Source organism: Streptomyces violaceus (assembly GCF_036014075.1).
Lineage (GTDB): Bacteria > Actinomycetota > Actinomycetes > Streptomycetales > Streptomycetaceae > Streptomyces > Streptomyces violaceus.
Genome location: NZ_CP107911.1, coordinates 7,013,136 through 7,068,489 on the forward strand (window position 1 = coordinate 7,013,136; position 55,354 = coordinate 7,068,489).

55 protein-coding genes, 1 pseudogene and 1 riboswitch (2 of these 57 only partly in view) are annotated in these 55,354 nt (G+C 71.3%); of the genes and pseudogenes, 28 read left to right on the forward strand and 28 right to left on the reverse strand.

Going from position 1 to position 55,354, the window contains the following annotated elements:
- Positions 1–8: riboswitch (cobalamin riboswitch) on the reverse strand (it extends 131 nt beyond the left edge of the window).
- A gap of 312 nt (positions 9–320) precedes the next feature.
- From OG542_RS31530 to OG542_RS31540, 3 genes are all read right to left on the reverse strand, one after another.
- Complete coding sequence (locus OG542_RS31530; protein WP_184599685.1) at positions 321–542, reverse strand: hypothetical protein; 222 nt, start codon at positions 540–542, stop codon at positions 321–323.
- A 35-nt stretch (positions 543–577) separates the two neighbouring features.
- Positions 578–1,819 carry an inorganic phosphate transporter gene (locus tag OG542_RS31535; protein WP_328415265.1) on the reverse strand — a complete coding sequence of 414 codons (1,242 nt, stop codon included), beginning with the start codon at positions 1,817–1,819 and terminating at the stop codon, positions 578–580.
- 145 nt (positions 1,820–1,964) lie between these two features.
- A complete protein-coding gene (locus OG542_RS31540; RefSeq protein WP_328415267.1) occupies positions 1,965–2,717 on the reverse strand; it encodes a lysozyme in 753 nt (250 codons plus the stop codon).
- Between the two features lie 198 nt (positions 2,718–2,915).
- Here OG542_RS31540 and OG542_RS31545 point away from each other — a divergent pair, with 198 nt between their 5' ends.
- Complete coding sequence (locus tag OG542_RS31545) at positions 2,916–3,647, forward strand: class II aldolase/adducin family protein (RefSeq protein ID WP_328415269.1); 732 nt, start codon at positions 2,916–2,918, stop codon at positions 3,645–3,647.
- Positions 3,648–3,665: 18 nt separating this feature from the next.
- Here OG542_RS31545 and OG542_RS31550 read toward each other — a convergent pair whose 3' ends face one another.
- Positions 3,666–3,971 (reverse strand): hypothetical protein, encoded by a 306-nt coding sequence (locus OG542_RS31550; RefSeq protein WP_328415271.1) that lies wholly within the window; start codon positions 3,969–3,971, stop codon positions 3,666–3,668.
- A 213-nt stretch (positions 3,972–4,184) separates the two neighbouring features.
- Between OG542_RS31550 and OG542_RS31555 the strand changes: the two genes are divergently transcribed.
- Both OG542_RS31555 and OG542_RS31560 read left to right on the forward strand, forming a co-directional pair.
- Entirely contained in the window at positions 4,185–5,312 is a 1,128-nt protein-coding gene (locus tag OG542_RS31555; RefSeq protein WP_328415273.1) for an alpha/beta hydrolase family protein, read from the forward strand.
- Positions 5,313–5,502: 190 nt separating this feature from the next.
- Positions 5,503–6,903, forward strand: coding sequence for a hypothetical protein (locus OG542_RS31560; protein WP_328415275.1), 1,401 nt, complete (start codon positions 5,503–5,505; stop codon positions 6,901–6,903).
- Positions 6,904–6,926: 23 nt separating this feature from the next.
- Here the strand turns inward: OG542_RS31560 and OG542_RS31565 are convergent, their stop codons facing one another.
- A complete protein-coding gene (locus OG542_RS31565) occupies positions 6,927–7,340 on the reverse strand; it encodes a VOC family protein (RefSeq protein ID WP_193480800.1) in 414 nt (137 codons plus the stop codon).
- Between the two features lie 251 nt (positions 7,341–7,591).
- On the opposite strand from OG542_RS31565, the gene OG542_RS31570 reads away from it, so the two are divergent.
- The 3 genes from OG542_RS31570 to OG542_RS31580 all read left to right on the forward strand — a co-directional run bounded on the left by OG542_RS31570 (position 7,592) and on the right by OG542_RS31580 (position 10,654).
- Positions 7,592–9,190, forward strand: a complete 1,599-nt coding sequence (locus OG542_RS31570) for an ABC-F family ATP-binding cassette domain-containing protein (protein WP_193480801.1) — start codon at positions 7,592–7,594, stop codon at positions 9,188–9,190.
- A 335-nt stretch (positions 9,191–9,525) separates the two neighbouring features.
- Positions 9,526–9,744, forward strand: a complete 219-nt coding sequence (locus OG542_RS31575) for a helix-turn-helix domain-containing protein (protein WP_010037790.1) — start codon at positions 9,526–9,528, stop codon at positions 9,742–9,744.
- Positions 9,745–9,850: 106 nt separating this feature from the next.
- Positions 9,851–10,654 (forward strand): enoyl-CoA hydratase/isomerase family protein, encoded by an 804-nt coding sequence (locus tag OG542_RS31580; protein WP_193480802.1) that lies wholly within the window; start codon positions 9,851–9,853, stop codon positions 10,652–10,654.
- 30 nt (positions 10,655–10,684) lie between these two features.
- Here the strand turns inward: OG542_RS31580 and OG542_RS31585 are convergent, their stop codons facing one another.
- Positions 10,685–11,401 (reverse strand): nucleopolyhedrovirus P10 family protein, encoded by a 717-nt coding sequence (locus OG542_RS31585; RefSeq protein WP_328415278.1) that lies wholly within the window; start codon positions 11,399–11,401, stop codon positions 10,685–10,687.
- A gap of 87 nt (positions 11,402–11,488) precedes the next feature.
- Between OG542_RS31585 and OG542_RS31590 the strand changes: the two genes are divergently transcribed.
- From OG542_RS31590 to amaP, 5 genes are read left to right on the forward strand one after another with little or no spacing between them, the layout of a single operon-like run.
- Positions 11,489–11,962, forward strand: a complete 474-nt coding sequence (locus OG542_RS31590) for an Asp23/Gls24 family envelope stress response protein (protein ID WP_184599695.1) — start codon at positions 11,489–11,491, stop codon at positions 11,960–11,962.
- 46 nt (positions 11,963–12,008) lie between these two features.
- Positions 12,009–12,194 carry a hypothetical protein gene (locus tag OG542_RS31595; protein WP_184599696.1) on the forward strand — a complete coding sequence of 62 codons (186 nt, stop codon included), beginning with the start codon at positions 12,009–12,011 and terminating at the stop codon, positions 12,192–12,194.
- Complete coding sequence (locus OG542_RS31600) at positions 12,191–12,574, forward strand: hypothetical protein (protein WP_328415282.1); 384 nt, start codon at positions 12,191–12,193, stop codon at positions 12,572–12,574. The genes OG542_RS31595 and OG542_RS31600 overlap by 4 nt, the downstream gene beginning before the upstream one ends.
- Positions 12,571–13,275 carry a DUF6286 domain-containing protein gene (locus tag OG542_RS31605; RefSeq protein ID WP_328415284.1) on the forward strand — a complete coding sequence of 235 codons (705 nt, stop codon included), beginning with the start codon at positions 12,571–12,573 and terminating at the stop codon, positions 13,273–13,275. The genes OG542_RS31600 and OG542_RS31605 overlap by 4 nt, the downstream gene beginning before the upstream one ends.
- On the forward strand, positions 13,272–13,859 hold the full coding sequence (amaP, locus tag OG542_RS31610) for an alkaline shock response membrane anchor protein AmaP (RefSeq protein ID WP_328415286.1): 588 nt from the start codon (positions 13,272–13,274) through the stop codon (positions 13,857–13,859). Before OG542_RS31605 ends, amaP begins: the two co-directional genes overlap by 4 nt.
- 61 nt (positions 13,860–13,920) lie before the next feature.
- Here amaP and OG542_RS31615 read toward each other — a convergent pair whose 3' ends face one another.
- Genes OG542_RS31615 through OG542_RS31635 form a run of 5 tightly spaced genes read right to left on the reverse strand, consistent with a single transcriptional unit; the run spans position 13,921 to position 18,968 of the window.
- Positions 13,921–14,676 (reverse strand): SDR family oxidoreductase, encoded by a 756-nt coding sequence (locus OG542_RS31615; RefSeq protein ID WP_311124944.1) that lies wholly within the window; start codon positions 14,674–14,676, stop codon positions 13,921–13,923.
- 5 nt (positions 14,677–14,681) lie between these two features.
- Positions 14,682–16,475: a glycoside hydrolase family 15 protein gene (locus OG542_RS31620; protein ID WP_328415288.1), complete on the reverse strand. Its 1,794-nt coding sequence runs from the start codon at positions 16,473–16,475 to the stop codon at positions 14,682–14,684.
- Between the two features lie 32 nt (positions 16,476–16,507).
- Entirely contained in the window at positions 16,508–16,834 is a 327-nt protein-coding gene (locus OG542_RS31625) for a hypothetical protein (protein WP_311124942.1), read from the reverse strand.
- Positions 16,831–17,424, reverse strand: coding sequence for a sigma-70 family RNA polymerase sigma factor (locus tag OG542_RS31630; protein WP_193480812.1), 594 nt, complete (start codon positions 17,422–17,424; stop codon positions 16,831–16,833). The genes OG542_RS31625 and OG542_RS31630 overlap by 4 nt, the downstream gene beginning before the upstream one ends.
- Positions 17,421–18,968 (reverse strand): sodium:solute symporter family protein, encoded by a 1,548-nt coding sequence (locus OG542_RS31635; protein ID WP_328415291.1) that lies wholly within the window; start codon positions 18,966–18,968, stop codon positions 17,421–17,423. Before OG542_RS31635 ends, OG542_RS31630 begins: the two co-directional genes overlap by 4 nt.
- 237 nt (positions 18,969–19,205) lie before the next feature.
- Between OG542_RS31635 and OG542_RS31640 the strand changes: the two genes are divergently transcribed.
- Entirely contained in the window at positions 19,206–21,359 is a 2,154-nt protein-coding gene (locus OG542_RS31640; protein ID WP_328415293.1) for a carbon starvation CstA family protein, read from the forward strand.
- A gap of 178 nt (positions 21,360–21,537) precedes the next feature.
- Here OG542_RS31640 and OG542_RS31645 read toward each other — a convergent pair whose 3' ends face one another.
- From OG542_RS31645 to OG542_RS31655, 3 genes are all read right to left on the reverse strand, one after another.
- Positions 21,538–22,335, reverse strand: coding sequence for an SURF1 family cytochrome oxidase biogenesis protein (locus tag OG542_RS31645; RefSeq protein WP_261679969.1), 798 nt, complete (start codon positions 22,333–22,335; stop codon positions 21,538–21,540).
- A 49-nt stretch (positions 22,336–22,384) separates the two neighbouring features.
- The gene (locus tag OG542_RS31650; RefSeq protein WP_078615365.1) at positions 22,385–22,618 is read right to left on the reverse strand and encodes a hypothetical protein; all 234 of its coding nucleotides are present in this window, start codon (positions 22,616–22,618) and stop codon (positions 22,385–22,387) included.
- 79 nt (positions 22,619–22,697) lie between these two features.
- The gene (locus OG542_RS31655) at positions 22,698–23,687 is read right to left on the reverse strand and encodes a DEDDh family exonuclease (protein WP_328415295.1); all 990 of its coding nucleotides are present in this window, start codon (positions 23,685–23,687) and stop codon (positions 22,698–22,700) included.
- A gap of 281 nt (positions 23,688–23,968) precedes the next feature.
- Between OG542_RS31655 and OG542_RS31660 the strand changes: the two genes are divergently transcribed.
- Both OG542_RS31660 and OG542_RS31665 read left to right on the forward strand, forming a co-directional pair.
- On the forward strand, positions 23,969–24,907 hold the full coding sequence (locus tag OG542_RS31660; RefSeq protein WP_328415297.1) for a sterol desaturase family protein: 939 nt from the start codon (positions 23,969–23,971) through the stop codon (positions 24,905–24,907).
- Positions 24,904–25,584, forward strand: coding sequence for a lysoplasmalogenase (locus OG542_RS31665; protein ID WP_328415299.1), 681 nt, complete (start codon positions 24,904–24,906; stop codon positions 25,582–25,584). The genes OG542_RS31660 and OG542_RS31665 overlap by 4 nt, the downstream gene beginning before the upstream one ends.
- 3 nt (positions 25,585–25,587) lie before the next feature.
- Here the strand turns inward: OG542_RS31665 and OG542_RS31670 are convergent, their stop codons facing one another.
- The 3 genes from OG542_RS31670 to OG542_RS31680 all read right to left on the reverse strand — a co-directional run bounded on the left by OG542_RS31670 (position 25,588) and on the right by OG542_RS31680 (position 30,036).
- Positions 25,588–26,622, reverse strand: coding sequence for a CopD family protein (locus tag OG542_RS31670; RefSeq protein WP_328415301.1), 1,035 nt, complete (start codon positions 26,620–26,622; stop codon positions 25,588–25,590).
- 303 nt (positions 26,623–26,925) lie between these two features.
- Positions 26,926–28,446, reverse strand: coding sequence for a S8 family peptidase (locus tag OG542_RS31675; protein ID WP_311124935.1), 1,521 nt, complete (start codon positions 28,444–28,446; stop codon positions 26,926–26,928).
- 60 nt (positions 28,447–28,506) lie between these two features.
- Positions 28,507–30,036: a S8 family peptidase gene (locus OG542_RS31680; protein WP_328415304.1), complete on the reverse strand. Its 1,530-nt coding sequence runs from the start codon at positions 30,034–30,036 to the stop codon at positions 28,507–28,509.
- A gap of 255 nt (positions 30,037–30,291) precedes the next feature.
- Here OG542_RS31680 and OG542_RS31685 point away from each other — a divergent pair, with 255 nt between their 5' ends.
- The 3 genes from OG542_RS31685 (at position 30,292) to moaA (ending at position 33,430) form a co-directional block, all read left to right on the forward strand.
- On the forward strand, positions 30,292–30,648 hold the full coding sequence (locus OG542_RS31685) for a DUF485 domain-containing protein (RefSeq protein WP_193480821.1): 357 nt from the start codon (positions 30,292–30,294) through the stop codon (positions 30,646–30,648).
- Positions 30,645–32,270 carry a solute symporter family protein gene (locus tag OG542_RS31690; RefSeq protein ID WP_311124933.1) on the forward strand — a complete coding sequence of 542 codons (1,626 nt, stop codon included), beginning with the start codon at positions 30,645–30,647 and terminating at the stop codon, positions 32,268–32,270. The genes OG542_RS31685 and OG542_RS31690 overlap by 4 nt, the downstream gene beginning before the upstream one ends.
- Before the next feature lie 170 nt (positions 32,271–32,440).
- A complete protein-coding gene (gene moaA / locus OG542_RS31695; protein WP_328415307.1) occupies positions 32,441–33,430 on the forward strand; it encodes a GTP 3',8-cyclase MoaA in 990 nt (329 codons plus the stop codon).
- 84 nt (positions 33,431–33,514) lie between these two features.
- On the opposite strand, the gene OG542_RS31700 is transcribed toward moaA, so the two are convergent.
- Positions 33,515–33,730, reverse strand: coding sequence for a hypothetical protein (locus tag OG542_RS31700; RefSeq protein WP_311124931.1), 216 nt, complete (start codon positions 33,728–33,730; stop codon positions 33,515–33,517).
- A 231-nt stretch (positions 33,731–33,961) separates the two neighbouring features.
- On the reverse strand, positions 33,962–34,357 hold the full coding sequence (locus OG542_RS31705; protein ID WP_328415309.1) for a DUF3099 domain-containing protein: 396 nt from the start codon (positions 34,355–34,357) through the stop codon (positions 33,962–33,964).
- A gap of 244 nt (positions 34,358–34,601) precedes the next feature.
- Between OG542_RS31705 and OG542_RS31710 the strand changes: the two genes are divergently transcribed.
- Positions 34,602–34,877 carry a GlsB/YeaQ/YmgE family stress response membrane protein gene (locus OG542_RS31710; RefSeq protein WP_311130264.1) on the forward strand — a complete coding sequence of 92 codons (276 nt, stop codon included), beginning with the start codon at positions 34,602–34,604 and terminating at the stop codon, positions 34,875–34,877.
- A 60-nt stretch (positions 34,878–34,937) separates the two neighbouring features.
- On the opposite strand, the gene tyrS is transcribed toward OG542_RS31710, so the two are convergent.
- The 3 genes from tyrS to OG542_RS31725 are packed head-to-tail and all read right to left on the reverse strand — an operon-like array spanning position 34,938 to position 39,164.
- Entirely contained in the window at positions 34,938–36,206 is a 1,269-nt protein-coding gene (gene tyrS, locus OG542_RS31715) for a tyrosine--tRNA ligase (RefSeq protein WP_328415311.1), read from the reverse strand.
- A gap of 43 nt (positions 36,207–36,249) precedes the next feature.
- Positions 36,250–37,644 carry a metallopeptidase TldD-related protein gene (locus OG542_RS31720; RefSeq protein WP_328415313.1) on the reverse strand — a complete coding sequence of 465 codons (1,395 nt, stop codon included), beginning with the start codon at positions 37,642–37,644 and terminating at the stop codon, positions 36,250–36,252.
- Entirely contained in the window at positions 37,641–39,164 is a 1,524-nt protein-coding gene (locus tag OG542_RS31725) for a TldD/PmbA family protein (protein ID WP_328415315.1), read from the reverse strand. The genes OG542_RS31720 and OG542_RS31725 overlap by 4 nt, the downstream gene beginning before the upstream one ends.
- 273 nt (positions 39,165–39,437) lie before the next feature.
- Between OG542_RS31725 and fabG the strand changes: the two genes are divergently transcribed.
- The 3 genes from fabG to OG542_RS31740 all read left to right on the forward strand — a co-directional run bounded on the left by fabG (position 39,438) and on the right by OG542_RS31740 (position 41,431).
- Positions 39,438–40,142 carry a 3-oxoacyl-[acyl-carrier-protein] reductase gene (fabG, locus tag OG542_RS31730; protein WP_189730228.1) on the forward strand — a complete coding sequence of 235 codons (705 nt, stop codon included), beginning with the start codon at positions 39,438–39,440 and terminating at the stop codon, positions 40,140–40,142.
- A 5-nt stretch (positions 40,143–40,147) separates the two neighbouring features.
- Entirely contained in the window at positions 40,148–40,915 is a 768-nt protein-coding gene (fabI, locus tag OG542_RS31735) for an enoyl-ACP reductase FabI (protein WP_261679984.1), read from the forward strand.
- A 162-nt stretch (positions 40,916–41,077) separates the two neighbouring features.
- Positions 41,078–41,431, forward strand: a complete 354-nt coding sequence (locus OG542_RS31740) for a hypothetical protein (protein ID WP_328415318.1) — start codon at positions 41,078–41,080, stop codon at positions 41,429–41,431.
- Here OG542_RS31740 and OG542_RS31745 read toward each other — a convergent pair.
- Positions 41,409–42,101 carry a FadR/GntR family transcriptional regulator gene (locus tag OG542_RS31745; RefSeq protein ID WP_328415320.1) on the reverse strand — a complete coding sequence of 231 codons (693 nt, stop codon included), beginning with the start codon at positions 42,099–42,101 and terminating at the stop codon, positions 41,409–41,411. The genes OG542_RS31740 and OG542_RS31745 overlap by 23 nt on opposite strands.
- 79 nt (positions 42,102–42,180) lie before the next feature.
- On the opposite strand from OG542_RS31745, the gene OG542_RS31750 reads away from it, so the two are divergent.
- The 4 genes from OG542_RS31750 to OG542_RS31765 all read left to right on the forward strand — a co-directional run bounded on the left by OG542_RS31750 (position 42,181) and on the right by OG542_RS31765 (position 44,750).
- Positions 42,181–43,608: a CynX/NimT family MFS transporter gene (locus OG542_RS31750; protein ID WP_328415322.1), complete on the forward strand. Its 1,428-nt coding sequence runs from the start codon at positions 42,181–42,183 to the stop codon at positions 43,606–43,608.
- A 67-nt stretch (positions 43,609–43,675) separates the two neighbouring features.
- Positions 43,676–43,792 (forward strand): SGM_5486 family transporter-associated protein, encoded by a 117-nt coding sequence (locus OG542_RS31755; RefSeq protein WP_104779641.1) that lies wholly within the window; start codon positions 43,676–43,678, stop codon positions 43,790–43,792.
- A gap of 167 nt (positions 43,793–43,959) precedes the next feature.
- Entirely contained in the window at positions 43,960–44,166 is a 207-nt protein-coding gene (locus OG542_RS31760; protein WP_193480831.1) for a hypothetical protein, read from the forward strand.
- A 65-nt stretch (positions 44,167–44,231) separates the two neighbouring features.
- Positions 44,232–44,750 carry a SixA phosphatase family protein gene (locus OG542_RS31765; RefSeq protein ID WP_328415324.1) on the forward strand — a complete coding sequence of 173 codons (519 nt, stop codon included), beginning with the start codon at positions 44,232–44,234 and terminating at the stop codon, positions 44,748–44,750.
- Positions 44,751–44,861: 111 nt separating this feature from the next.
- Here the strand turns inward: OG542_RS31765 and serB are convergent, their stop codons facing one another.
- The gene (gene serB / locus OG542_RS31770; RefSeq protein ID WP_193480833.1) at positions 44,862–46,076 is read right to left on the reverse strand and encodes a phosphoserine phosphatase SerB; all 1,215 of its coding nucleotides are present in this window, start codon (positions 46,074–46,076) and stop codon (positions 44,862–44,864) included.
- A gap of 111 nt (positions 46,077–46,187) precedes the next feature.
- Entirely contained in the window at positions 46,188–48,173 is a 1,986-nt protein-coding gene (locus OG542_RS31775; RefSeq protein WP_328415326.1) for a streptophobe family protein, read from the reverse strand.
- A 242-nt stretch (positions 48,174–48,415) separates the two neighbouring features.
- Here OG542_RS31775 and OG542_RS31780 point away from each other — a divergent pair, with 242 nt between their 5' ends.
- The gene (locus OG542_RS31780) at positions 48,416–50,938 is read left to right on the forward strand and encodes an ABC transporter ATP-binding protein/permease (protein ID WP_328415328.1); all 2,523 of its coding nucleotides are present in this window, start codon (positions 48,416–48,418) and stop codon (positions 50,936–50,938) included.
- A 90-nt stretch (positions 50,939–51,028) separates the two neighbouring features.
- Here OG542_RS31780 and OG542_RS31785 read toward each other — a convergent pair whose 3' ends face one another.
- The 3 genes and pseudogenes from OG542_RS31785 to OG542_RS31795 all read right to left on the reverse strand — a co-directional run bounded on the left by OG542_RS31785 (position 51,029) and on the right by OG542_RS31795 (position 53,850).
- The gene (locus tag OG542_RS31785) at positions 51,029–51,757 is read right to left on the reverse strand and encodes a transglycosylase SLT domain-containing protein (protein WP_193480836.1); all 729 of its coding nucleotides are present in this window, start codon (positions 51,755–51,757) and stop codon (positions 51,029–51,031) included.
- A 301-nt stretch (positions 51,758–52,058) separates the two neighbouring features.
- A pseudogene (locus OG542_RS31790) lies at positions 52,059–53,155 on the reverse strand (S-adenosylmethionine:tRNA ribosyltransferase-isomerase).
- Positions 53,152–53,850 carry an SDR family NAD(P)-dependent oxidoreductase gene (locus tag OG542_RS31795; protein WP_328415333.1) on the reverse strand — a complete coding sequence of 233 codons (699 nt, stop codon included), beginning with the start codon at positions 53,848–53,850 and terminating at the stop codon, positions 53,152–53,154. The pseudogene OG542_RS31790 and the gene OG542_RS31795 overlap by 4 nt, the downstream one beginning before the upstream one ends.
- A gap of 235 nt (positions 53,851–54,085) precedes the next feature.
- Between OG542_RS31795 and OG542_RS31800 the strand changes: the two genes are divergently transcribed.
- Both OG542_RS31800 and OG542_RS31805 read left to right on the forward strand, forming a co-directional pair.
- Entirely contained in the window at positions 54,086–55,231 is a 1,146-nt protein-coding gene (locus tag OG542_RS31800) for a GAF domain-containing sensor histidine kinase (RefSeq protein WP_311124917.1), read from the forward strand.
- Positions 55,224–55,354, forward strand: the 5' portion of a protein-coding gene (locus tag OG542_RS31805; protein ID WP_328415336.1) for a response regulator transcription factor. Its footprint extends 511 nt past the window's final position; the window shows 131 of its 642 coding nt (coding positions 1–131); the start codon lies at positions 55,224–55,226; the stop codon falls past the right edge of the window. The genes OG542_RS31800 and OG542_RS31805 overlap by 8 nt, the downstream gene beginning before the upstream one ends.

A 55,354-nucleotide genomic window follows, 5' to 3' on the forward strand; every position in this document is an offset into this window, starting at 1 on the left:
CGAACAACCGTCAACTTGCCGTTGACCTGCGAGGGGAGAGTGTGGACAAGCCCACACCGCTGGCACGACGCTCCGCTCCCGGGGACCGGCTCGGGGTGAATTCCCCTGTGCGGGGAACGTTCCTCCGCCCCGCTTGCGGGTGCCCAGGAGACGGGCATCCTGTACAAGCCAACGGCGACCTCGGCCTGACGCGACATCAACTCATCGTCGAGCGAGCCGACGAGAGAGCCGGGGCGACGCTGGAGTCCCCATGCCCATGAAACGCAGCAGGGCGGGTGCGGAACCAGGTCCCGTACCCGCCCGGCGGAATCGGCCGTGGATCAGGCCACGATCAGATAGATCCCATACCCCACAGCCGCCGCACACGCCGCGAAGCACGCATACGCCCCCGTCACCGCAAGCCCCGCCGACCCGCCCGCCGCCACCGCCCGCTCGCGGCGCGACAGGCCGGTGATGCCGAGGGTGAACAGGCCGACGAGGGTCACGGTGGCCACGAGGCTGACGCCGAAGACGGAGCCGAGGGTCGCCCAGTCGATCTTCATCTCAGAGATTCTTCCTTGTCACCGGGTGGGCGGGATCAGACCGGGGTGGTCGTGGTGGAGGGCTTCCGATCGGCCGCGGCCTGGGCCGGGATCGTGGCGGCCAGTTCCTCGGACGGGCCCGCCGGAGGCGGCGTCACCGCGGCGATCGCGGTGGTGACGACACCGGCCGGCTCTTCCTCGACCTCGTTGACGTTCGTGTGGTCGACGACCTCACGGCGCGACAGCTTCCAGATCACCGCGCTGGAGGCGACCAGGAAGATCGCCACGACCGCAGTACCCCAGTTCCCGAAGCCGGTCACGTACTCGGCGAGCGCGCCCACCAGGGCCGCCGCCGGCAGCGTCAGACCCCAGGCGACGAACATCCGGGTCGCCGTCGACCAGCGGACCACGCCGCCCTTGCGGCCGAGCCCCGCGCCCATCACCGCGCCGGACACGGAGTGGGTGGTGGAGAGGGAGAAGCCGAGGTGCGAGGAGGCCAGGATGACCGTCGCCGCGCTGGTCTGGGCGGCGAAGCCCTGCTGCGGCTGGAGGTCGGTCAGGCCCTTGCCCATGGTGCGGATGATGCGCCAGCCGCCGAGGTAGGTGCCCAGTGCGATGGCGATACCCGCCGAGAGGATGACCCACATGGGCGGGTCGGAGTCGGGGGCGACGGCGCCGCCGGCGACCAGGGCGAGGGTGATGACACCCATCGTCTTCTGGGCGTCGTTGGTGCCGTGGGCCAGCGAGACCAGGCCCGCGGAGGCGATCTGGCCGGCCCGGTAGCCCTTCTTGGAGGCGTCGCCGTCGGCCTTCTTGCCGAGGGAGTACGTCAGCCGGGTGGCGAGCAGCGCGGCGATGCCCGCGACCAGGGGGGCGGCGATCGCCGGGATCAGCACCTTGGTGACCAGGACGTCTCCGTGCACCGCGCCGACGCCCGCTGAGGCGATCGTCGCGCCGATCAGGCCGCCCATCAGGGCGTGCGACGAACTGGACGGCAGACCGACGAGCCAGGTCAGCAGGTTCCAGAGGATCGCGCCGACCAGGGCGGCGAAGATGACCTCGGGACGGATGCCGGCCTCGTCGACGAGGCCTTTGGAGATCGTGTTCGCGACTTCGACGGACAGGAAGGCACCGACCAGGTTGAGGACCGCGGACATGGCCACCGCGATCTTCGGTCTCATGGCGCCCGTGGAAATGGTCGTGGCCATCGCGTTCGCGGTGTCGTGGAAACCGTTCGTGAAATCGAACGCAAGTGCGGTTACCACCACAATCGCGAGGATCAGCGAGAAGCTTTCCATTTACCCAGGCAATCGTTCGGCGTCGTTGGCGAGTCGAACGTAGGTAACCCGAGTGAACGGAAGATGAACTGGGAGGGGCGCAGGGGTGTCCGCGACAGAGGAGTGTCATTCCGCCCTGGTGCAGCTGCCCTTGCGCCCCAAACGATCAAGTGCCCCTTGCCAACTGTTTCAGTCGATCGAGTGACCCGTCGAAGAGATTCTGATCACCTGGCAGGGTGCCGTCGCCGTTGTCGTACTGCCAGAAGGTCCAGGAGGACCAGCCGGCCGGCAGCGGCCCCGCGCTCGCCGCGTCGTAGCGGGCGACCCACAGGTGGTGATTCCCGGCGAAGGCGCGGCTGTTGCCCGTGCACGTGTTCCACCAGTGGGTGGTCGTGTAGATCACCGGGCGGCGGCCGGTGAGCCGCTTGACCTCGCCACTGAACGACTTGATCCAGCTGACCATCCTGGCCTTGCTCAGGCCGTAGCACTTGTGCTTCTTGTCGTACGGGTTGTACTCGATGTCGAGCGCGGGCGGCAGCGTCCAGCCGTCCGCGGTCCAGCCGCCGCCGTTGCGTACGAAGTGGGCCGCCTGTGCCTGCCCCGACGACCTGTTCGGCAGTGCGAAGTGGTAGGCGCCGCGGACGAGGCCCGCCGCGCGTGAGCCGTTGTACTGCCGGCTGAAGTAGGGGTTGCGGTAGGTGGTGGACTCGGTCGCCTTGACGTAGACGAATCTGGCGCCCCTCGCCTTCGCGCTCCGCCAGTCGACGTTCTTCTGGTGGGACGAGACGTCGTGCCCCTTCGGGCGGCTCGCCGCCGCGGCCGGAAACTCCGCGAGCGAGGTTCCTCCCAGCGCGAGTGCCGCCGCGGAGGCCGCGAGTAATCGGCCGCGGCGGCGGGTCGGTATGTGATCACGGGCCATGTGATTCCCCCCGGAATGGCTACGTGCACGGCAAATCCCCCAGAGAGTACTGGGAGACCGCTGAATGCCCGATGATCTCCGGCCAAGAGAGATCAGTGACGTGTTTATGCTGGTATGCGACCTTACGGATGCTCGGTTTCCGGCCTAAAGTGCCCCCGCCCGGCGGCGCGTTGAAGGACCGCCTGGCAGGATCGCCGCATGGCTGAGCAGCGAGGCGACGAGCGGGACACGGAGGACGTCCGAGGCGGCGGACAGGATGCGGGGGAGTCACGGCGGAGCGGTGTGCGCCCCGAGGAGGCGCGCGCCTGGGAGGACCTAGTCGCGACGGCCCGCCGGACGGTTACCGAAGGGCTCGTCGTCGGAACGTCCGGCAATGTCTCGGTGCGCGTCGGGGACATCGTCCTGGTCACGCCGTCCGGCGTGCCCTACGACCGGCTGGCGCCCGACGACGTGACCGGGGTCGGCCTCGACGGCCGACAGGTTCTCGGCGCGCTCGTCCCCACCAGCGAGCTGCCCATGCACCTCGCCGTCTACCGCACGACCGGCGCCCGCGCCGTCGTCCACACCCACGCCGTGCACGCGACGGCCGTCTCGACGCTCGTGAGCGAGCTCCCGCTGATCCACTACATGGCCGCCGCGCTCGGCGGACCGGTCCGGGTTGCCCCGTATGCCACCTACGGCAGCGACGAGTTGGCCGAGAACATGCTTAGCGCCCTCGCCGACCGCTCCGGCTGCCTCCTCCAAAACCACGGCACGATCACCTACGGCGCGACACTGGACCAGGCCTACGACCGCACCGCCCAGCTGGAATGGATGTGCCGGCTGTGGCTGACCGCCGCATCGGTCCCGGGCCTGTCCCCGAGCCTGCTGTCCACGGAACAGCTGGCGGAGGTGGAGGACCGGCTACGGGGGTACGGCCAGCGCCGCTGACCCCTCCGCCCCGGGACATCACCGCACCGGTGCCGCGAGACTCGCCCTTCTGGCAGCCTCCTGCACCGCCGTCCCTGGCCGCCCGCCGCTCGCGCCGCCGCCCTGGGTACGGAGGCCATGGTCGAGCGCCCGCACCCGGCCCTTCGGGCGCCGCCGCCACGCCACCGACAGCCGGCACCTCGCCCTGCGATCACGGCCGTCTCCGTCGGGCGCCGCTATGCCGTCCTGTGGGGCGCCCCCGTCTCCGTCGTCCTGTGGGGCGTAGCCGCCTTCCTCGGGCGCCGCTATGCCGTCCTGTGGGGTGCAGCCGTCTCCGTCGGCCACCGGCATCCCGTCCTGCCAGGCACAGCCACCCCACCCCGCCGACCACCCCACCCCGCCGACCACCCCACCCCGCCGACCACCCCACCCCGCCGACCGCCCGAGCCCCGCCCGCCAGGTAACAGCCACCCCGCCGATCACCCGCGCCCCCGGCGCTCGTCACCCCACCGCCCCCGCCCACTGGTCCGTCGCCCCGTCCCCCGGAACACTGGTGCCGTGCGCACTGTCAAAGCGGCGGCAGCCGCCGCCACCGCCGTGATCGGAGCCGGCGCAGCCGCCGTGGCCGCCGGCCGGTTCGCCAGCGGCGCCGCGCTCAAGGCGCCTCCCGGCAGGCCGCTGCCCACCGAACCCCGGCTCACCGTGCACGGCACCGCCGCCGGGCAGATCATCCTCACCCGGGACCTGGCCGCCCTGCGGCCCGGCCGCTACGGCCTCTCCGGTGACGGCTCCCACGCGGTGGTCGGCCCCGTCCTGACCACCGCCCCGCACACCGCCGACACCGTCGTACGCCGCCTGGAGAGCGTCACGCACGGCACCCTGAAGGCCGGCGACAAGGCCTGGCTCACCCCGAACCTGTACGTCGGCAACCCGAGCGCCGCCCTCGGCCTCGAACACGCCGACGTCGACGTCCCCGGCGAACTCGGCGCCCTGCCCGCGTGGTTCGTCCCCGGCGCCCGGGACACCTGGGTGATCGCCGTGCACGGCCTGGGCACCACGCGGGAACTGGCCATGAACGTCATGGAGTTCCTGCACCGCAACCGCTTCCCGGTGCTGGCCCTCGCCTACCGCGGCGACCTGGGCGCACCCCGCCGGCCCGACGGGCTGAACCACCTCGGCGAGACCGAGTGGCGCGACCTCGACGCGGCGCTCCGCTACGCCGTGCGCCACGGCGCCCGGCAGGTCGTCCTGCACGGCTGGTCCACCGGCGCCACCATGGCCCTGCGCGCCGCCGCGCACTCGGGACTGCGCGACCGCGTCTCGGGGCTCGTCCTGGACTCCCCGGTGCTCAGCTGGCAGACCACCCTGCGCGCGCTCGCCACGGCCCGCCGCACCCCGGGCGTGCTGCTGCCCCTCGCGGTCCGCGCCGCCCAGGGCCGCACCGGCCTGTACGACGACGGCGTCGCGGGCCCGTCCCCGTTCGACGGGCTCCGCATCCCGGCGCTCGTCTTCCACGGACCGGACGACACGGTGGCTCCCTGGCGGTTCTCCCGCCACCTCGCCGACGCGCGCCCCGACATGGTCGCTCTGCACACCGTCGGCAACGCGCCCCACGGAGCGATGTGGAACGCCGACCCGCAGGCTTACGAGGAGGCGCTGCGACGCTTCCTGACGCCTCTGATGTGACTCCGGGCCCTGTCGCGAACCCCCTCCCGTCCCGCCCCCACCGACCGGTCGCGATGATTCCGTTTAGCGTCGTACCACTGGCTTGTTCCCGGCCCTCGACCATTCCCGGGAACCGGTGCGTTGGCCATCCCCGTCGCCCGCCGTGACATTCCGTTTGGGTTTTCGGACCGTCAACCGGAAGACTGCACCCGTGACGTCCCGTATCCCGCGCGACTCCAGGCTTCGACTCGTCCGCCCGCGACCCCTGGCCGCCGCCCCCCAAGCGATGAACCAGCGGCGCTCGCGCCGACCCGCACCGCGCCCCCCGGAGGGCACCCCGGCACCGGCGGAGCTGGCCAGAATGGCGCGCTCAGGTCTGGCCGCCGCGGCCCGCGTCGCCCGCTGGGCCGACGCCGCGCTCGGCCCCGGCGGGGACAGCGCCACCGCCGACGGCAAGGCCACCCTCTCCGACGCGACCGCCGAACGGGCCGCCCGCGACCTGGGCCTGACCTCGGCTCAGGTCAGCAAGGACTGGGACACCGCCCGCCTCGCCGGCCTCGTCGAGGTGCACGGCGACAGCGCCCGCCCCGGCTGGCGGCTGCGCGCCTGGGACCGTGACGACAGCGCCGTCCTGCGCGGCTGGGTCGCCCTCTTCGACGCCTGGTCGCTCGCCCATCCGGAACCCGAGGACCACGAGCCCGCCGCCGTCGCCGAGGTCGTCTCGGCCATGCCGCAGGCGCTCTCCTTCCTCCAGCTGTCCGCCGGCCCCGTCCCCGTGGAGCAGCTCCTCGACCTCCTGGAGCAGCGCGTCACCGAGCTGCGCACGGCACGCTGTGAGATTCCCTATGGCCCCCAGCCCGAGCCGGTGGCCGAACCGGAGCCCACCGACGCCCCGCTCGCCCCCCTCCTCGACTGGGCCCTGCGCGCCCTCGCCTCCGTCGGTGCCCTCACCTACGGCGACGGCCAGGCCACGCTGACCCCGCTCGGCAGCTGGGCCGTCTGGGTCAAGCTGGAGCAGATCTGCGTCGCCGCGCAGAGCCCCGCCGGGAACATCGAGCAGGCGGCCGAGGACATGCTCCGCGGTTGCGCTCAGCTGCGCCCGAACGCGGCCCGCGCCGAGTACCGCGCCTGGCTCGCCGCCCGCCCCGTCGGCAGCGCCGTCACCGAACTCCTCGGCGCTGCCCGTGGCGAGGACGCCCTGCTGCGCGGACTCGCCTTCGAGGCGCTGCGCGTGGTCGGCGCCCCCGCCGAGCCCGACGTCCGCGGCGTGGTCGCCGAGCCGACGCTCAGGCCGTACGCACTGCTGTGGCTGGCCGAGCACGACGGGGCCGACCCGGAGGACGCCCACGAGGTCCTCACCCGTCAGGAGGCGACCTGGCTGTGGGTGGACACCGCGGCCGCCGTCGCCGACCACGGTGAGGCCCCGCTGCTCGTCCGCCATCTGGAGTCCGCCGTGCAGCCGACCATCCCGATGCTCCTCGACGAGGTACGTGCCGTAGGACACCCGCGCACCGTGCAGGTCCTGGTCGCCCTCGCCGCGGCGCACCCCGACCCGGCCCTGGCCAAGGCGGTACGCCGGGCCGCGTTCCAGGTGCACACCGGCGGCAGCTAGCAGCCAGGAGCCCGATGGCGCTCTCAGCCCGCTGTCTCGGGCGCGTACGTCCCGAAGCTCCACACATTGCCCTCGAGGTCCCGGGCCATGTAGTCCCGCGAGCCGTAGTCCTGATCCGTCGGGGGCATCAGGATCTCCGCGCCGTGGTCCACGGCGCGGCGGTGGTGTGCGTCCACGTCGTCCACCACCACGTACACCCCCGTGGTGCCCGCGTCCTTCATGGCCGCGTCGAACACGCCGCCACGGCCCTTGGTGCCGAGCATCACAGCGCCGTTGCCCTGCGTCAGCTCGGCGTGCATCACCGAGCCGTCCTCGCCCTCGTACACCGAGAGCTCCGTGAAGCCGAAGGCCTCCGTGAGCTGCCGGATCGCCGTCTTCGCGTCCGCGTAGAGCAGCGTCGGGTAGATGCTCGGACGTCCGCCGGACGTGCCTGCCATCGCGACCACTTCCTTGTGTCTCGCTGCGGGTCTCGCTGCCGGAAAGCCGGAGTCCGGCCTGCTGCTCAGTCTTCCACCGACCACTGACAACGGCCCCCGCCCCGGGGTGCGATCCTCGAACACACACACGCAGAAAAAGTTGGTTGCACGGCCCCGTTAGACTGTCCGCATGGCCATTCTCCTCGCGCATTAGACGGCGGGAACGTCCTCAGCCGCCCATCCCGCCCCCGTATCCGCCCTGGAGTCTGTCCGTGATCTCCGCCTCCGGTATCGAGCTGCGCGCCGGTGCCCGCGTCCTCATCGAAAACGCCACCTTCCGTGTCGCCAAGGGCGACCGCATCGGCCTGGTCGGCCGCAACGGCGCAGGGAAGACCACCCTCACCAAGTGCCTCGCCGGCGACGGTATCCCCGCCGGCGGCACCATCACCCGCTCCGGTGAGGTCGGCTACCTCCCGCAGGACCCCCGCACCGGCGACCTCGACGTCCTCGCCCGCGACCGCATCCTCTCCGCGCGCGGCCTGGACGTGCTGATCCGCAAGATGCGCGAGAACGAGCAGCGCATCGCCACCGGCCAGGGCGGTACCCGCGAGAAGGCGCTCAAGCAGTACGAGCGTCAGGAGACGGAGTTCCTCACCAAGGGCGGGTACGCCGCCGAGGCCGAGGCCGCCACCATCGCCGCCGCGCTCAACCTGCCCGACCGCGTGCTCGGCCAGCCCCTGCACACGCTCTCCGGCGGTCAGCGCCGCCGTATCGAGCTGGCCCGGATCCTCTTCTCGGACGCGGACACGCTGCTGCTCGACGAGCCGACCAACCACCTCGACGCCGACTCGATCGTCTGGCTGCGCGACTACCTGAAGACCTACCGCGGCGGCTTCATCGTGATCTCCCACGACGCCGACCTGGTCGAGACGGTCGTCAACAAGGTGTTCTACCTGGACGCCAACCGCTCCCAGATCGACATCTACAACATGGGCTGGAAGCTCTACCAGCAGCAGCGCGAGGCCGACGAGAAGCGCCGCAAGCGCGAGCGGCAGAACGCCGAGAAGAAGGCCTCCGCGCTCCACTCGCAGGCCGACAAGATGCGCGCCAAGGCCACCAAGACCGTCGCCGCCCAGAACATGGCCAAGCGCGCGGACAAGCTCCTCGCGGGCCTTGAGGCCGAGCGGAAGTCCGACAAGGTCGCCAAGCTGCGCTTCCCCGAGCCCTCCCCGTGCGGCAAGACCCCGCTCATGGCCGAGGGCCTGTCGAAGTCCTACGGCTCGCTGGAGATCTTCACCGACGTCGACCTGGCCATCGACAAGGGTTCCCGCGTCGTCATCCTCGGTCTGAACGGCGCCGGCAAGACGACCCTGCTCCGCCTCCTCGGCGGCGCCGAGAAGCCCGACACCGGGCAGGTCATAGAGGGCCACGGCCTCAAGCTCGGCTACTACGCGCAGGAGCACGAGACCCTCGACCCGGAGCGCACGGTCCTGGAGAACATGCGCTCGGCCGCCCCCGACCTGGATCTGGTGCAGGTCCGCAAGACGCTCGGCTCGTTCCTGTTCTCCGGCGACGACGTCGACAAGCCGGCCGGAGTCCTCTCCGGCGGCGAGAAGACCCGCCTGGCGCTCGCCACCCTGGTGGTGTCCTCGGCGAACGTCCTGCTCCTCGACGAGCCGACCAACAACCTCGACCCGGCCAGCCGCGAGGAGATCCTCGGCGCGCTGCGCACGTACAAGGGCGCGGTCGTCCTCGTCACGCACGACGAGGGCGCGGTGGAGGCGCTCCAGCCGGAGCGGATCATCCTGCTGCCGGACGGCGTCGAGGACCTGTGGGGTGCCGACTACGCGGACCTCGTCGCCCTCGCTTGATCGAATACGTGATCAACGGTGTATGGATCATTCGGCCTAGCGGTGATCCATCATCTGTGTGAGATCTCCTCGTACCGAGGTGTGTCCTACATCGATTTCGCGGCCGAGCCCCCGATCCTTCCGGGCTCGGCCGCGACGCCTTTCTGACCTGGCATTTTCCGGGGCAATCCGCTCGGCTGTACGGACGCCACTCTTCGGAATTCCGTATTCCGGATGTGGGGATGTGCTCCCGTCGTCACAACCTTGTCTCACGGACCTTGCCGAATGGGTGGCCATCAAGGCCCGGAGGGGTGATCATGAGGAGACCAGAGCGCACTTCCCATGAGGAGGCACGGGTGGCCGAGACTCTGAAGAAGGGCAGCCGGGTGACCGGCGCCGCGCGCGACAAGCTCGCGGCAGACCTGAAGAAGAAGTACGACGCCGGTGCGAGCATCCGGGCGTTGGCCGAGGAGACCGGCCGCTCGTATGGCTTTGTGCACCGCATGCTCAGTGAGTCGGGCGTCACGCTGCGAGGGCGTGGCGGGGCGACCCGGGGCAAAAAGGCCACGGCCTGACCCCGGGTGGCCCCTCGGCTTCGATGGTGGCCACCCGGTCGGTCGGCTGATCGACCGGGTGGTTACTGTGCAGTCACTTAGCTGACCGCACACATCGGAGGCGTCCATGGCTTCGCCCGACAAGGACCTCGTTCCCGTACTCGACAAGGACGGCGTACGGCTCACCGTCGACGACGCGGTCGCCACGGTGACGCTGACCAATCCGGCCAAGCGCAACGCGCAGAGCCCCGCTCTGTGGCGGGCGCTGGCCGAGGCCGGTCGGCAGCTGCCGGGCTCCGTCCGTGTCGTGGTGCTGCGGGCCGAGGGTAAGTCCTTCTCGGCCGGTCTCGACCGGCAGGCGTTCACGCCCGAGGGCTTCGACGGGGAACCGTCGTTCATCGATCTCGCGCGTGGTGACGACGCCGAGCTGGACGCGACCATCGCCGAGTACCAGGAGGCGTTCGCCTGGTGGCGGCGCAGCGACATCGTCTCCGTCGCCGCCGTCCAGGGGCATGCCATCGGGGCGGGCTTCCAGCTCGCCCTCGCCTGCGACCTGCGCGTCGTCGCCGACGACGTGCAGTTCGCCATGCGCGAGACCAGCCTCGGACTCGTGCCCGATCTGACGGGCACGCATCCGCTGGTGGGACTCGTCGGATACGCCCGCGCGCTGGAGATCTGCGTGACCGGGCGCTTCGTCACGGCCGAGGAGGCCGTGAACACCGGGCTGGCCAACGTGGCCGTGCCCGCCGGCCAGCTCGACGACACGGTCCGCGACCTCGCCTCGGCCGTCCTGGCCGCGCCCCGCGACGCCGTCATCGAGACCAAGGCGCTGCTGCGCGGCGCCCAGGACCGCACGTACGAGGCCCAGCGCGGCGCGGAACGCCAGGCGCAGGCCCGCCGCCTGCGGGACCTCGCGGGCATCGGGGACTGAGGCAGGGCCTCCCGGCGGATCAGGGGTCCCTCAGGCGATCCCGCTCACCAGTACCGCCACCGTCGGGTGGTCCGACAGTGTCTTCCTCACCGCCGTGCGGACCTCGCGGGCCACGTCCCGGGCCCGGTGGTCCGCCGCCACCGCGAGTTCCAGCCGGACATGACGGTGCGGCAGCGCGGCCCCGCCCGGGAGTTCCTCGATGTGCACGGGGTGGCCGCCCAGCGCGGCGGTGAGGTGAAGCACACCCGGGACCTGGAGGGCGGCGGCCGCCACGCGGGCTTCGTCGCCGTCCACGGGCGGCGCTGCCCGAGCCGCTTCGGGGAGACGTACGGCGGGCCCGGGTTCCGGCTCCTCGTCCAGCAGCCCCGTCACGCGCAGGTCCACCTCCGTCACCGCCAGACCCAGCCGTTGCGTCGCGGCGGTCGCCAGCGTCGCCCGCAGCAGGGACGCCGTCGCCGGCAGCGGCTGCGAGGCCGTGGCCGCGAACTCCGCCGTCACCCGCAGTGGTCCGGGCGGCTGCGCGCTCGGTGGGGCCGGTACGGCCGGCTCCCCGGTGTCCGCCTCGTCGGCGAGCGCGACACGGAGCGCGTGGACACGTACGCCCGGCGCGTCCTGAGCCGCGCGCCGCAGTACCGCCTCGGCCGCCTGCTCGGCGATCCACGCGCCGTCGCGCGCATCACCCAGAGGCAGGAGCCTGCCGAGGCCCAGCTGATGTCTCACTGCCCGCGTCCACTGGTCACCCGTCATTCCTCCAGCCTGCCGCATCAAAGGCGCGCAACCACGTAACCGTGCTTACGGTGGTCGAAGGACGACAACCGAAAAGGACGTACGCCGATGACTGACATGACCGAGAACCGGGGCGGGGAGAGCGAGACGCCGGCGGCACGCAGGAGTCCGTTGGCCAAGCGCAGTGGCGGAGACCCGGGCTCGCGCGGGCGGACGACCATCGCGGACGGCGTCGTGGAGAAGATCGCCGGGCTCGCCGCACGCGACGTGGACGGCGTGCACGCCATGGGCAGCGGCATCTCACGCACCTTCGGAGCCGTGCGCGACCGTGTGCCAGGTGGTGCGAAGTCGGTGTCGCGCGGCGTGAAGGCCGAGGTCGGTGAGGTGCAGGCCGCCCTCGACCTGGAGATCGTCGTCGAGTACGGCGTGTCGATCGCCGATGTGGCGCGGGACGTACGGGAGAACGTCATCACCGCCGTCGAGCGGATGACCGGCCTCGAGGTCGTCGAGGTCAACATCGCGGTGAGCGATGTGAAGCTGCCGGACGAGGAGGAAGAGGAACCCGAGCGGCGGATCCAGTGAGGCACGGTCCATCGGACAACACAGCGGCTGAGGAGCTGAGGAGCGCATGAGCATGGCCGTGGTCGGCATGATCGCCGGCATGGCGTTGGCATTCGCCGGATACTTCGGCGGATTCGGCGCTTTCCTGCTGGTGGCGGCGCTGGGCGCCGTCGGCTTCGTCGTCGGCCGGTTCCTGGAAGGGGACATGGACTTCGGCGACTTCTTCCGGCCACGTCACGAACGGCGGCGGTGACGCCCGTGAGTGCGGGGGCCGGTGAGCTCGACAGACCCTTGAGCGCTGTCCCGGCGGGGGAGCGCGGCGCGACCCGGATCGCCGACCGGGTGGTCGCGAAGATCGCCTCGCAGGCGGCCCGCGAGGCCGTCGGGACACTGCCGCGCGACGCCGGCCGGCCGTCCGCCAGTGTGGTCGTCCACCACGAGGTCGCCCACGTCCGGGTGCACGTCGAACTCGACTACCCCTGCGATGTCGGCGACCGCTGCCGCCGGGTGCGTCACCAAGTCGTCGAGCGGGTGGGCGCCCTGGCCGGAATGGAGGTGCCGGAGGTCGTCGTCCAGGTGGAGCGGCTGCATCCGGTCGCCGGGCCCGGCGCGGCACAGGGGAGGACGAGATGAGCGAACCCCAGGGCACCGATCCGACCGAACCGCCCGAGTCCGAGGGCACCACACAGCGCCTGCCGGTCCTCGACACGTCGGAGACCGGCGCCGGACCCGACCGGTCCGCGCCGGCGGACACCGACGGACAGCCGCCCGCACTCGACGGCGAGGGCGGACGCGAAGGCCGCTTCTGGTCGGCGCGCCGCGTCCCGGCCGGCATCGTCGCGCTGCTGCTCCTGGGCCTCGCCGGACTGTTCCTGTACGACATCGCGTCCGTGCGCGCCGACCGGCCCGTCATGAGCTGGCGCCGGGAGCTCGCCCGGCAGCTCGCCGAACGGCCCCTGGACGACGTCTGGGTGCTCGTCGGGGCCGGGGTCGCCGCCGCCCTCGGGCTCTGGCTGCTCGTCCTGGCCGTCACGCCCGGCCTGCGGGACGTGCTCCCGATGCGGCGCGCGCACGCCGACGTGCGCGCCGGACTGCATCGCGATGCCGCCGCGTCGGCGCTGCGGGACCGGGCCATGGAGGTGGCCGGTGTGCAGTCCGTGCGGGTCCGGATGCGCCGCACCCGGACGAAGGTCCGCGCCGCGTCGCACTTCCGTGAACTGGATGACGTACGAACCGAACTGGACGCCGTGCTCACCGACGCGGTCAGCGGACTGGGGCTGTCCCGGCCGCCCGCCGTGTCGGTGCGCGTCCGGCGGCCCGGCAGGAAGGGGTGAGAGCGGTGCTCCGGATCGTCAACCGCGTGTTCCTCGGGCTCGTGGGCCTCGTCCTGCTGGTGCTGGGCGGCTCGGTACTGGCCGTCGGCCTCGGCGCCCCGGCACCCTCGTGGTGGATCCACGACAGCCGGCACGACGTTCTGCTGAGCGACGCCGAACGCACGCGCTGGCGGGAGGACGGCTGGTGGTGGCCGATTGTCATCGCCGTACTCGCCGTCCTCCTGCTGCTCGCCCTGTGGTGGCTCGTCGCGGTACTCCGTCGGCGCCGCGTCGCCGAGGTCCTCGTCGACACAGGCGACGGTGAGGGTGCCTTGCTGCGCGGCCGGGCCCTGGAGAACGCCCTCGCCCAGGAGGCGGAACAGGCCGACGGCGTGGACCGCGCCGATGCCCGCCTGACGGGCCGCCGTACCGCCCCCCAGGCCCGGGTACGGCTCGCGCTGGAACCGCACGTGGACCCGGGAACGGCCTTGCACGACCTGACGACCGGCGCCCTGGCCCATGCCAGGACATCGGCGGGCCTTGCGTCACTTCCGGCGGAGGTGAGGCTGCGGGGGGTCAAGCACCGTGCGGAGAGGGTGAGCTGACCGACCCGAGGGGCGCGGGGAACCGCGCGACCAGCCCACGACCACCCGCAGTCGGCCGCCTTCAGAACCCGTGCCGCGCTCCGCCGTCCACGGGAACCATGACCCCGGTCAGATAGGAAGCCGCAGGAGACATCAAGAACGCGGCCACCCGTCCGAACTCCTCCGGTGCCCCGTACCGACGCAACGGAATACGTGATTCCGAAGCCGCCCTGGTCGCCTCGGGATCCGCGGACAACCCGTCCAGCTGGCGCACCCGGTCCGTGTCGATACGCCCGGGCAGCACCCCGACCACCCGGATCCCGCGCGGCCCCAGCTCCTCCGACAACGACTTGGCGAACCCCGCGAGCCCGGGCCGCAGCCCGTTCGAGATGGTCAGCCCCGGAATCGGCTCGTACACCGAGCCGGACAGCACGAACCCGATGACGCCGCCGGCCTCCAGCCCGGAAGCCGCGGCGCGAGCCAGCCGTACGGCACCGAGGAACACCGACTCGAACGCCGCCTGCCACTGCTCGTCCGTGTTGTCGGCGACGAACCCGGCCGGCGGGCCGCCCACGCTGATGAGGACGCCGTTGAAGCGCCCGAAGTTCTCCCGTGCGGCCCCGATCAGCCGGGCCGCCGCCTCGGGGTCGGCGTTGTCGACGGCCACCCCGACCGCGTTCGGGCCCAGCGCGTCCGCCGTCTCGGCGACGCTCTTCTCGTCCCTGCCCGAGACGACCACCTTCGCCCCGTCCGCGACGAGCTCGCGCGCGGAAGCGTTGCCGAGGCCTCGCGTGGCCCCGGTGACGACGTACACCCGGTCCTTCAGTCCAAGATCCATGGTCCCTATCCTGCCCCTTCCTCACCGAACAGGGCGAGGGCGGTGTTCACGAGGCCGATGTGGCTGAACGCCTGCGGGAAGTTGCCGAGCTGCCGGCAGGTCACCGGGTCGAACTCCTCGGACAGCAGGCCGACGTCGTTGGCGAGCCCCACCAGCCGCTCGAACAGCGCACGGGCCTCCTTCGTCCGGCCCGTCATGTGCAGGGCGTCCGCGAGCCAGAACGAGCACACCACGAAGGTGCCCTCGGAACCGGGCAGTCCGTCGACGTCCGAGGCGTCCGCGTCGGCGGTCGTGTAGCGGAGCAGGAGCCCGCGGTGGTCCAGCTCCTCGCGGATCGCGTCGATGGTGCCGATCACCCGCGGATCGTCGGGCGGCAGGAAACCTACGCGCGGGATGAGCAGCAGCGCGGCGTCCAGTTCGGGTGAGCCGTAGGACTGCGTGAAGGTGTTGCGTTCGGGGTCGTAGCCCCGCTCGCACACCTCGCGGTGCACTTCGTCGCGCAACGCGCGCCAGCCCTCCAGGTCGCCGTCCAGCTCCGGATGGCGCTCCAGGGTGCGTACGGCACGGTCGGCCGCCACCCACACCATCACCTTCGAGTGCACGAACTGGCGCCGCCCGCCGCGCACCTCCCACAGCCCCTCGTCGGGCTGCCGCCAGTGGGTCCGCAGGAAGTCCATCAGGGCCGTCTGCAGCGCCCACACGTCCGGCTGGGCGGACAGGCCCGACTCGCGGGCGAGCGACAGGGAGTCCATGACCTCGCCGTAGACGTCCAGCTGGAGCTGGTTCACGGCGTCGTTCCCGATACGGACGGGCGTGGACCCGGCGAAGCCGGACAGCCACGGCAGCTCGGACTCGGGCAGCCGCCGCTCGCCCGCCAGGCCGTACATGATCTGCAGGTCGGCCGGGTCGCCCGCGACCGCGCGCAGCAGCCAGTTCCGCCAGGCCTCGGCCTCCTCCTGGTAGCCCGCCGCCAGCAGCGCGCCCAGGGTCAGGGTGGAGTCGCGCAGCCAGCAGTAGCGGTAGTCCCAGTTGCGCACCCCGCCCGGCTCCTCGGGCAGTGAGGTGGTGAGGGCGGCGACGATGCCGCCGGTCGGGGCGTAGGTGAGCGCCTTGAGGGTGATCAGGGAGCGGACTACGGCGTCCCGGTACGGCCCTCGGTAGCGGCAGCGTGACACCCAGGCCCGCCAGTCCTCGACGCTGTGGCGCAGCGCGTCGAACGGGTCGACGAGCGGCGGGCGCGACTCGTGGGAGGGGTGCCAGGTCATGACGAACGCGACCTTCTCGCCCTTTTTGACCGTGAACTCCGCGTGCGTTCCGAAGTCCTCGCCCCAGCTGCGTACCTCGGGCTCGCTGCGCAACCAGGTGGAGTCCGGGCCGGCCACGGCGACCCGGTGGCCGTCGGACCGGCGCATCCACGGGATGATCGAGCCGTAGTCGAAGCGCAGCTTGAGGACGCTGTGGAGCGTCACCTCGCCGTCCAGGCCCTCGACGACACGTACGAGATCGGGGGCCTGGTCGCGCTGGGGCATCAGGTCGGTGACCCGCACCGCCCCCTGCTCGGTCTCCCACTCGGTGTCCAGGACGAGGGTGTCGTGGCGGTAGGCGCGCCGGGTGCACCGGTCCGCCCCCACGGGGGAGATGCGCCAGTAGCCGTTGTCCTCGTCGCCCAGCAGCTTGGCGAAGCAGGCGGCCGAGTCGAAGCGGGGCAGGCACAGCCAGTCGACGGAGCCGTCCGTGCCCACCAGGGCCGCGGTCTGTTCGTCACCGATGAGCGCGTAGTCCTCGATACCGGTATGCACGGAGTGCGGGTTCCCGGCAAGTCGGCCTGCAATCAGGGGTGGAGCCGGGGGAGTGACACACCCTCGGCGGCGGTGGGGCCGGCGCCCGAGAAGATGACACCGGGATCCGACGGGGCCTGGTTGAGCACCCACAGGCCGATCAGCGTGGCCAGGGCGAAGACGACCGCGATCAGCACGGCGAGCACGAGCCGCCGTCGGCGTTCGCGCCGCAGCCACTCGCCGCGTGCCGTGCGGTAGGCGTCGGGGTCGGGGAGCACCCCGCCGGCCAGTGCCTCGAGTGCCTCGCGCAGTTCGCGTTCGGTGCGGCCGGGCCGGTCCGGGCTGGTGCCACGCGACGGAGTCGCATCTCGATGTGTCATCGCCGGGCCTCCATCGCCTGGGTCAGGGCGGCGATGCCGCGTGCCGTGTGCGTCTTGACGGAACCGCCGGAGATTCCCATCGCGGCGGCTATCTCGCTCTCCTTCAGACCGAGCCAGTGCCGCAGCACCAGCGCCTCGCGCTGACGGGGCGGCAACTGCTGGAGCGCGTCGATGAGCACGCGCTGGTCGTCGCGCAGCAGCGCGGCATGCTCGGCGGAGGCGACCGCCTCGTCCGGCGGGCTCGGCGGGTTCTCCTCGTGTCTGCGGGCGACTTGAAGATGACGTATCCGCATCCGCGTCAGATTGCAGACCGTGGACCGCAGATACGCCTCCGCCGCGGCCGCGTCCCGCAGGCGCCGCCACTTGCGGTAGATCTGGTAGTACGCCTCGGCCACCACGTTCTCCGGGTCGTCGGCGCCGAGCAGGACGGCCAGGCGCAGCATCGAGGAGTAGTGCAGCTCGAAGAGGCGGGCCACGCCGGCCTCCCGCTCCAGGTCGGCCGGATCGGCGGCCGCGGGAGGCAGGGGCACGGCAGCAGCGGGCGATGGCACGGCCGGCGGCACGGTGGGGGAGTTCTGTCTGCGTCTCACGGGTTGTTCGCTCCGGTCTCCGGGCGTCGCCGGACGGTCAGGCGGGACGGCAGGTCGGTCGTGTCGGCGCCGCGCGGGACGCCGAGGCGGGTCAGCGCCGCGGTGCCGGCCACCGCGACGGCCAGATTGAGCAGCAGGGCGGCGAGCCCGGCGTAGATCTCCAGCGGCCCGGCGCCGGTGCCGAGCGGCACGATCGAGGAGAACCCCTCGCGCACCACCAGATATGTCCCCGAGGCCATGCCCACGGCCCACCCGGCGAGCAGCGCCCGCGGATGCAGCCGTCCGGTGAACAGCCCGACGGCGACGGCCGGGAAGATCTGCAGGATCCACACGCCGCCGAGCAACTGGAGGTTGATGGCGTCCTGGTCGCGCAGCCCGAACACGAACGCCACGGCCCCCACCTTCGCGATGACCGACACCGCCTTGGCGATGCGCACCTGGCGTTTGGGTGTGGCCGTCGGATGGACGTACTCGACGTAGACGTTGCGCACGAAGCTGGTCGCCGCGGCGATCGACATCACCGCGGCCGGGACGAGGGCCCCCACGGCGATCGCGGCGAACACCAGCCCGGCCAGCGGCGCCGGCATCAGCCGGTCGACCAGCATCGGCACAGCCGCCTCGGCGCCGCCGCGCGGCGCACGCACCCCCGCCGCGAGGGCGGCGAAGCCGAGGAACCCGAACAGCGCGAGCAGCCCGGTCCAGGCGGGCAGCGCCACCGAGACCTTGCGCAGGGTGCGCGGCCCGTCGGCGGCGAAACCGGCGGTGAGCACATGCGGGTACATCAGCAGGGCGAGAGCGGAGCCCAGGGCGAGGGTGGCGTAGGCGGGCTGCTGGGCGGGGGACAGGAGCAGCGCCGGGTCGCCCAGCCGCGCCGCGGCGCCGTCGAAGACCGGGCCGGGGCCGCCGAACCGTTCGAGGACCAGCCAGGTCACGGCGGTCAGCGAGACGAACACGGCCACCGCCTTCAGCGCCGAGATGACCGTGGGCGCGCGCAGCCCGTGCCGGTAGGTGGCCACCGCGAGCCCCGCGAACAGCGCCACCAGCACCAGATCCCCGGCCACGCCCCGCGGCTGGACGCCCCCGGCCGTCAGCACCGCCCGGATGCCGATCAGTTGCAGCGCCAGGTACGGCATCGTCGCGAGGATCCCGGTCAGCGCGACCACCAGGGCCAGTGCCGGCGACCCGTAGCGGCCCCGCACGAAGTCGGCGGCGGTGATGTAGCCGTGCCGGCGGGCCACGCTCCACAGGCGGCTCAGCAGCACGAAGGCGAGCGGGCTGACGATCACCGTGTACGGCACCGCGAAGAAGGCGGGCGCCCCGTTGCCGTACGCGAGCCCGGGCACGGCGGTGAAGGTGTACGCGGTGAAGATCGTGCCGCCGAGCAGCAGCCAGGTCCAGCCGGGTCCGAGGGAACGGTCGGCAAGCGCCCAGCCCTCCAGGGAGGGCAGCCGGTCGACGGGACGCAGCCGCCGTGCGGTGACCGCGAGCAGCGACGCCCCGCCGATCACGGCGAGAAACGTCGCGGTCATGGCGCCGTCAGCCATGGGTCACCGTCCTTGGTGTGCCTGTGCCCTTGCGCGAGAGTTGCGCGGACGGCCCGTCCGGAGGACAGGAAACCGGCGGGAAATCTTCTTCGAACGCCGTGTCATCCGCTTCCGGCGGGAGCGCAACTCTTGCACAGACCGACAGTGAGCGGGAGAGGTGCGCAGGTCAGGGAAGCGCACCGGAACCGACCCCCGCGCACGTCCTGTCGCACACCACCGCCACGGTGAGGAGCCGCCATGCCCGTATCAGTCCTGCCCGAATCCGGCCGGTCAGCGCCCGAAAAGCGTCGAATGCCCCCTCGGTCCCTCCTGCTCTGGATCGCCGTCTCCCTGCTCGGCGCGATCGCCTGGGGCGTCCTCGCCCTCGCCCGGGGCGAGGAGATCTCGGCGGTCTGGCTGGTCGTCGCGGCGCTCGGCTCGTACGCCATCGCCTACCGCTTCTACTCCCGCTTCGTCGCCCGGCGGGTGCTCCGGCCCGACGACCGCCGGGCCACCCCCGCTGAGCGCCTCGAGGACGGCGTCGACTTCCACCCCACCGACCGCAGGGTGCTGCTCGGCCACCACTTCGCCGCGATCGCCGGCGCCGGACCGCTGGTGGGGCCGGTGCTCGCGGCGCAGATGGGTTACCTGCCCGGGACGCTGTGGATCGTCGCCGGCGTGATCTTCGCGGGCGCGGTGCAGGACATGGTCGTGCTGTTCCTGTCCATGCGACGGGACGGGAAGTCGCTCGGGCAGATGGCGCGGGACGAGATCGGCCGGTGGGGCGGGGCCGCCGCCCTGATCGCCGTGTTCGCCATCATGATCATCCTGCTGGGCGTGCTGGCCCTGGTCGTCGTCAACGCCCTCGCCCACTCCCCGTGGGGCACCTTCTCCGTCGCGATGACCATCCCCATCGCCCTGTTCATGGGCTTCTGGCTGCACGTCATCCGCCCGGGCCGGGTCGTCGAGACCAGCCTGATCGGCGTCGCGCTGCTGCTGCTCGCCATCGTCGGCGGGAGCTGGATCCAGCAGTCCTCCCTGGCCTCCGCCTTCACGCTGAGCCCCACGACCCTGGTGTTCTGCCTGGTCGGCTACGGCTTCGTCGCCTCCGTGCTGCCGGTGTGGATGCTGCTCGCGCCGCGCGACTACCTCTCCACCTTCATGAAGATCGGCACGATCGCGCTGCTCGCGGTGGGCGTGGTGGTCGCCGCCCCGGTGCTGCGCGCGGACGCCGTGAGCGACTTCGCCTCGTCGGGCGCGGGGCCCGTCTTCGCCGGCGCGCTCTTCCCCTTCCTCTTCATCACCATCGCCTGCGGCGCGCTGTCCGGCTTCCACGCCCTGGTCGCCTCCGGCACCACGCCGAAGCTGATCCAGAAGGAGTCCCAGGTCCGGATGATCGGCTACGGCGCCATGCTGATGGAGTCGTTCGTCGCGATCATGGCGCTGATCGCGGCCGCGACCCTGGAGCCGGGTCTGTACTACGCCATGAACGCCCCGGCGGCCCTCCTCGGCACGACGGCCGAGTCGGCGTCCCACGCGGTCGCCGGCCTCGGCTTCACGATCACTCCCGACCAGCTGACCCAGGCGGCCGAGGCCGTGGAGGAACAGACGCTGATCGCCCGCTCCGGCGGGGCCCCGACCCTGGCCGTCGGCATGTCGGAGATCTTCTCCGGGGTCATCGGCGGCACCGCGATGAAGGCCTTCTGGTACCACTTCGCGATCATGTTCGAGGCGCTGTTCATCCTGACGACCGTGGACGCGGGCACCCGGGTCGGCCGCTTCATGCTGCAGGACATGCTCGGCAACGTGTGGAAGCCGGCCGGCCGGGTCAACTGGAAGCCGGGCATCTGGCTGTGCAGCGCCCTGGTCGTCGCGGCCTGGGGTTACTTCCTGTACACCGGCGCCACCGACCCGCTCGGCGGAATCAACCAGCTCTTCCCGCTCTTCGGCATCGCGAACCAGCTCCTCGCCGCGATCGCCCTGGCCGTCTGCACCACGGTCCTCATCAAGTCCGGGAAGCTGCGCTGGGCCTGGGTCACCGGTGTCCCACTCGCCTGGGTCGTCGCCATCACCTTCACGGCCGGCTGGCAGAAGATCTTCTCGGACGACCCGAAGGTGGGCTTCTTCGCCCAGCGTGCCCGCTACGCCGACGCCCTCGACGCCGGCCAGGTCCTGCCGCCCGCCAAGAACGCGGCCGACATGCAGACCGTCGTCACCAACTCCACGGTCGACGGCGTACTGATCGCGCTGTTCCTGCTGCTGGTCGCCGTGGTGCTCGTGAACGCGGCGGTGGTGTGCGTACGGGCGGTCCGGGCCCCGGGGCCGCTGCCGACCACCGAGGCGCCGTACGTCGAGTCCCGCATCGAGGTGCCGGGGGAGCCGGCCGAGCCCCTGGCAGGGGCCCGCTCATGAGGGCCGTGCGGTGTGCGCGGGCCGTGGCCTGGTACGTCCGCGAGCTGCTGCGCACGCTGGACCGGGGGTCGGGCCCGCGGGGACGTTGCTGCTGACGGCCCGAGGGGCGGGACTGCGGAGAGCTGCCGCTGACGTGACCTGCGGGCGGCTGTCGACTCGGCCCTTCGCCGGCCGGCGGTCACACGGCCGCCGGCTCCGCCTCCGTCGCGTCGGAGCCCTCGGCCGCCGCCTGTGCCCGGTCCCGGGCCTCGCGGCGGGCCAGGACCACCCAGCCGACCGGGACGGCCGCGGCGAACAGCCACCACTGGAAGGCGTAGGCATAGTTCAGCGCGGCGTCCTCCTTACCCGGATTGCCGAGGAGCTCGGGGGTGTCGCCCTTGGGCTCGGGTGCCGTCTGGGCGATGTAGCCGCCGAGCACCCGGACGTCCAGGCGCCGTGCCTCCTGCTCGCTGTTGATCAGCATGATCTGCCGGTCCGGCAGCCCTTCGAGGTTCTTGATGCCGCTCGCCGCGGTCGTCTCGTCGGGCATCAGCCGCCCCGTGACGGTGACCTCGCCGTCCGGCGGTGCGGGGACCTTCGGGAACGCGGTCTGGCTCGGGCCGTCGGAGGGGATCCAGCCCCGGTTGACCAGCAGGACCTTGCCGTCGTCGAGGACGAACGGGGTGAGGACGTGGTAGCCGACCTCGTCGTCCGAGTTGGTGCGGCGGCGGACGACGACCTCGTCCTCCGTGTCGAAGTGACCCTTCGCGGTCACGGTGCGGTACCGCTCGGCGCTGGTGACGGTGTGCCCGGGCGCGGTCATCTTCTCCACGGGCACCGGCTTGGCCGCCAGCGCGTCCGAGACCAGCTGGTTCCGGGCGGTGCGCTCCTCGTAGCGATGCATCTGCCAGATGCCCAGCCTGATCATCGTGGGGATGAGAAGCAGGGCGATGAGCGTGAGGATCACCCACTGCCGGGACATCAGGAAGCGGTACACCCCACGACCGTACAACTCGGTCGTGGGGTGCATTCAGGCGGGTACTGGTTCACACCTTGTCGACGATTCCCGCCTTTCCCTCCGCGCGGGCGCAGTGCGCGCCGCAGTACCAGTGGCCCTCGACCTCCACGCCCTGCCCGATGATCTGCACACGGCAGTGCTCGCAGATGGGTGCCATGCGGTGGATCGCGCAGGAGAAGCAGTCGAAGACGTGCACCGCGCCCTGCGCGTGCACCTCGAAGGTCATTCCGTACTGATTGCCACATACCTCACAGGTCGCCATGCGCCACAGGGTGAGCCGTCACCCCGGCCCGGGCGAGCGGATGCCGGGCGAGTCGCTCGCCAATCACCCGTCCGTACGGTCACCCCTCCGACGCCGGCTCCACATCCGCGAGGAGTTGCCCGAACGCCGCCTCGTCCACGACCGGCGTGCCGAACTGCCGCGCCTTGACCACCTTGGACGTGCCCGAGTCCGGGTCGTTCGTGACGAGCAGGCTGGTCAGCCGGGACAGGCTGGTGGCCACGTGCAGCCCGGCCTCGGTCGCGCGGTCCTCCAGCAGATCGCGCTCCACCGAGGTGTCACCCGAGAAGGCGACCCGCATGCCCTGCCTGAGCCGCCCGCCCGCCTCGTAGCGCCCCGGGTTGGGGTAGGGGCAGGCGGGCCGCTTCCGGGCGGGGCGCCAGCTGCTCGGCCCGTAACCGCCGTAGCCGGCCTGTTGTCCGATGCGGGGCGCGGGACGGTCCGACCACTCGGTCAGCGGCCGGCACTCGAGCAGCGGCAGCCGCACGCCGCTCTCCGCCGCGGCCCTGAGGCTGGGCCGGAACGCCTCGGCCAGTACGCGCGCGTCGTCCAGCGCGTGGTGCGCCCGCTGCTGGACGACGCCGAAGTGCGCGGCGAGGGACTCCAGCTTGTGGTTGGGCAGCGGGAGCCCGAGTTCCTTGGAGAGCGCGATAGTGCACAGCCGTTGCCGCACCGGCGCCTCACGCTTCGCGCGCGCGTACTCCCGGGCGATCATCTGCCAGTCGAAGACGGCGTTGTGCGCGACGAGCACCCGCCCCTCGAGGCGGGTCGTGAACTCCTCGGCGATGTCCTGGAAGAGGGGCGCGCCCTCGAGTGCCTCGCTCGTCAGTCCGTGGATCCACACGGGGCCGGGGTCACGCTCCGGGTTGACCGTCGAGTACCAGTGGTCCTCGACCTCGCCGCGCGCGTCGAGCCGGTAGACGGCCGCGGAGATGATGCGATCGTCCCGGGCCAGACCTGTGGTCTCCACGTCAACAACCGCGTACCCCTTGGGATACGCGGCCGGCCATGACGTGGGAGAGGGCACTGCGGTCGTCAGGTCATCGAGCATGGTCCCTGAGGATACGGGCCATGACTGACACCACGGCCCGCCAGGTGCGCTCCTCCCGGCCCTTCCGACAGTCCCTCAGGCGTGTTGTCCGCTCTGTCCGTTCACGAGGCGTACGTCTGTCCGATGCTCAGTCACTCCGCCGAGGGTCCGGGTGGTCGTCGTCTCCCTCTGTGGCGCGTCCCTGATTGGTGGAGATCGCCAAGAAGCAAGCGCGTACCGTCGGTAATACTTGTGGGTAACAACGTCTAGTCGGGGCAGGACGGCGGTCCTACGGTGCTTGCATGCCGAACCTGCCCGATGTCGTGCTGTGGTCGATCCCCGCCTTTGTGCTGCTCACCGTGGTCGAGATGGTGAGTTACCGTCTCCATCCCGACGAGGACGCGGAGGGCTACGAGGCGAAGGACGCCGCCACGAGCGTCGGCATGGGCCTCGGCAGTCTCGTCTTCGACTTCCTCTGGAAGATCCCGATCGTCGCCCTCTACACGGCCCTCTACGAACTCACGCCCCTGCGCGTGCCCGTCCTGTGGTGGACCGTCCCCCTGATGCTGCTCGGGCAGGACTTCTTCTACTACTGGTCCCACCGCGGCCACCACGTCATCCGCGTCCTGTGGGCCTGCCACGTCGTCCACCACTCCAGCCGGAAGTTCAACTTCACCACCGCACTGCGCCAGCCCTGGACGTCCCTGACCGTGTGGCCGTTCTACGTCCCCCTCATAGCCGCCGGCGTGCACCCCGCCGCGCTCGCCTTCTGCTCCTCAGCGAACCTCGTCTACCAGTTCTGGATCCACACCGAGCGGATCGACAGGATGCCCCGCTGGTTCGAGTTCGTCTTCAACACCCCCTCGCACCACCGCGTCCACCACGCCTCCCAGGGCGGTTACCTCGACCGCAACTTCGGCGGCATCCTCATCGTCTGGGACCGGCTGTTCGGATCGTTCGCCGCCGAGACCGAACGGCCCGTGTACGGACTGACCAAGAACATCGACACGTACAACCTGCTGAAGGTGGCGACGCACGAATACGTGGCCATCGCGAAGGACCTGAAGGCGGCGCGCAGTTGGCGCGAGCGCGCAGGGCGCGTGTTCATGGGGCCGGGCTGGGGGCCCACGCCCGCCTCCGCGCCGTCGACGGCCTCCGTGCCGGCGGCGACCCTTGCTCCGGCCGGGCCCCCGGATCCCGCCGCGGCCCCGGCCCACGCCGGTGAGAGCACGTCGGCGTGACCCCTTCCCGCCTCCTCCTCGCCGCCTTCGGTCTCGCCGCCGCCGTCGACCTCGCCTCCCTCGCGGTCGGTTTCGACGCCGGGCACACCGTGGCCAAGCCCTTGCTGATGCCGCTCCTGGCCCTGTGGGCCGCCCTGCGCCAGGCGCCTCGGCTCCTCCTGGCCGCCCTGCTGTTCGGCTGGGGCGGGGACGTGCTGCTGCTGTCCGACGCCGAGCCTGCCTTCCTCGCCGGCATGGGCTCCTTCGCCGCGGGCCATGTCTGCTACCTCGCCCTCTTCAGGACGTACGGCAGCCGTAACGCGGTCCCGCGCGCGCGTGCGGGACTCCTCGCCCTCGGCTACGGCACCGCCCTCGTCACGACCGTCGCGCTGCTGTGGCCGGACCTGCCCGCGGACCTGCGCGTGCCCGTCGCCGGGTACAGCCTCCTGCTCACGGCCATGGCGTACGGGTCCGCCACCCGGCTCGGCCTCTTCGCCGGACTCGGCGGTGCGCTGTTCCTGCTCTCCGACACGCTCATCGCGACCGGCGTCGCCGACTGGCCGCAGTTGCCCCGGCCGGACTTCTGGATCATGCTCACGTACATCGCCGCGCAGGCCCTGCTGACCGGCGGCACCCTGGGGGCGCTCAACGCGCGCAGGGCACCGGCCGCGACGTACGGCGAGATGCGGGCCGTCTGAGGCTCACCAGCGGATGGGGACCGGGAGGGCCGTCAGCAGTCCGGACACCGCGACCACCAGGCCCAGCGCAACGACCTCCGCCCGCGCCGGCGCACAGGCGCTCAGCGGATCGGCCGCCCGGCGCAGCCTGCTCCGGGCCCACAGGGCGAGGGCGGCGACGGCGGCCACGAGCAGCACTTTGGCGAGCAGCGCACGCCCGTACGCCGTGGTCGTCAACTGTTCCACGATCGTCCCCGGCGGCATCCGGCGCAGCGAACTCCACAGACCCGTCGCGGTGATGGCGGCGAGCAGCACGGCCGCCACGCGCGCGTAGAGCCCCAGCAGGGCCGCGCCCGCCCCGGTGTCGTACCGGCCGTGCCACCGGCGCAGGGTCCGCAGCGCGTGCAGCAGACCGCCCACCCACAGCGCCGCACAGGTCAGGTGGACGAGCGTCAGCCCGGAGCCGGTCAGCGGGCTCTGCTCGGCCGGGGGGTGCGCGCGCAGCGCCTCCGCGACGATCACGGCGGCCAGCGGCCACATCTGCGTGGCCGGCCGGCGCGACAGGGTGCACAGCCCCGCCACCAGGAACGCGTTGACCTCGAGCAGGGCGAGCCTGCCGTCCCGGGACGCGTGGAGCCCGCCGATGTCCATGTCCGACAGACCGCCCGGGACGAGATTGCCCGTAGCCACGACCGAGGCGAGCCCCAGGGCGGCGACGAAACCGACGACGGCGGCGAAGGGCGACCAACTGCGCGGCACCGCCAGGGGCCGGCCGGTGGCCTTCTCCGCGCCGGGTACGGAACGCGCCAGACGGTTCACGAACAGCTCGCCGACCGGTACGCACAGCGCCGCGAACAGCACCGTACGCAGCAGGGCGATGCCGCCGGCACCGGGTGCCGCGGCCTCCCCGGTGCCGTGCAGCGCGGTGGACGGGCCGAGCAGCGGGATCAGCGCGGCCAGAGCCACCAGGACCAGGACGGCGACGGCCCGGCCCGCACCGGTGTGCCGCACGGGCCCGCCGCTGTCGGCCACTTCTGGCGTGGGTCTTGTCAAGGTCACCCCAAGATCTTCACCAACCTTCACATGGTCGGGCAAGTCCAGGGGGGCGAACTCAGTGCGAGCGCCGCCTCGCGGACGTACCACCTGCCGGCACCGCGGTAGCCGCGCAGCCGTATCGCACACTCGACGGGCGGTCGGGCCTTCTCAGGCTCGTGCGAAGTCCATGTCACCCTCATGGCGTACTCAGATCCGCCGCCCACACCTGCACACGAGCGGAAACCACACCACGCTCCCCACGAACCGCAGGAACGCAGCGGGCCGGGCGGGTGCCCCCGCCCGGCCCGGACCACCTTCACACGAGCTCTACTTGGTCACCGCGTCCAGCGCGTCCGCGATGCCCCAGCCGTAGAAGCCGTTGCGGTTCTTCGAGCCCTCGCACACCGCGTCGATCTTGCCGTCGGCGTCGATGTCGTACGGGTCCGTGCACGGCGTGGCGTCGGCCTCCGCGTACAGCAGGGCCTTCACCAGGGCCGGGGGAGCGTACGGGTGCGTCGACTTGATGAGGGCGGCGACGCCCGCGACGTGCGGGGACGCCATCGACGTACCGGCCATGTAGCCCCACTTGCCGCCCGGCAGCGTGCCCAGGATCAGCCCGCTCGTGGCCGGCGCCTCCGGCTTCTGGTAGGCGGTCGAGTCGCCGCCCGGGGCGGCGATGTCGGCGACGCCCAGCCCGTAGTTGGAGAAGGAGGACTTGATGCCCTTCGCGCCCGTCGAGGCGACCGTGACGACACCCGGCAGCTGGGTCGGGATGTCGAGGCACTCCGAGGGGTCGACGGTCCGGTCGCCCGGCGTGGTGTCGTTCGGGGACGACGGGTCGGTGATCTCGTCGGCCGACAGGTCGTAGTTCTCGTTGCCCGCCGCCGCGACGTTGACCGCGCCCTTCTTCTCCGCGTACCGGGAGGCCCGGCCGACGGCGTCCAGGAGCGCCTTCTGGTCCGGGTCGTCGGCGCAGTTGAAGTACCAGGGGTCGGTGTAATAGCTGTTGTTGGTGACGTCGACCCCGTGCTCGGCCGCCCACACGAAGCCGCACACCACGGCCTCCGTGTAGAAGAAGCCGTCCGGGTTGGACACCTTGATGCCGGAGACCTTCACCCCGGGTGCGACACCGGTCATGCCGACGCCGTTCTTGGCGGCCGCGATCTCACCCGCCACGTGTGTGCCGTGCGGGCTCTCCGAGGCACCGGGCCGCCAGGCCCCGTCCGCGGTGTCCGGCTTGCCCGACACGCAGTTGACCGACGCCTTGCGGTCGAAGTTGGGCGCTATGTCCGGGTGGGTGTCGTCGACGCCGGTGTCGATCACGGCGACCGTGACCTTCTTGCTGCCCAGCGACTTCTCGTGCGCCTTGTCCGCCTTGATGGCCGGCAGGTCCCACTGCTGGGGCTGCAGCGGGTCCTGCCCGGCGGGGGCCTCGGCCTCGGCGACCTCGGCCGCGCTCAGCGCCTTCGGCGTCCCCAGGTCGGCCGTCGACGCCGCCGGCAGCGGCTTGGTGCGGGTGGCACCGGCCGACTGGACCCCGCGCACCTTGCGGACGGTCTTGGCGAAGTCGGGGTTCGAGGAGTGGACGACGATGACGCCTATCTGGTCGTACGACGTCACGATCGTGCCCCCGGCCTTGCCGACGGCCTTCTTCACGTACGCCGAAGTGCCCTGCCCCGGCTTGACGTTGACGACGTAGCTGAGCGGGGTCGCGTCGGCCGAGACCGCCGCGGGGGCGTCGTCGGCGGCCGTGGCCGTGGTGTTCGGCAGGAACGCGAGGGCCGTGGCCATGGCCATCCCGGCCGGGATCGCGACGGCGCGGCGGTAGCGCGCGTGCGGCGCTGTCATGGTGTCTCCAGTATGTTCGCGGTGCGAGCTGACTGTGCGTGAAGTCTCAGGATGTACAAGTCACTTGACCGCGCGCAGCGCGTTGACGATGCCGTACCCGTAGAAGCCGTTGACGCGCTTGCCGCCCTCGCACGTGGCGTCCTGGGTGCCATCGCCGTCCTGGTCGTAGGACTCGGGGCAGGCGGTCCGGTCGGCCTGCGCCTTCAGCAGGGCCTGGAGCTGGGCCGCAGACGCCTTGGGGTGCTTGGACTTCAGCAGCGCGGCGACACCGGAGGCGTGCGGGGAGGCCATCGAGGTGCCCTGGAGGAAGCCCCACGCGCCGCCCGGCATGGTGGACAGGATGCGGCCGTCCTTCGAGGGCGTGTCCGGTATCTGGTAGCGCCGGTCACCGCCCGGAGCCGCGACGTCGACGACGCCCTTGCCGTACGTCGAGAAGTACGACTTCACGTTGTTCACGCCCGTCGAGCTCACCGTGACGACACCCGGCAGCTGGGTCGGTATGTCGAAGCACTCGTGCGGGTCGATGGTGCGCTCTACGGGCGTGGTGTCGTTCGGGCTGGAGTCGTCGAGGATCGCGTCCGAGTCCAGGTCGTGGTTGGAGTTGCCCGCCGCGGCGACGTTGAGCGTGCCCTTCTTCTGGGCGTACAGCTGGGCCCTGTTGACCGCGTCGACGACGGCCCGCTGGTCCGGGTCGTCCATGCAGTTGTACAGCCACGGGTCGACGTAGTAGCTGTTGTTCGTGATCTCGACGCCGTGGTCGGCGGCGAACACGAAGGCACACACGACGCTCTCCGGGTAGAAGAGGCCGTTGGCCCGGTCGGTCACGTTGATGCTGGAGACCTTCACACCGGGTGCGACGCCCGCCACGCCTATGCCGTTGCGGGCGGCGGCTATCTCACCGGCGACATGCGTGCCGTGGTAGTCCTCGGGGGTGTACGGCCGCCAGGCGCCCTCGCTGGTGTCGGGCTTGCCGCCGGCGCAGTTGGCGGACTGGGAGGCGGAGAAGTTCGGGGCGATGTCGGGGTGGGTGTCGTCGACGCCGGTGTCGATCACGGCGACGGTCACCTTGCGGCTGCCCGGGTTGATCTTCGCGGCCTTGTCGGCGCCGATCGCGCGCAGATCCCACTGATCCGCCTCGAGGGGCTCGCTCTCGGGCGTCTTCGCCGAGGCCGCTTCGGCCCGCTGGGCCTGGGCGGCCGTCAGGTACTGGGCCGCACCCTCCTCCTTCGTGCCCGCGGCGGTCAGCGGCGCCGTCCGCGTCGCACCCGCCGACTGGACTCCACGCACCTTGCGGATGCTCTTGGCGAAGTCGGCGTTCGAGGAGTGGACGACGATCACGCCGATCCGCTCGTAGGTGGTCACGACCGAGCCGCCGGCCGCGCCGATCGCCTTCTTCACCGACGCGATCGTGCGACGGTCGACCTTGGTGTTGACGACATAGGCCAGCTTCGGCGCGTCGGCCGACTGCGAGGCCGACTCCGCGCGCGGGGCCGCCGACGCGGCAGCCGGCAGAAAGCCCAGCGAGGCCGTCAGTGACAGCACGACGGGCACGGCGAGGGCGAGCCGGCGTCTGGAACGCAGATGAGACATGGGGTCTCCACATCCTCCGGAAACGAAACCGGCCCGAGGCACAGGTGGTGCTCGGGCAGGTACATGACGGGGTGGTGCAGGGCGAAGCTATCCCGCGCTCTCGCTGGCCAGCAACGTTTTGCCGAAACGACTTCGGAAAGAACGCCGGGCAGTTGAACCGGTTCTCGCGTGCCGCCGTGACGTTGGACAGGGAGCGCGAGAACACTCGCCTCCGTCCCCGTTCAAACCGCTTCCGTCATTACGAGGAGACTCTCCGTGTCCACCGACGCACCGCCCCCCTCGAAAGAGCAACACAAACTCCCCTCACCGGAGGAGTTCGCGGAGGTGCACGAGAGCGCGGAGTTCGGTGAACTGCGCCGCTCCTACCGCTCCTTCGCCTTCCCGCTGACCGTCGCCTTCATCGCCTGGTACCTGCTGTACGTGCTGCTGTCGAACTACGCGGGCGGCTTCATGGGCACCAAGCTCTTCGGCAACATCAACGTCGCCTTCGTCCTCGGCGTCGCCCAGTTCATCACCACGTTCCTCATCGCCTGGTGGTACTCGCGGCACGCCGCCGCGAAGCTCGACCCCAAGGCCGAGGCCATCAAGTCCCGGATGGAGGGCGGCGCATGAGCACCGCACAGCAGACCCTGCTCGCCGCGAACGAGGCCAGCGAGCACCGGCCGCTGATCATCACCCTGTTCGCGCTGTTCGTCCTCGCCACGCTCGGCATCACCGTCTGGGCCGGCCGCCAGACCAAGGACGCCGCCGACTTCTACGCGGGCGGCCGCCAGTTCAGTGCCTTCCAGAACGGACTCGCGGTCTCCGGCGACTACATGTCGGCCGCGTCCTTCCTCGGCATCGCGGGCGCGATCGCCATCTTCGGCTACGACGGCTTCCTGTACTCCATCGGCTTCCTGGTCGCCTGGCTGGTCGCCCTCCTCCTGGTGGCCGAGCCGCTGCGCAACTCCGGCCGCTACACCATGGGCGACGTGCTCGCGTACCGCATGCGCCAGCGCCCGGTCCGCACCGCCGCCGGTACGTCCACGATCGTCGTGTCGATCTTCTACCTGCTGGCCCAGATGGCAGGCGCGGGCGTCCTCGTCTCGCTGCTGCTCGGCATCACCTCCGACGCGGGCAAGATCCTCATCGTCGCCCTCGTCGGCCTCCTGATGATCGTGTACGTCTCCATCGGCGGCATGAAGGGCACCACCTGGGTCCAGATGGTCAAGGCCGTGCTGCTCATCGGCGGCACCATCCTGATCACCTTCCTGGTGCTGCTGAAGTTCAACTTCAACATCTCCGACCTGCTCGGCACGGCCGCCGAGAACAGCGGCAAGGGCGCCGCCTTCCTGGAGCCCGGCCTCCAGTACGGCATGACCGGCACCTCCAAGCTGGACTTCGTCTCCCTGGGCATCGCCCTGGTGCTCGGCACCGCCGGTCTGCCGCACATCCTGATCCGCTTCTACACCGTGCCCGACGCCAAGGCCGCCCGTAAGTCGGTGAACTGGGCGATCGGCATCATCGGCGGCTTCTACCTGATGACCATCGCCCTCGGCTTCGGCGCCGCCGCGCTGATTTCCCAGGAGGAGATCATCGCGTCCAACCCGTCCGGCAACACGGCGGCACCCCTGCTCGCCCTGCACCTCGGCGGTGTCGACTCGACCTGGGGCGCGATCCTGCTCGCCACGATCTCGGCCGTGGCCTTCGCGACGATCCTCGCCGTCGTCGCCGGCCTCACCCTCGCCTCGTCGTCGTCCTTCGCGCACGACATCTACGCCAACGTCATCCGCAAGGGGAAGGCGTCCGGCGCCGAGGAGGTCCGCGCGGCCCGCTGGGCGACCGTCTTCATCGGTGTCGTCTCCATCGGCCTCGGCGCCCTCGCCCGCGACCTGAACGTGGCCGGCCTGGTCGCGCTCGCCTTCGCGGTCGCGGCCTCCGCCAACCTGCCCACGATCCTCTACAGCCTGTTCTGGAAGCGCTTCACCACCCAGGGCGCCCTGTGGTCGATCTACGGCGGTCTGATCGTCGCCGTCGGCCTGGTGCTGTTCTCGCCCGTCGTCTCCGGCGACCCCAAGGCGATGTTCCCCGAGGTGGACTTCGCCTGGTTCCCGCTGAAGAACCCGGGCATCATCTCCATCCCCTTCGGCTTCCTCATGGGCTGGCTCGGCACCGTCCTGTCCAAGGAGGAGCCGGACGCCAAGAAGTACGCCGAGCTGGAGGTCCGGTCCCTGACCGGCACCGGTGCCCACTGAGCACCACCCCCTCGCGCGGCCGCGTCGTAGGAACCTCCAGGTCCCTTCGGCGCGGCCGCGTTCCGCGTAGTGGGATCGGGCCTGTCTGGTTGTCAGTGGAGTCACGTAGGCTCGCAGGTGCCGGAGAAGAAGTCCTCCGGGGACGATCCGCGTCGAGGGAGGGGGCCCACGTGCTCATCGACACCTACGGCCGAGTGGCCACCGACCTGAGGGTCTCGCTGACCGACCGGTGCAATCTGCGCTGCACCTACTGCATGCCCGAGGAGGGCCTGCAGTGGCTGGCCAAGCCGGATCTGCTCACGGACGACGAGATCGTCCGCCTGATCGACATCGCGGTCACCTCCCTCGGTATCGAGGAGGTCCGCTTCACCGGCGGCGAGCCCCTGCTGCGCCCGGGCCTTGTCGGCATCGTCGAGCGCGTCGCGGCCCTAGAAGCGCGCCCCCAGATGTCCCTCACCACCAACGGCATCGGCCTCAAGCGCACGGCGGCCGCCCTGAAGGCGGCGGGCCTGGACCGGGTCAACGTCTCCCTCGACACCCTCCGCCCGGACGTCTTCAAGACCCTCACCCGCCGCGACCGCCACAAGGACGTCATCGAGGGCCTGCACGCCGCCCGCGACGCCGGCCTGACCCCGGTCAAGGTCAACTCGGTCCTGATGCCGGGTCTCAACGACGACGAGGCCCCGGACCTCCTCGCCTGGGCCGTGGAGCACGACTACGAGCTGCGCTTCATCGAGCAGATGCCCCTGGACGCCCAGCACGGCTGGAAGCGCGACGGCATGATCACGGCAGGCGACATCCTGACCTCCCTGCGCACCCGCTTCGAGCTGACCGCCGAGGGCGAGGAGAAGCGCGGCTCGGCCCCGGCGGAGCGCTGGCTGGTGAACGGCGGGCCGCATGTGGTCGGCGTCATCGCCTCCGTCACCCGCCCCTTCTGCGCGGCCTGCGACCGCACCCGCCTCACCGCCGACGGGCAGGTACGCACGTGCCTGTTCGCCCAGGAGGAAACCGACCTCCGGGCCGCCCTCCGCTCCGACGCCCCGGACGAGGAGATCGCCCGCATCTGGCGCCTGGCGATGTGGGGCAAGAAGGCGGGTGCAGGGCTGGACGACCCGACGTTCGTACAGCCGGACCGCCCGATGTCAGCGATCGGTGGTTGAGGCACTTCAGGGGCGCGGGGCTGTATCGATGTGCGGCTCCGCCGCGTGGGCGCGAACAACCACAGACGGCCCGCACCCGAAGTCTCAGCTGTTGGTGGCTTCCCACTCCTTGAGAAGAACCACGTCCTTCAAAAACCCCCGCACCCCGAGGAACTGCGACAAATGCTCGCGATGCTCCTCACATGCGAGCCACGTCTTGCGCCGCTCCGGCGTATGGATCTTCGGGTTGTTCCACGCAAGCACCCACACCGCGTCGACGCGGCAGCCCTTCGCGGAACAGATGGGCGTCTCGTCACTCACAGCTCTGTCTCACCACTGCACACATAAGAACCGCACACAGAAAAGGCGACGCCGAGCAGCCACGGGGGGAGCTGCCCGGCGTCGGTCCGTCGCTCCGACGGGGGATGCGGAGCGCGTACGAAGTATGTCACGGGTAACCCCGAGCCCGGCACCTGAACAACATGATTGATCTGAGCTTTTCTTGAGCTTGGCGGGAAGATGACTTCCGTTTGTGACCGCCCCCGGAGGTCCCTACCGCTCCTGCGAATCGGTCTTCGCACCCGGCGCGTGCCCGGACACCGCATCTTCCGCGGTGGATTCCGCGGAACCGTCCTGCGCCCCCGGCGGCGCGATCATCGGACGCGTCGGCGCCGCCACGAACGTCGACGGCAGAGACGGCGCGTTCTCGCGCCCGGCGTTCGCGATCACCACCGCGACGTACGGCAGTACCAGCCCGAGCACCAGCGCCACGATGGCGACGTGCCGTTCGACGTTCCACAACGTCGCCGCGAGGATCACGGAGATCGTGCGGACCGTCATCGAGATCACGTACCGGCGCTGCCGCCCGCGTACGTCCTCCTGAAGTCCCGTCCGGGCGCCGGTGATCCGGAAAACCTGGACGTTGCCGCCGCCATGCTGCTTCCGCATCGCATTCCACCATCCGCCCGTATCGGACTCTCCCCGCCCCGTGGCCGTCCCCGGCCGGCCGGGGAACGTGACCAGGACAGCTCCCACGTTACGCCGCGGCCGCGCCCGCTACGAGACCGGGGCCCGTCCGGCCGAGGCGAACGGCGTGGGCCGTGGCACGTACGGCCATCCCCGGCATGCGGCGTACGGCACCTGGGCCGACACTGGCCGTAGAGCTCACGTCGAGCCGTACGAGGAGGCAGCGATGGGCTGGTTGTGGGCGATCATCGTGGGACTGGTACTCGGCCTGCTCGCCAAGGCGATCATTCCGGGCAAGCAGCACATCCCCCTGTGGCTGACCGTCATCCTGGGCATCATCGGAGGCATCGCCGGCAACGCCATCGCCCGGTCGGCCGGCGTCGACGCCACAGCGGGCATCGACTGGTGGCGGCACGTCTTCCAGCTGGTGATGGCGATCATCCTCGTCGGCCTCGGCGACAAGGCCTGGTCGGCGGCCCGGGGAGACAGACGCAGCGCATGACGGGGCGCACGGCGAAGGGGGCCGCCTCCGCACCGGAGACGACCCCCTTCGTCCGCATGCTCAGCCGCCCGTGACCTCGACCGCCGCCAGGTTCTTCTTGCCCCGGCGCAGCACCAGCCAGCGGCCCTGCAGCAGGTCCTCCTTGGCGGGGACCGCGTCCTCGCCGGCGACCTTGACGTTGTTCACGTAGGCGCCGCCCTCCTTGACCGTGCGGCGCGCGGCCGACTTGCTGGCCACGAGCCCGACCTCGGCGAACAGGTCGACCACCGGGCCGAGCTCGGAGACCTGGATGTGCGGCACCTCCGACAGGGCGGCGGCCAATGTCTTACCGTCGAGCTCCGCCAGCTCGCCCTGCCCGAAGAGGGCCTTGGACGCGGCGATCACGGCGGCCGTCTGGTCCGCGCCGTGCACCAGCGTCGTCAGCTCCTCGGCCAGGGCGCGCTGCGCGGCGCGGGCCTGCGGACGCTCCTCGGTCTGCCGCTCCAGCTCCTCCAGCTCCGCACGGGAGCGGAAGGACAGGATGCGCATGTACTTCGAGATGTCCCGGTCGTCCACGTTCAGCCAGAACTGGTAGAACGCGTACGGCGTCGTCATCTCCGGGTCGAGCCAGACGGCGCCGCCCTCGGTCTTGCCGAACTTGGTGCCGTCCGCCTTGGTCATCAGCGGCGTCGCCAGGGCGTGCGCCGTGGCGTCCGGCTCCAGGCGGTGGATCAGGTCCAGGCCCGCCGTGAGGTTGCCCCACTGGTCGCTGCCGCCCTGCTGGAGCGTGCAGCCGTACCTGCGGTAGAGCTGTAGGAAGTCCATGCCCTGCAGCAGCTGGTAGCTGAACTCCGTGTAGCTGATGCCCTCGGAGGACTCCAGGCGCCGGGCCACGGAGTCCTTCGTCAGCATCTTGTTGACGCGGAAGTGCTTGCCGATGTCCCGCAGGAACTCGATCGCGGAGAGGTTCTCCGTCCAGTCGAGGTTGTTGACCATGACGGCCGCGTTCTCGCCCTCGAAGGCCAGGAACGGCTCGATCTGGGAGCGCAGCTTGCCGACCCAGCCGGTCACCGTCTCCGGGTCGTTCAGCGTGCGCTCCGCGGTCGGACGCGGGTCGCCGATCAGGCCCGTGGCACCGCCGACCAGCGCCAGCGGTCGGTGACCGGCCTGCTGGAGCCGCCGCACGGTGAGCACCTGCACCAGGTGGCCCACGTGCAGCGACGGCGCCGTCGGGTCGAAGCCGCAATAGAACGTGACGGGACCGTCCGCGAGCGCCTTGCGCAAAGCGTCCTCGTCAGTGGACAGGGCGAACAGCCCGCGCCACTTCAGCTCGTCGACGATGTCCGTCACGGTTCTCGTATCTCCTTGGGTGGGCTCGTAATCAGGTACGAGGTTATACGCCCTGGCTGACAGAGCTCATATTGAAGTCAGGCACCCGCAGGGCCGGCATCGCGGCCCTGGTGAACCAGTCGCTCCATTCCCTCGGCAGCGTCTTCTCCGTCCGCCCGGCCTCCGTCACCCGGCCCAGTAGACCGACCGGCGTCTCGTTGAACCGGAAGTTGTTCACCTCGCCGGTCACCTCGCCGTTCTCGACGAGGTAGACGCCGTCCCGGGTCAGACCCGTCAGCAGCAGCGAGGCCGGGTCCACCTCGCGGATGTACCACAGGCAGGTCAGCAGCAGCCCGCGCTCGGTGCTCGCGACCATCTCCTCCAGCGAGCGGTCCTCGCCCCCGTCCAGGATCACGTTGTCGATCACCGGAGCCACGGGCAGCCCGGTCAGGCCCGCGCTGTGGCGGCTGGTCGTCAGGTGCCGCAGCTCGCCCTCGCGCATCCACTCGGTGGCCGCTACCGGCAGCCCGTTGTCGAACACCGACTCATCGCCCCCGGAGGAGTGCGCGATCACGAAGGGCGCCGACTCCAGCCCGGGCTCGTTCGGATCGCTGCGCAGCGTCAGCGGCAGGTCGGTCAGCTTCTCGCCGACCCGCGTGCCCCCGCCCGGCTTGGAGAACACCGTGCGGCCCTCCATCGCGTCCCGGCCCGACGCCGACCACAACTGGTAGATCAGCATGTCCGCCACGGCCGACGGCGGCAGCAGCGTCTCGTACCGGCCCGCGGGCAGCTCCACGCGCCGCTCGGCCCACCCGAGGCGCACGGCCAGCTCCGCGTCCAGGGCCGCCGGGTCGACGTCCTTGAAGTCCCGCGTGGAGCGCCCGGCCCACGCGGACCGGGTCCGGTCCGGTGACTTGGCGTTCAGCTCCAGCGTCCCGTTCGGCTGGTCGTGCCGCAGTCGCAGCCCCGTGGAGGTGCCCATGTACGTCGACACCAGTTCGTGGTTGGCGAACCCGTACAGCTCCCGGCCGCCGGCACGCGCGCGTGCGAAGGCCTCGCCGAGCGCCGGGGCGAAGTCGGCGAACACCGCGGAGGAGGTCTCGGCGGGCGCCTCCGTGAACTCCGGGCTCGCGGCCACGCCCGTGACCAGCGGCTGCGCGTCTTCGGCGGGCCCGGCGCCGCGCGCGGCGGCCTCGGCGGCCCGCACCAGGGGCTCCAGCTCGTCGGCGGTCACGGCGGACCGTGACACGACCCCCGAGGCCGTGCCCTCCTTGCCGTCGACCGTGGCGACGACGGTGAGCGTGCGCCCACGCGTGACGCCGTTCGTCGTCAGGGCGTTGCCCGCCCAGCGCAGGTTGGCGGTCGACTGCTCGTCGGCGATGACGACACAGCCGTCCGCCCGGGACAGTTCGAGGGCGCGCTCGACGACCTCGTGCGGCTTGCTGTTACGCGCGCTCATCGGCCGGCCTCCTGGGTCGTGTTCAGAATGTTGACGCCCTTGAAGAGGGCCGACGGGCAGCCGTGCGACACGGACGCGACCTGGCCCGGCTGGGCCTTGCCGCAGTTGAAGGCGCCCCCCAGGACGTAGGTCCCCGGACCGCCCACGGCGGACATGGAGCCCCAGAAGTCGGTGGTCGTCGCCTGGTAGGCCACGTCCCGCAGCTGCCCGGCGAGCCGCCCGTTCTCGATCCGGTAGAAGCGCTGACCCGTGAACTGGAAGTTGTAGCGCTGCATGTCGATCGACCAGGACCGGTCGCCGACGACGTAGATCCCCCGCTCCACGCCCCCGATCAGGTCCTCGGTCGACATTCCGGCCGGGTCCGGCCGCAACGACACGTTGGCCATGCGCTGCACCGGCACATGCCCGGGGGAGTCGGCGTAGGCGCAGCCGTTGGACCGCTCGAACCCGGTCAGCTTCGCGATCCGCCGGTCCAGCTGATAGCCGACGAGGGTGCCGTCCTTCACCAGGTCCCAGGACTGGCCCTCGACGCCCTCGTCGTCGTACCCGATGGTGGCGAGCCCGTGCTCGGCGGTGCGGTCGCCGGTGACGTTCATCAGCTCCGAGCCGTACCGCAGCTTGCCCAGCTGGTCGAACGTGGCGAACGAGGTGCCGGCGTAGGCGGCCTCGTAGCCGAGCGCCCGGTCCAGCTCGGTCGCGTGCCCGATGGACTCGTGGATGGTCAGCCACAGGTTGGACGGGTCGACGACCAGGTCGTACAGGCCCGGATCGACACTCGGCGCGCGCATCTTCTCGGCGAGCAGCTCCGGGATCCGCTCCAGCTCGCCCTCCCAGTCCCAGCCGGTGCCCCGCAGGTACTCCCACCCGCGTCCCGCCGGCGGGGCGAGGGTGCGCATCGAGTCGAACTCGCCGCTCGACTCGTCCACCGACACGGCGTTGAACACCGGGTGCAGCCGTACCCGCTGCTGCGTGGTCACGGTCCCCGCGGTGTCGGCGTAGAACTTGTTCTCGTGGACGGTGAGCAGCGAGGCGTCGACATGGTCGACCCCGTCGGCCGCCAGCAGCCGCGCGCTCCAGTCCGCGATCAGCCCGGCCTTCTCCTCGTCGGGCACGGTGAACGGATCGATCTCGTACGACGAGACCCAGGTCTTCTCGGAGTGCACCGGCTCGCCGGCCAGCTCCACACGCTCGTCCGACCCGGCCGCCTTGATCACCTGGGCGGACAGCCTGGCCATGGCCACCGCCTGCCCGGCGACCCTGGCGGCGGCGTCCAGGCTGAGGTCGACGCCGGACGCGAAACCCCACGTACCGCCGTGCACCACCCGCACCGCGTACCCGAGGTCGGTGGTGTCCGAGGACCCGGCGGGCCTGGCGTCCCGGAACCGCCAGGAGGCACCTCGCACCCGCTCGAACCGGAAGTCCGCGTGCTCGGCACCGAGCGCACGCGCGCGGGCGAGGGCGGCGTCGGCGAGGGCGCGTAGGGGGAGGGCCGTGAAGGCCTCGTCGATGGTATGAGGCACCGCCGTCTCTTTCTGTCGAGGTGAGCGTGGTCGCCGTACTGCGTGACTGCTCCGATCATGTCGTCCATCTCGCGCGCGGGCCATGAGTTTCCGTACCCCGGGTGCGTGGCTTTCTGTAGGGACCCGACAGTGAGTCCCGTACGCCACTGTCGGTGCCCGATTGTCCGCGGGCGTGCCCGGACCGATAGGTTTTCGAGGAAGCCGCCTGTCATCGCCGCCTGTCGTCCAGGCGCCCGGGCGGGCGTATCAGACCGCTATCGAAAGGGTGATCCGTTGAGCCGCTCGGTTCTCGTCACCGGAGGCAACCGGGGCATCGGCCTCGCCATCGCCCGCGCTTTCGCCGATGCCGGCGACAAGGTCGCCATCACGTACCGCTCGGGTGAGCCGCCGGCAGGCTTCCTGGCCGTCAAGTGCGACATCACCGACCCCGAGCAGGTGGAGCAGGCCTACAAGGAGATCGAGGAGAGCCACGGCCCCGTCGAGGTCCTCGTCGCCAACGCCGGCATCACCAAGGACCAGCTCCTGATGCGCATGTCCGAGGAGGACTTCACCTCGGTCATCGACACCAACCTCACCGGCACCTTCCGTGTGGTCAAGCGCGCCAACCGCGGCATGCTGCGGGCCAAGAAGGGCCGCGTCGTCCTGATCTCCTCGGTCGTCGGCCTCTACGGTGGCCCCGGCCAGGCCAACTACGCCGCCTCCAAGGCCGCCCTGGTCGGCTTCGCGCGCTCCCTCGCCCGTGAGCTGGGCTCGCGGAACCTCACCTTCAACGTCGTCGCGCCCGGCTTCGTCGACACCGACATGACCAAGGTGCTCTCCGACGAGCAGCGCAAGGGCATCGTGTCGCAGATCCCGCTCGGCCGGTACGCCCAGCCGGAGGAGGTCGCCGCGACGGTGCGGTTCCTCGCCTCGGACGACGCCTCGTACATCACTGGAGCCGTCATCCCCGTTGACGGCGGACTGGGAATGGGTCACTGATCACCATGAGCGGAATTCTCGAGGGCAAGCGCGTCCTGATCACCGGTGTGCTGACGGAGGCCTCCATCGCCTTCCACACCGCCAAGCTGGCCCAGGAGCAGGGCGCCGAGGTCATCCTCACGGCGTTCCCGCGGCCCACGCTGACCGAGCGCATCGCCAAGAAGCTCCCCAAGCCCGTCAAGGTCATCGAGCTCGACGTGACGAACGACGAGCACCTCGGGCGCCTGGCCGACATCGTCGGCGAGGAGCTCGGCGGCCTCGACGGTGTCGTCCACTCCATCGGCTTCGCCCCGCAGGACGCCCTCGGCGGCAACTTCCTCAACACGCCGTTCGAGTCGGTCGCCACGGCCATGCACGTCTCGGCGTACTCGCTGAAGTCGCTGACCATGGCCTGCCTGCCGCTGATGCAGAACGGCGGCTCCGTCGTCGGTCTGACGTTCGACGCGCAGTTCGCCTGGCCGCAGTACGACTGGATGGGCCCGGCCAAGGCCGCCCTGGAGGCCACCAGCCGCTACATGGCCCGCGACCTGGGCAAGCAGAACATCCGCTGCAACCTGGTCTCGGCCGGTCCGCTCGGCTCCATGGCCGCCAAGTCCATCCCGGGCTTCGGCGAGCTGGCCTCCGTGTGGGACTCCCGCTCCCCGCTGGAGTGGGACCTGAAGGACCCCGAGCCGGCCGGCCGCGGCGTCGTCGCGCTGCTGAGCGACTGGTTCCCGAAGACCACGGGCGAGATCATCCACGTGGACGGCGGTCTGCACGCCATCGGAGCCTGATCTCCCGTACGCCGTCGGCGCCCCGTTTCCCCGCAGCGCGCGGGGAGCGGGGCGTCACCCGTTCGGCCCAGCCGACCGGGCGGTGGAGGCCCACAGCCGGGCACCCTGGAGTACGCGTTCACCACGCGGTCCCCTCCCCAGCACGGTCGAGGAGGAACCCTTGTGCGCTCGTCCCGCCGCATGGCCTCACTGTCCGTCGCCGTCGCTCTCGTGCTGACCCTGGCGCACGAGGCGGTGCCGCACGCGCGCGTGCCCGCCGACGACGAGCAGGAGCGGGTCGCCCTCTTCGGTGCCGCGTGCCGGGTCCGCGTCAACGACTCCAGGGTGACCGCGTTCTGTCACAACCCCTATCCGGAGACCGACCGCGTGAGCCTGCACGTCGAGTGCGCCCGCTGGTGGGACATCGACACCGACAGCTCCCCGGTGGAGGCCGGGCCCGCGCAGACCGTGCGGCTCGAGGGACGCTGCTGGAAGGAAGTAGGCGACGCGTGGGTCAGCCATCGGCGGGCGGGCTGATCCCGCCCAGGCGGCACAGGAACGGATAGCGGGCCGCCTCCGCCCCCGCCAGGTCCGCGTCCCCCACGCGGATCGCGTCGAGCAGCCGCCCGTGGTCCATGTACGTCTCCGGCGTCAGCTCCTCGCCGACGTCCTCGCGCAGCCAGTCCCGCAGCACCTCGCCCAGGTCCGCGTACATGGCGGTCATCACGTCGTTGTGGGAGGCGGAGACCACGGCGAGGTGGAAGGTCGCGTCCGCGGTCACGAAGGCTTCCGCGTCACCCGACTCCCAGGCCTCCTCACGCCGCAGCAGCAGCGCGTCGAGCTGCTTGAGGTCCTTCTCGGTCCGCCGCTCGGCGGCCAGCCGGGCGGCGGACGACTCCAGTGTGGAGCGCAGCTCGGCGATGTGCCGGGGGTCGGCACCGGCGAACCGCCGCTGCATCACTCCCGCCAGCTCACTGGTCGCCACGACGTAGGTGCCGGAACCCTGGCGGATGTCCAGCAGGCCGTTGTGCGCGAGCGCGCGGACGGCCTCACGGACCGTGTTGCGGGCGACGCCCAGCTGCTCGACCAGTTCCGGCTCGGTCGGGATACGGGAGCCGACCGGCCACTCGCCCGACGTGATCTGGGCCCGCAGCGCGGCGATGACCTGTTCGGACAGCGCCGAACGACGGGGATGGCTCAGAGGCATGGCTCACCTTCGCACGGCCGGGGCGCCGGACGGCAGCCGAGGAGTGGACGGACTGGACAGTCAATCATCCCATGATTCTATGATGGGCCCCATGGCTAGTGAGGAAACCCGGACGATGACGCCCCCGACCGTTCGCGGCCCGGCCGCGCACGACGCCCGGAAAACGGGCGGCCCGTCCACGCGCGCGTGGACGACACGGCTGCTCGTCCTCTGCATCGTGCTGTCCGCGCTGAACCTCCGGCCCGCCATCACCAGCCTCGGCGCCCTCCTGGAGGAGGTCCGCGACGGGCTCGGCATGAGCGGCAGCGTGGCCGGACTGCTCACCTCCGTCCCGCCGCTGTGCTTCGCCGTCTTCGGCGTCATGGCCCCGCGGCTCGCCCGCCGCTTCGGAGCGGGCGCCGTGGTCTGCGCCGGCATGGCCGCCATCGCCACCGGCCTGGCGATCCGGCCGTACGCCGGCGGCACGGCCGGCTTCCTGGCCGCCAGTGCCCTCGCCCTCATGGGCATCGCGGTCAGCAACGTCCTGATGCCGGTCATCGTCAAGCACTGGTTCCCCGACCGCGTGGGCTCCATGACCGGCCTGTACTCCATGGGGCTGGCCCTCGGCACGGCCTTGGCGGCCGCGGTCACGGTGCCCGTGTCCGACGCGCTGGGCGGAAGCTGGCAGTCGGGCCTGGCCCTGTGGGCGGGGCTCGCAGCTGCGGCGATCCTGCCGTGGCTGCCGTTCGTACGGGGGCGCGCGGCGGCGTCCGGGCCGGGCCGGCGGGCTGACGGCGACGAGGCTGCGCGGCACCCGGATACGGCGACGGAGACGTCGGCCTCCGTCCGGACGGGAGCCGGGCACGAGGACCGGCCGGAAGCCGGCCGCGAGGAGACTCCGGCCCCCGCCCCGACGGACCCCGCACGCGAGGAGGCGCCGCGGATGCGGATCACCCGGAGCCGTACGGCCTGGGCGCTGGCCGTCTTCTTCGGGCTCCAGGCCACCGCCGCCTACATCACCATGGGCTGGATGGCGCAGATCTTCAGGGACGCCGGTGTGCCCGCAGGCACCGCCGGGCTGCTGCTGGCGCTCACCATGGTGATGGGCGTCCCCCTGGCCTTCGTCATACCCCGCCTGGCCACCCGGCTGCCGCACCAGGGCCCGATCGTGCTCGCCCTGGGCATCTGCGGCCTGATCGGCTACGCCGGGCTGTATCTCGCGCCGGCCGGCGGCGCCTGGGCCTGGGCCCTGCTGCTCGGCGTCGCGAACTGCGCCTTCCCGCTCGCCCTCACCATGGTCGGCATGCGGGCCAGGACCGGCCCGGGCGTGGCCCAGCTGTCGGCCTTCGCGCAGAGCACCGGCTACCTCATCTCCATCCCGGGTCCGCTCCTGGTGGGCGTCCTCTACCAGCACAGCGGCGGCTGGGGCCTGCCGATCACGCTGATGAGCGCCCTGATGGTCCCGCAGATGGTGGTCGGCTGGCTGGCGGGCCGCGACCGCACGGTGGAGGACGAGGCGGGCCGCTGAACCGGCCTCGTCGTGTCGGCCTCACCCCGGGGCGTACCGCGCTCGGGGTGGGTGCGACACTTGCCCCATGCCAGTGCTCGATCCGAATCCCCAGCATGGTCAGAAGAAGATGCTGCTCGTGTTCGGCGCATTCTTCGCGATCTTCATCGTCATCGCCGTCATCGCGACGCTCGCCTCGCCGTGACCGGCCCCGGCCCCGCCGATGGTGGGGCTGGCCCCCCTGTCCCCTAGGGGGTGAGGGTCAGGGTCAAGTGGGTGGGTCACCGGATGGGTTGGCTGCCGCGGATTCCGTAACTTCGAGGTGTGGCCGCGAGACGGGGGCCACCGGCCACTCGAAAAGCGGAGGCACCCATGTCGGCCCCTACGCAGACCCCGCCCCACCCGGCGACCCGGTCGGGCGCCGACAGCCGGCTTCCCTGGTGGGCCCTGGCGCTGCCGGCGCTCCTCTTCACCGCGCTGCTCGTCCTGATCCTGAACCCGTCCGACGCCCACGCGGCCACCGGTGACCCCGTGGTCACCCACCTCTTCGAGCGACTGCGGCAGCTGACAGCCCGCTGAGCACGGCCGAACCCGGTGGTCAACTCCCTGCGCCACATGGCGTGTTTCATGCGAAGCTGGATCTCATGAGCGTCGCAGAACCCCGCACGATTGTCCTCTTCCGCCATGCGAAAGCCGACTGGCCACAGGTGACCGATCACGAGCGTCCGCTTGCCGACCGGGGCCGAAAAGACGCGGCGGAGGCCGGGCGCAGGCTGGCCGACACCGGCATCCCCTTCGACCTGGCCCTGTGCTCCACCGCGGTCCGGACCCGGGAGACCTGGAAGCTCGCCGTCCATGAGTTCCCGCATCGGCCGAAAACCGTCTACGAAGAGCGGATCTACGAGGCCTCGCCGGGCGAACTGATCGCCGTGCTCAACGAGACCCCCGACGACGTGCAGAACGTCCTCTTGATCGGCCACAACCCGGGCGTCCAGGGCCTCGCCGACATCCTGGCGGGCGAGGCCGAGGACGACGCCCGCGAGCGGATGGAACGCCGTGGGTTCCCGGCCGCCGCCTTCGCCGTCCTGTCGATCACCGGCTCGTGGAAGAGCGTGGAGCCGGGTGTGGCCGCGCTGCGGGACTACTGGGCGCCGGCCGAGTGACCGTCTCCGCGTGACTGGGGCCGAGACAGAGGGCCCGGCACCGGTGCGGTGCCGGGCCCTTCCCGGCGGTCCGGGCGGTGTCTCGGTGGCGCGGGCGGTTCGCGGGTGGTCTCAGACCGTGTCCAGGGTGTCCGCCGCCTCGACCTCTTCGCGCGTGACGCCCAGCAGGTAGAGGACCGTGTCCAGGAACGGGAAGTTCACCGCGGTGTGCGCGGCCTCCCGCACCACCGGCTTGGCATTGAAGGCGACGCCGAGACCGGCCGCGTTCAGCATGTCCAGGTCGTTCGCACCGTCACCGATCGCCACGGTCTGCGACAGCGGCACGCCCGCCTCCGCCGCGAACCGGCGCAGCAGCCGAGCCTTGCCCGCGCGGTCGACGATCTCGCCGGTGACCTTGCCCGTCAGCCTGCCGTCGACGATCTCGAGCGTGTTGGCGTGGGCGAAGTCCAGCCCCAGCCGCTCCTTCAGATCGTCGGTGACCTGGGTGAACCCACCCGAGACGACACCGACTTGGAAGCCGAGCCGCTTCAGCGTACGGATCAGGGTGCGGGCGCCCGGCGTCAGCCGCACCTCGCTGCGCACCTTGTCCACCACCGAGGCGTCCAGCCCCTCCAGCAGCGCCACGCGCGCGTGCAGGGACTGCTCGAAGTCCAGCTCCCCGCGCATCGCGGCCGCCGTCACCTCGGCGACCTTGTCCTCGCAGCCGGCGTGCGCGGCGAACAGTTCGATGACCTCGTCCTGGATGAGCGTCGAGTCGACGTCCATGACGACCAGGCGCTGCGCACGCCGGTACAGACCGGCGGCGACGACCGCCACGTCGATGCCGAGTTTCGCCGCGTCGGGCGCCAGGGCGGTGCGCAGCGGCTCGGTCTCCACGCCGGACACGGCGAACTCGACCGCGGTCACGGGGTACTTGGCGAGCCGGAAGATACGGTCGATGTTGCCGCCGGTCCTGGTGATCCGCGCGGTGACCGCGGCGGTCGCCTCCGAGGTGAGCGGATGCCCGAGCACGGTGACCAGGGAGCGGCCCAGTCCGCGCGGCCGGTTGTCGCCGAGGCCGGAGATGATCTCCGCCTGCATCTTCATCGACTCGGCCCAGCTGTGGACGGTCGCCCGCAGATCTCCCTCGAGACCGGGAGGCGGCTCGGTCACGAGCGCGCACAGCACCATCCGGCCACGGGTGACGACCTGCTCGATGTCGACGACGTCGACGGAGTAGGCGGCGAGAGTGTCGAAGAGGCCGGCCGTGATGCCCGGCCTGTCCTTGCCGAAGATCTTGACAAGGAGGGTGGGGACGTCAGAGGACGAGGTCTGCGATGCGCTCATGGTGGTTCCACCGTATCCGGCAGGCAGCTCGCACCGCCCGTGAGGTCCGGCTGGCGGACAGCGAACACTGAGTGTCGTGTCGATGACGTGAATCTTGCGTACCGGTACGGATCACCTCCCGCCCCGCGGTTTCCGCGGCGGCGGGGCAGGAGGCGGGGGCGGCGGCCCGTCGTCCGGCCGGGCCGGCGGCCCGTTCCCGCCTCGCGGCCCGGGTGGCTGGCGGGGGCCTCGCGGAGGCGGCCCGACCGGCCGCGCCACGGTGGGCGCGCCGTACACGTCGCCGTTCCCTGGCTCGGCGGCCCCCGCGTCCGGCCGCTCTTCGCCAGGCCGGCCCCGGCGCGCGTCGCCTGGCCGCCTCCGGGTCTGTCCCGGCCGCCGTTCCTCACCGGCGGGCCGCGCGTCCTCCGGTTCTCGTAGTTCGTCCGGCAGCCGGAGGTACGGATTGGTGGCCGGGTTCGGCGGCCGGTACGGCGTACCCGGCCCGTACGGCCCGGCTTCCTTCCCGTACGACGCCCGCTCGCCTCGCGGATCGCCCCGGTCCCCGGACCGGCCGGTCTCCTCGTGGTACCGGCCGCTGTCCTCGTCGTATCGGCCGGTGCTGTCGTCGTACCAGGGCGACCCCGAGCCGCCCCCTGCCCCTGCCCCTGCCGATCCGTTCCCACGGGCCAACGCCAACACCGCCGCCGACCGCCCGGCGGCCCCGCTCGCCCACGCCAGCAGTGCCCCCACGGCCCCGGCCCCCGTGCCCCACACCGCGCCCAGCAGCAGCGCCATGCCGAGATGCCCGTGCAGTTCGATGCCCGCGCCGAACGCGTCGAAGCCGAGCACGGACAGGGAAGCGGTCACGGACACATCCGTCAGCCAGGCCAGCAACGGCAGGGCCAGCGCGGTCACGACACCCAGCCGCGACGCGCACCTGCCGGCGAAACCCAGGGCACCGGAACCCCGTACCGCCGCCCCTGCCCGCACCCCCGCGACGCTCCCCACCGGCGACCGCACCGCCGTCAGCACGCCCGCCAGCAGCATCATCAGCGCCGCCGCCACTCCCAGCAGCCACACCCGCCCGTCCAGCTCGGCCAGCCGCCCCAGCGTCACCTGCCGGTCGGGGCGGGCCGCGAGCAGGTCGTCCAGCGGGTCCGGCAGGAAACGGGTCAGTTCACCCGTCGCCCGGCCGTCCCACGGCACGAACAGGCCGATCGGCACGCCCAGCCACACCCCGTTCGGTGCCCCGAGCAGCGCCGCGCCGGCGATGCGCTCGGGGTGGTCGTCGCCGCTCGCCGCGTACGCCGCCGCGGCGAGCCCCGCCGCCACGGCCACCAGCAGCACGGTCACCACCGCGGAAACGGCCGGCCGTACGACCCGGTGCACGGCCTCCCACCCCCGGGGCAGCGGAGTGCGGCGCGAGGCCAGCAGGGCGACGAGGAGGATCCCGGCCGACCAGCCGAGACCGCCGAACAGCGTGGGCACGGTGTCGACCGTGAAACCGACCGCCGCCCGCGCGTCGACCAGGTCCCCGACCTGGTCCGGCAGCAGCCCGCCGATGTCCCCGACGTCCCCGAGCCCGGGGATGTCCAGGCCACCGCTTCCGCCCCCGCCCCCGCCGGTCAGGTCGTCCAGCCCCAGCGAGCCGCCGTCGATCGTGATGACGTCGTGCCCCGCCCAGGCCAGCCCGCCGAGCATCGCCACGAACAACGCGACCACCGCGCCCGCACGCGCGAGGAGTTCGGCTGGTGATATCACAACTCCCGCCGCCCGCAAGGACCGCAGGAAGAAGTACGACAGCAGCACCGCCCCGACCAGGCTCACCCCCAGTGGCGTGATCTCGATGGCAGTGTCCGCCTCCGCGCCCGTGAGGCCGAACACCGACACATCGCCGGACGGTGTGACCGAACCACCCGCCCCAAGGGCCACCACCGCCGCGGTCATCGGCCCCAACGAGCCCGCCGCGTCCGCCTCCAGCAGACGCAGCCCCAGCGCCGCCGTACCCGCCATCCCGATCAATGCCCAGCTCACAGCGGCGACGGCGGACATCAGCACGTCCCCCCACGGCACGCGTGTGCCGTCACTCGCCTTCTCGACGCCTGTACCGGCACCCATGGCAGACCCCCCGATCCGCTCCGCGGCGGGAACACCGCGCATGTCCCCCTCGCGACGAAATACCACTCTCCGGCCCGGTTTCAACCCCGTCAACGGAATCGGCCGAGGCGTCCGTACGCGGTTTTCACAAGGCCCGACTTTCGGTCAGGGGGCCGCTCCTGAAATAGTTCCCCCCGATGTTCGACATCCCTAGACTCCCCATGTCGGGGGATAACTCGGGGGACAACTCAGTGGGGCATGGAGTGCCGGAACTCGTACTGGAATCAAACGGACGTACCTGGACGCTCGATCCGTCCAGGGCATACACCCTCGGACGTGATCCGCAGGGGGACGTCGTCTTCGACGACGCCAGGGTCTCCTGGCGTCACGCCACGGTCAGCTTCAACGGCCGCAGTTGGGTCATCGAGGACCATGGCAGCACCAACGGCACGTTCGTGCAGGGGCAGCGGATCCACCACATGGAGCTGGGCCCGGGCTCGGCGGTGAACCTGGGCAACGCCACCGACGGACCGCTTCTGAACCTCTCCGGCGCCGCGGCCTCCGTCGCCACGCCGCAGGCTCAGCCCCAGCAGCAGCCGTACGCCGCGCAGGGAGCGAACCCCGGCTGGGCCCAGCAGGCGCCTCACCAGCAGCAGGCTCCGCAGGCCGGCTGGCAGCAGCCGCAGCCGCAGCAGCAGCCCGGCGGGCACATCCCGCAGCAGCAGGGCCCCGGCGGGGCCGCGGGGGCGCCGCCGGCCCACGGCGACCGCAGCCCCACCACGTTCCACCAGTTCTCGCTCGGCCGCGTGATGCGCATCGGCCGCGCCCTGGAGAACGAGCTGGTCGTCTCCGACCTGCAGGTCTCCCGGAACCACGCCGAGTTCCACGCCACGCCCGACGGCCGCATGGAGATCCGCGACCTCGGCTCGCACAACGGCACGTACGTCAACGGCCTGCCGATCCCCAAGGGCGGCGGGCAGTTGCTCGGCCCGGCCGATGTCGTCGGTGTCGGCCACTCGACGTTCCGGATCGTCGGCGACCGGCTCGAGGAGTTCGTCGACACCGGTGAGGTGTCCTTCTCCGCCCGTCATCTGACCGTCACGGTCGACGGCGGCAAGCAGATCCTCAAGGACGTCTCCTTCGGCGTCCCCGAGAAGTCGCTCATCGCCGTCATCGGCCCGTCCGGCTCCGGCAAGTCGACCCTGCTCAAGGCGCTCACCGGCTACCGCCCGGCCGACCAGGGCGAGGTCCTCTACGACAACCGGAACCTCTACAAGCAGTTCGCCGAGCTGCGCCAGCGCATCGGTCTGGTCCCGCAGGACGACATCCTGCACAAGGAACTGACCGTCAAGAAGGCCCTCAAGTACGCGGCCAAGCTCCGCTTCCCGGCCGACACCACGGCCGCCGAGCGTGACGCCCGTATCGACGAGGTCTTGCGCGAGCTGAAGCTGGACATCCACAAGGAGAAGAAGGTCACCTCCCTCTCCGGTGGCCAGCGCAAGCGTGTCTCCGTGGCCCTGGAGCTGCTCACCAAGCCGTCGCTGATCTTCCTGGACGAGCCGACCTCCGGCCTCGACCCGGGCATGGACCGCGACGTCATGCAGCTGCTGCGCGGTCTCGCCGACGATGGCCGTACGGTCCTCGTCGTCACCCACTCCGTGGCCGAGCTGGCGATCTGCGACAAGCTCCTGGTGATGGCCCCGGGCGGCTCGGTCGCCTACTTCGGCCCGCCCGAGGAGGCGCTGAACTTCTTCGGCTACGACACCTGGGCCGACGTCTTCTCCGCCTTCGAGAACTACCGCGACTACGACTGGGCGGGCCGCTGGAAGGGCTCGCAGCACTACCAGATGTACGCCGCGGACATCGACGCCGTGGCGCCGCAGTCCGTACAGGTTCCGCCCATGCAGGCGATGAAGCCGCCGAAGCCGCAGGGCTGGATGTCCCAGTTCGTCACGCTGGTGCGACGCTACGTCTCGGTGATCGTGTCCGACAAGGGCTTCCTCGCCCTGATGGTGATCCTGCCGGCCGTGCTCGGCGCGGTCAGCCTGCTCATCGACGCGGACAGGGGCCTGCTGCCGAACCCGGCCAACCCGCAGACCGGCCGGATCATCCCGAACGGCACCGCCACCACGGTTCTGCTGATCCTCGCGGTCGGCGCCTGCTTCGCGGGCGCGGCGAACTCGGTCCGCGAGCTGATCAAGGAACGGGTGATCTACGAGCGGGAGCGAGCGACCGGCCTGTCGCGCTCTGCGTATCTGATGTCCAAGGTGTTCGTGCTCGGCATGATCACCGTGCTGCAGGGCCTGCTGGTCGGCGTCATCGGCTTCTCCAGCCGGGAGATCCCCGAGGAGGGCCTGGTCTTCGGCAGCGCCACGCTCGTCGAACTGTCCGTGCCGATCATGGCGCTGGGCTTCACGTCGATGATGTTCGGCCTGATCATCTCGTCGCTGGTCAAGACCGCCGAGAAGACCATGCCGCTGCTGGTGATGTTCGCCATCATCCAGGTCGTCTTCACCGGCTGCCTGTTCACCCTGCACGGCTCGGTCGGCGTCAACCAGTTCTCGTTCCTCATGCCGTCGCGCTGGGCGGTCGCCGCCTCCGGTGCCACGCTGGACTTCAACAAGATCAGCCCGCCCGAGACGGCCGGCGACACCGACCCGCTGTGGGAGCACACGGTCGGGGCCTGGGCCATGGACATGGGCGCGCTCCTCGCGATCGGTGTGCTCTGCGGCTTCTTCGTGGCCCGCTTCCTGCGCCGCCACGAGCCCGAGGTCATGCGCAAGTAGTCTCCGCCGCACGACGCCCAAAGGGCGGCACCCCGTCAGGAGGGTGCCGCCCTTCGGCGTTCCGTTCAGCGAGCAGAGGTCCGCGCTACCTCAGTACGCGCTGTCGACGTTGTCCATCGAGCCGTACTTGTCGGCCGCGTAGTTGCAGGCGGCGGTGATGTTGGCTACCGGGTCGTAGATGTCCCAGGAGGTGCCGGGGACGTGCCAGGTCTTGAAGGTCGGCGGGATGACCTGCAGCAGACCCTTCGACGGGATGCCGTTGATGGCGTTGATGTCCCAGTTGTTGATGGCCTTCGGGTCACCGGACGACTCGCGGATGATGTTGCGGTGGATGCCGTCGTAGGACGCCGGGATGTCGTGCTTCTTCAGGATGTCGAGCGACTCGCGAATCCAGCCGTCGAGGTTGTTCGGGTAGGTCTTCTTGGCGGCCTTCTTGGCCTCGGCGCGCTTGGCGTCGCGGCTCGCGGCCTCCTTGGCCTCGCGCGCGGCCTCGGCCTTCTTCTTCGCCGCCTCGGCGGCGGCCTTCTTCTTGGCGGCAGCCGCGGCGTCGGCCTTCTTCTTCGCCTCGATCTGCTCGGCCTTCAGGCTGGCACCGGCCATCTGGTCGGTGACGCTCGCCTTCACGTCCTTGATCTGCTTGTTGCTGAACGCCACCGGAGCCGACTGAGCGGCTTCCGTCGTGGTCGTCGTCGAAGCGCCGCTCGGCACCGCGGAGAACCCGATGGCGGCGGCGCCGAGGGTGGCGACACCCGCCATGGCGATCTTGTGGTGACGGGTCAGGTTACGACTGGGGCCACGGCTGAAGATGTTCTTGGGCATGGTGGTTGGACCTCTTCGAATAGCGCGGGAGTCGCTCGGCGTCCGGCGTTGGACTCGGTGTGTTTCCGACACAAACGCCGCGGAGGTGAACCCACGGCGCTGAGCGACGGCAGCCATTCTTAGCGGCCGCAAAATGACGTGGCAAAGGTGTGACGTACGAAGGGAGATAGTGGATCAGGGAAGGGCAAATCGGGGCAGACTGGACCGTATGTGCCGCTCAATAGGTGCGGCTTTGTCTCCTACGTCCTTTCGTACGTGACGTGCGTCCTATGCGAGGGCTCACATCGGGCAGGGCCCGGTCTCACTCGCAGTTGCTTGAGCAATGCTCTGTGTGAGTGGCCTGTCACGGCTCTGCCCCGGCAGGACGAGGTGCACGTCCCCGAACTCGTGCCACAGGTAACGGCCGTGCAGTGCGGCCTCGTAGCCGCGCTCGACCGCCGCCCGCCCCGCGATCGCCTCCAGCATCAGCAGATGCGAGGCCTCCGGCTCGTGCAGCCCGGTCAGCAGCCCGTCCACCACCCGCACCCCGCGCTCCGGGGTCACCACGAGAGAGGTCCACCCCGCCCGCGGCCGTACGACCCCGTCGGCACCCGCCGCCGACTCCACGGCCCGCACCGCCGTCGTCCCGACCGCGACGACCCGGCCCCCACCGGCCTTCGCGGCGTTGATCAGCCGCGCCGACGCCCCCGGCACCGCGAAGCGCTCCGGATACGGCGGCTCGTGTGCCTCCGCCGACGCCACCCCCGTGTGCAGCGTGACCGGCGCGAACCGCACCCCCCGGCCCACCAGCTCCGCCACCAGCCGCGCCGTGAAAGGCCGCGCCGCACTCGGCATCTCCGCACTGCCCGCCCCGTCCGCCGACGGCAGCGCGAACACCGTCTGGTAGACGGACAGCGGCTGGTCCCGCTCCGTGTAGGAGTAGCGAATGGGCCGCCCGTACTCCCGCAGCAGCCCCGCGACCCCGGGCCCGGCCACCCGCGCCCACCACAGCCGCTCGCTCCGCCCGCTCAGCGGCTCCGCCAGAACCAGCCGTACGCCTCCCGGCAGGCACATTTCCGTACCCGCGGGCCCTCCCGCACGCGCGCGCGTGGTGCCCCGCCCGTCGGGCTCCCGCAGCTCCACCGCCCAGCGGCCGTCGTCCCCCCGCGTCGAGAAATGCACCACCACGCGCGCGTGCCCGATCCACCCGTCGACGGCCGCCGCCAGCGTGGCCGAGGTGTTGACCACGAGCAGATCCCCCGCCCGCAACAGGCGCGGCAGCTCCGTGAACGTGTGATGCGCCACCCCGGCACCCCGCGACACCAGCATCCGTACGGCGTCCCCGTCCAGCCCGGGCCCCCGCTGCTCGACCGGCACCCGGGCCGACAGTTCCTCCGGTACGCGCACGGCCGGTGTCATCGGGCCCCGTCCAGCAGAGCCGGAGCCCCGTACCGCCCGCTCGCCGGACGCTCGTCCAGCAGCCGCAGGAACCCCGGCACCACAGCAGCCGGCTCCGGTCGCGGATCATGATCGTCCGGTACGGCCGCCGCATACAGGTCCGTGGCCATGTCCCCGGGATCCACCGCCCAGACCCGCAGCCCCGGCTCCTCCACGGCGAGCACCGCCACCAGCTGGTCCAGAGCCGCCTTGGACGCCCCGTAGCCGCCCCAGGTCCCGTACGCCTCGGCCGCCGCGTCCGAGCTGACGGCGACGACCGTGCCCGCCCCCGAAGCCCGCAGCAGCGGCAGCGCCTCCTGGACCAGGCCGAGACCTGCCACCAGGTTCACCTCCAGCGCCCTGCGCAGCCCCTCCAGGGGCAGCTCCTCCAGCCGCACCAGCGGCTCGGCGCCCAGGGCGCTCGCGTTGTGCACCAGCAGGTCGACGCCGCCCAGCCGCCACGCCGCCGACACCAGCTCCGCCCGGTGTCCGGCGTCGGTGACGTCCCCGGGCAGGGCGGTCACGCGCGTGCCGTGCGCGGAGACGTCCCTGGCCGCCTCCGTCAGCGCCTCGGTACCCCTGGCCTCGAGCACCAGGTCCCAGCCACGCCCGGCCAGGGCCTCGGCGAGCGCACGGCCCAGGCCCTTCGAGGCCCCGGTGATGATCGCAACCGGCATGATCGGCTCCCTCGTCGTGATCGCGTGCCCTCAACGTAGGAACGGAGCCGCCCGGACCACCTCGGACGCGGGCCGCAATCCGCCGGGTCCCTCCGCCCTACGCCACAGGCCCGGCGCCCCGGTCCTACGCCGCGCCGCCCTTCCGGCTCGGCCCCGCGACCTAGGCCCACCGGACCGGGCACCCGCCGCCACTGGTCCGATCCGCGCTGTCACAGCCCGCCGGTACCGTGAGGACATGAGTCACGGTCCCCGGTCCGGCCTCGCCGCGGTGAGTTCCGCGTTGCTGGCCATGAGCAGGCATCTCGAGGTGCGCGACGTCCTCAAGACGATCGTCGCCTCGGCCCGCGAGCTGCTCGACGCGCAGTACGCCGCGCTCGGCGTGCCGGACGATCACGGCGGCTTCGCCCAGTTCGTGGTCGACGGCGTCAGCGAGGAACAGTGGAAGGCCATCGGCCCCCTCCCGCGCCAGCACGGCATCCTCGCCGCGATGCTGCACGAGGCCAGGTCCGAGCGCCTCGCCGACGTCCGCAAGGACCCCCGCTTCGAGGGCTGGCCGAAGGCCCACCCCGATCTGGTCGACTTCCTGGGCCTGCCGATCCGCGACGGCGCCGAGGTCATCGGCGCGCTCTTCCTGGCCAACAAGAACTGCCCGAAGCCGGAAGGCAGTTGCGGCTTCACAGCGGAGGACGAGGAACTGCTCGGCATCCTCGCCCAGCACGCCGCGATCGCTCTCACCAACGCCCGCCTCTACGAGCGCAGCCGCGAACTGACCATCGCCGAGGAGCGCTCCCGCCTCGCCCACGAACTGCACGACGCGGTCAGTCAGAAGCTCTTCTCCCTCCGCCTGACCGCCCAGGCCGCCGCCCGCCTCGTGGACCGCGACCCCTCCCGCGCCAAGGGAGAACTCCAGCAGGTGGCCGTTCTGGCCGCCGAGGCCGCCGACGAACTGCGCGCCGCGGTCGTCGAGTTGCGCCCCGCCGCCCTCGACGAGGACGGCCTCGTGGCCACCCTCCGCACGCAGATCCAGGTCCTCGACCGCGCCCACACCGCCCGCGTGACCTTCGCCTGCCATGGCGTGAAGGCCCTGCCCGCTTCCCAGGAGGAAGCCGTCCTGCGCGTCGCCCAGGAGGCCCTGCACAACGCCCTGCGCCACTCCGGCGCCGACCACGTCGACGTGACGCTGGACCGCCGCGGCGGCGGAGCCGTCCTGCGGGTCACCGACGACGGCCGCGGCTTCGACCCGCAGGCGGTGCGTCGCGCGGGGCGCCATCTGGGCCTGGTCTCCATGCGGGACCGGGCGAGCGGGGCCGGGGGCACACTGACCGTGGAATCGGTGCCCGGCAAGGGCACCACGATCGAGATGGAGGTCCCCGGTGGCTGACGCGATCAAGGTCCTGCTCGTCGACGACCACCAGGTCGTCCGCCGGGGCCTGCGCACGTTCCTCGAGGTGCAGGACGACATCGAGGTCGTCGGCGAGGCCGCGGACGGCGCCGAAGGAGTGGA

Excerpts from the sequence above, each read along its gene's own strand:
- OG542_RS31755 (WP_104779641.1), top strand. The coding sequence starts at position 43,676 with ATGCCAGTGCTCGATCCGAATCCCCAGCATGGTCAGAAGAAGATGCTG.
- OG542_RS31640 (WP_328415293.1), top strand. The coding sequence starts at position 19,206 with ATGCCCGTATCAGTCCTGCCCGAATCCGGCCGGTCAGCGCCCGAAAAG.
- OG542_RS31585 (WP_328415278.1), bottom strand. The coding sequence starts at position 11,401 with ATGACGGGTGACCAGTGGACGCGGGCAGTGAGACATCAGCTGGGCCTC.
- OG542_RS31765 (WP_328415324.1), top strand. The coding sequence starts at position 44,232 with ATGAGCGTCGCAGAACCCCGCACGATTGTCCTCTTCCGCCATGCGAAA.
- OG542_RS31690 (WP_311124933.1), top strand. The coding sequence starts at position 30,645 with ATGAGCACCGCACAGCAGACCCTGCTCGCCGCGAACGAGGCCAGCGAG.
- OG542_RS31540 (WP_328415267.1), bottom strand. The coding sequence starts at position 2,717 with ATGGCCCGTGATCACATACCGACCCGCCGCCGCGGCCGATTACTCGCG.
- OG542_RS31775 (WP_328415326.1), bottom strand. The coding sequence starts at position 48,173 with ATGGGTGCCGGTACAGGCGTCGAGAAGGCGAGTGACGGCACACGCGTG.
- OG542_RS31605 (WP_328415284.1), top strand. The coding sequence starts at position 12,571 with ATGAGCGAACCCCAGGGCACCGATCCGACCGAACCGCCCGAGTCCGAG.
- OG542_RS31635 (WP_328415291.1), bottom strand. The coding sequence starts at position 18,968 with ATGGCTGACGGCGCCATGACCGCGACGTTTCTCGCCGTGATCGGCGGG.
- OG542_RS31535 (WP_328415265.1), bottom strand. The coding sequence starts at position 1,819 with ATGGAAAGCTTCTCGCTGATCCTCGCGATTGTGGTGGTAACCGCACTT.
- OG542_RS31720 (WP_328415313.1), bottom strand. The coding sequence starts at position 37,644 with ATGAGCGCGCGTAACAGCAAGCCGCACGAGGTCGTCGAGCGCGCCCTC.
- OG542_RS31795 (WP_328415333.1), bottom strand. The coding sequence starts at position 53,850 with ATGCCGGTTGCGATCATCACCGGGGCCTCGAAGGGCCTGGGCCGTGCG.
- OG542_RS31530 (WP_184599685.1), bottom strand. The coding sequence starts at position 542 with ATGAAGATCGACTGGGCGACCCTCGGCTCCGTCTTCGGCGTCAGCCTC.
- OG542_RS31710 (WP_311130264.1), top strand. The coding sequence starts at position 34,602 with ATGGGCTGGTTGTGGGCGATCATCGTGGGACTGGTACTCGGCCTGCTC.
- OG542_RS31680 (WP_328415304.1), bottom strand. The coding sequence starts at position 30,036 with ATGTCTCATCTGCGTTCCAGACGCCGGCTCGCCCTCGCCGTGCCCGTC.
- OG542_RS31565 (WP_193480800.1), bottom strand. The coding sequence starts at position 7,340 with ATGGCAGGCACGTCCGGCGGACGTCCGAGCATCTACCCGACGCTGCTC.
- OG542_RS31595 (WP_184599696.1), top strand. The coding sequence starts at position 12,009 with ATGAGCATGGCCGTGGTCGGCATGATCGCCGGCATGGCGTTGGCATTC.
- OG542_RS31750 (WP_328415322.1), top strand. The coding sequence starts at position 42,181 with ATGATGGGCCCCATGGCTAGTGAGGAAACCCGGACGATGACGCCCCCG.
- OG542_RS31745 (WP_328415320.1), bottom strand. The coding sequence starts at position 42,101 with ATGCCTCTGAGCCATCCCCGTCGTTCGGCGCTGTCCGAACAGGTCATC.
- OG542_RS31615 (WP_311124944.1), bottom strand. The coding sequence starts at position 14,676 with ATGGATCTTGGACTGAAGGACCGGGTGTACGTCGTCACCGGGGCCACG.
- OG542_RS31650 (WP_078615365.1), bottom strand. The coding sequence starts at position 22,618 with ATGGCGACCTGTGAGGTATGTGGCAATCAGTACGGAATGACCTTCGAG.
- serB (WP_193480833.1), bottom strand. The coding sequence starts at position 46,076 with ATGAGCGCATCGCAGACCTCGTCCTCTGACGTCCCCACCCTCCTTGTC.
- OG542_RS31580 (WP_193480802.1), top strand. The coding sequence starts at position 9,851 with ATGGCTTCGCCCGACAAGGACCTCGTTCCCGTACTCGACAAGGACGGC.
- OG542_RS31760 (WP_193480831.1), top strand. The coding sequence starts at position 43,960 with ATGTCGGCCCCTACGCAGACCCCGCCCCACCCGGCGACCCGGTCGGGC.
- OG542_RS31800 (WP_311124917.1), top strand. The coding sequence starts at position 54,086 with ATGAGTCACGGTCCCCGGTCCGGCCTCGCCGCGGTGAGTTCCGCGTTG.
- OG542_RS31590 (WP_184599695.1), top strand. The coding sequence starts at position 11,489 with ATGACTGACATGACCGAGAACCGGGGCGGGGAGAGCGAGACGCCGGCG.
- OG542_RS31660 (WP_328415297.1), top strand. The coding sequence starts at position 23,969 with ATGCCGAACCTGCCCGATGTCGTGCTGTGGTCGATCCCCGCCTTTGTG.
- OG542_RS31545 (WP_328415269.1), top strand. The coding sequence starts at position 2,916 with ATGGCTGAGCAGCGAGGCGACGAGCGGGACACGGAGGACGTCCGAGGC.
- OG542_RS31785 (WP_193480836.1), bottom strand. The coding sequence starts at position 51,757 with ATGCCCAAGAACATCTTCAGCCGTGGCCCCAGTCGTAACCTGACCCGT.
- OG542_RS31625 (WP_311124942.1), bottom strand. The coding sequence starts at position 16,834 with ATGACACATCGAGATGCGACTCCGTCGCGTGGCACCAGCCCGGACCGG.
- OG542_RS31675 (WP_311124935.1), bottom strand. The coding sequence starts at position 28,446 with ATGACAGCGCCGCACGCGCGCTACCGCCGCGCCGTCGCGATCCCGGCC.
- fabI (WP_261679984.1), top strand. The coding sequence starts at position 40,148 with ATGAGCGGAATTCTCGAGGGCAAGCGCGTCCTGATCACCGGTGTGCTG.
- OG542_RS31705 (WP_328415309.1), bottom strand. The coding sequence starts at position 34,357 with ATGCGGAAGCAGCATGGCGGCGGCAACGTCCAGGTTTTCCGGATCACC.
- OG542_RS31655 (WP_328415295.1), bottom strand. The coding sequence starts at position 23,687 with ATGCTCGATGACCTGACGACCGCAGTGCCCTCTCCCACGTCATGGCCG.